This window comes from Lyngbya aestuarii BL J (genome assembly GCF_000478195.2).
GTDB classification, from domain to species: domain Bacteria; phylum Cyanobacteriota; class Cyanobacteriia; order Cyanobacteriales; family Microcoleaceae; genus Capilliphycus; species Capilliphycus aestuarii.
Map to the genome: position 1 here is coordinate 57672 of NZ_AUZM01000012.1, position 55572 is coordinate 113243.

Sequence of the window (55572 nt, forward strand, 5' to 3'; positions counted from 1 at the left end):
CAAATAAAACCGCCAAACCCCCTGGCGTGTTAAAATCGTCATCCATTGCAGTTTGGAAGCGTTCAACGGCTTCTGAATGCAGAGCGGGCGGCTTTTCGTGATCATCCCACCCTCCCAATTTCTCGCCGTATTGAGATTTAAACAACAACCCTTCTTTTAAAGTATTCCAACCATTTTCCGCTGATGCGATCGCGTCATTCGTAAAATCTAAAGGCTTACGATAACTTGCTCCCAACACAAATAACCGAATCACCATCGGATCAACCGTTTCCAGCAATTGACGAATTGTGGTAAAATTTCCCAAAGACTTTGACATCTTTTCACCACTAACGGTCACAAACCCATTGTGCATCCAAAAACGAGCCAAGGGTTCACAGTTCGCCGCTTCTGACTGAGCAATTTCGTTTTCATGGTGAGGAAAGATTAAATCTCCACCGCCCCCGTGAATGTCAATGGTTGCGCCCAAGAGTCGCCGTACCATTGCAGAACATTCGATATGCCAACCGGGGCGCCCTTCTCCCCAAGGAGACTTCCAAGCTGGTTCTCCGGGTTTTGCGGCTTTCCAAAGGGCAAAGTCAGAGGAATGTTTCTTTTCGCCTTCAGCCCCCGAAACTCGCCCACTGGCGCCTGCTTGAAGTTGATCTTGTTTGCGCCCGGAGAGTTTACCGTATTCGGGGAATTTTTCTACATTGTAAAAAACATCGCCTTTGCTGGCGTAAGCATACCCTTTTTTTTCAAGTTGTTGAATAAGTTGATAAATTTCAGAAATATTATCAGTAGCGCGAGGATAAGCATCGGCATCTCGAATGTTTAAACGCCGGAGATCTTCAAAATAAGCTTCGATAAAGCGTTCAGAGACAGCTTCCATTGAGGAGTTTTCTTTTTTTGCCCGGTTGAGAATTTTATCGTCAATATCGGTAAAGTTTTGAACGTATTTGACGGTATATCCTATCCATTCTAAATAACGGCGAACCACATCCCAAAAAATATAAGAACGGGCATGACCCAAATGGCAATAGTCATAAACTGTGACTCCGCAGCAATACATTTTAACTTGTTGGGGTTCTAGAGGAGTAAAGGTTTCTTTTGTGCGGGTTTGGGTGTTATAAATTTTAAGATTCATTCTTTATAGTAACAAGTTAAGAGTTAACAATTAAGGTTTAAATTGAGTTCTTGAAGATAAATTTCAGTCTTTAATTTCTCTAGAAGATTTGAGCGGAACAGAATTAAAAAAACAACTTCTAACTCCGGTATGACAGGCGATATCTCCAACTTGCTCGATTTTAATTAACAATACATCTGCATCACAATCGTAGTAGAGTTCTTTCACAATTTGAATATGCCCGGATGTTGCTCCTTTGTGCCAAAGTTCAGCCCGAGAACGACTCCAATAGTGAACTTCTCCGGTTTCGAGGGTTTTTTTCAGCGCTTCGAGATTCATCCAAGCCATCATTAAAACGGTATGATCGTGATAGTCTTGGGCGATGGCTGGAATTAATCCTTGGTCGTTAAATTTTAGGGTTTCTATCCACAAATAATCTTGATTGATCATCTTTTATTCAACAAGAGCAGCCCGAGGAGGAATGAGGAGTTAAAGTCAATTAGCTTTGAGTGGCGATCGCTTTTTGCTGCATCGTTTTAAAGATGTTATAAAATCCGTTCGCGCGGGAAGGAGTGAGACTGGCTTGTAAGCCGGTTTCTTGAATAAAGTCGGGGGCTATTTTTTCGATTTCTGCACTCTCAAGCCCATTTAAACCCCGAATTAATAAGGCGACTAATCCTTTGGTGAGTTGGGAATCTGAGTCTCCTTGAAATTGTACTTTACCGTTTTCATCTAAATCGGCAATCACGTAAACTTGAGAGACACAGCCGGGAACTTTATTGTCTGGAATTTTAGCATCAGCCGGAAATTCGGACAATTTTTGAGCTAGTGTGATCAGTTGTTCGTAGCGCAGTTTATTGGAGGATGCACGTTTGAACCGTTGAACAATGCGATCGAGCGATGGCGGTAGGGGTGTTGCAGTTGATGACATGATAGGCAATAAAATAGACCTCATCTATTCTCAGTCTAACTGAAAGCGGGGACGGGGACGGTAGGAAATTGCACGAATTGTCAGAAAAAAAGATGCACTCCAGGGGTCGGGAGAGTTTAGGAACAGATAGAAGGATTAACCTTTAAACTGAAGTCAGACTGACGAAGCAATTGAGTGATTTCAATGGCGGGAACCGGGGGACAGAAGTAATAGCCTTGGGCGAGATCGCAGTGAATGGAACGTAAAAATGACAGTTGTTGAGGTGTTTCTACCCCTTCGGCAACGACTTGTAGTTTGAGTCCCTGGCCGAGTGCGACAATGGTTTGAGCGATCGCCGCATCACTAGAATTTTCCACGATATCTTGGACAAAAGAGCGGTCAATTTTCAGGGTATTCAAGGGAAAATGCTTGAGAACATTGAGGGAGGAGTAGCCTGTGCCAAAATCATCAATGGTGATGTGCAAGCCCATTTCTCGCAGTTCTTGTAAAGTTTGGATGGTAAATTCAACATCCTGCATGGCGGCACTTTCGGTAATTTCTAACTCCAAATATTGAGGATCGATTTCGGTGGCCTCGAGGGTTTGGAGAATAATTTTGATCAGTTGAGACTGATGAAATTGTCGGGCTGATAAATTAACGGCAATTCGTAGGGGAGGCAAACCTTCAGCCTGCCAAGATTGATGTTGAATACAAGCGGTTTGTAAGACCCATTGTCCAATCGGTGCAATTAAGCCAATTTCTTCAGCGAGGGGAATGAATTGGTCGGGGGGAACGAAGCCGAGTTTGGGATGTTGCCAGCGAATTAAGGCTTCTAAACCGACGATCCGGCCTGTGCTGATTTCGACTTGAGGTTGATAATAGAGTAAAAATTCTTCTTGGATTAAAGCCCGTCGTAAGTCTGCTTCTAGGGTTAATTGGTTGAGGGCTTCATGGTGCATTTCTTCGGCAAACAATTGAGAGTTGTTACGACCTAGCTTTTTGGCGCGATACATGGCGGCATCGGCGTGCTTGAGTAGGGTTTGGGCGTCTTCAGCATCATCGGGACACAGGGCGATACCTAGACTGGCGGTGACATACAGTTCTTGATTGTCGATCACGAAGGGAATACTAAGTTTATCGAGTATTTTTTGAGCAATTTTGGTGATTTCGTCGGTAGAGGCCAGATGAGGGAAAAGTAGGGTGAATTCATCTCCCCCCCAACGGGCAATGGTGTCACAGTTTCGTAAACATTGCTTGAGACGGGTGGCGACTTGCTGCAATAGCTGATCTCCAGTGGCGTGGCCGAGGGTATCGTTAATCACTTTAAAGCGATCGAGATCTAAAAAGGCGACCCCTAAAAGTTCTGGTTGTTGTTTGCTGTTGGCGAGGGCGAGGGCGAGTTGTTCGTCAAACAGGAGACGGTTGGGAAGCCGAGTCAGGGCATCGTGGCAGGCTTGATAACGTATAATGGATTCGACTCGTTTTTGAGCGATCGCCATGTATAGATGAAGGCTGATGGCAAGAGCGAGTTTGAGTTCTTGAGAACTCCAAGTCGGATTTTGGTCAAATTTTTGTTCTCGCCACACTTCAAAGGAGGCACGGGGCATTTGATGGCGTTCGTCCTGACTGTAATGACCAGCCCAGTAAATGTCGCTGTTGTAGCCGTTGCGAAAGATCGTTAGACAGCCGACTTGTTGGTGGTGAAACTGGATGGGAATCAGGGCAATTGAACGAATATTGGTTCTCTCAAACGCATTGGCGATTGTGCTGAGATGGGGATTGGCTTGTAATTGGGTGATGGTGATCACTTGATGATTTTGTTCTCCGAGATTCCAGGAGGTGGCTGGAGAATTCTGAAGTTGTTGGTAATGGTGTTGCCATTGTTCAATTGATTCTGTTTCGGGTAGTTTGGCATCGAGTTTTCCGAGGGGATGAATAAAATTTTGCCATTGAGGGATTTCTTCGAGGAAGGGTTGACAAGGTTGCTCTCCGGTGATGTACAGTTGGGCGGGGATACCTGTCGGTTCCGCTACGATGTATAATCGACCTCCTGAACCGTTGAGGGCGGCTACAGCTTCTTCTAGGACGCGCTGGCGAATTTGATTGACGGAAAGGGGACAGTGAAGCAGTTGACTGACTTGATTGATGATCGCTTCATAACGGGCTTGTTCTCGGGTGCGACGGAGAAGGTCTGACTGAGAGATGGCAATGGAGACTTGATCGACGATCAGTTGAATGATTTGGAGTTCTCGCGGTTTGTAGGGACGAGGTGTTTGATGATGAATGGCGAGTAAGCCCCAGAGGGACTTCCCGTGTAAAATTGGAGTCACCAGTGAGGCTTGTACACCCATGGCATTGAGATATTTAATATGGCAAGGATCGACCGGGGCGTAGCGAATGTCTTCTTGGGGGAGTTGTTCTCCGGTGGTTTGACTGTCAAGGTTACTGGTAATTCGGCGTTGCGTGGCGATATCTACAATAACTCGCTGTCTTGCTTTGAGAAAGAGTTGTCGATCACGATTGGGAATATCTGTTGCTGGAAACTTCAAGTTTAAGAGCGAAGGAAGACTATTTTCTTCTAGAGACTCAGCAATCACTTCACCACTACCATCGGTATCAAAGCGGTAAATTTTGACCCGATCTACCTTTAAAAAGGAACGAATTTCTTCAACTGCTGTATTGAGGATTTCTGACAATTCTAGAGATTGCCGAATCCGGTTTGTGATTTGATGCAGAAAGTATTCTTGGTGTGGCATTTATGATGTTTTTTGTCTTTAAATAAGGTTTATTTTAGGATTAATTTATTTAAAGCTGAGTTTATTTTTATATTCTATATGCTATCATTTTTTGAAATTCTGGTCAATTTCTACGCCATTTTGCTCTATTGATCACAAATACTTTATAAAAATTATTGATTCTTTATATTAAATGAGCCAAGGAGTTTTTTCTCCCCGGCTCAAAAGTTATTCTATTGTACAATAAAATCAGGTTTAGTGTAGAATTAAAGCGACTTCTTTCGCAAAATAGGTTAAAATCACATCTGCACCTGCTCGCTTCATACTGGTTAGGGTTTCTAGCATTACTTTTTTCTCATCTATCCAACCCTTTTCTCCGGCCGCCTTGATCATGGCGTATTCCCCACTAACATTATAAGCCGCAACCGGAAGGTTAGTCGTTGATCGCACTAACTGAATAATATCTAAGTAAGCCAGTGCGGGTTTAACCATCACCATATCCGCCCCTTCTGCGATATCTAATTCCACTTCAGTTAACGCTTCGCGGGCGTTGGCGGGGTTCATTTGATAGGTTTTTTTATCCCCAAACTTTGGTGCCGAATCTAAGGCATCTCGGAACGGGCCATAATAAGCCGAAGCATATTTTGCAGAATAAGCTAGGATACTGACATTTGTATATCCTGCTGCATCTAAGCCCTGACGAATCGCCCCAATTCGACCATCCATCATATCAGAAGGCGCAACAATATCAGCCCCGGCTTCGGCGTGAGAAATGGCTTGTTTGACTAAAACTTCGACGGTTTCATCGTTGAGAATTTCTCCGTCATCGCTAACAATGCCATCGTGACCTTTACTCGAAAAAGGATCAAGGGCAACATCTGTTACAATCATCATGTCGGGAAGTTCTTGTTTAATTGCCCGAACGGTGCGTTGAATCAATCCATCGGGGTTATAACTTTCAGTTCCCGCGTTATCTTTTTTGTCTTCAGCAACGAGGGGAAATAAAGCGATCGCCGGAATCCCTAAAGCATGAGCTTCTGCAACTTCCTTCAATAATAAATCTAAGGTATAACGGTAACTACCGGGCATTGAAGTTACTTCAACTTTGGTATTTTCCCCTTCCATAATAAACAGGGGATAAATTAAATCATTAACGGTGAGTTGGGTTTCACAAGTCATCCGTCGCAGGGCTTCTGTACGACGAATTCGACGGGGACGTTGAACAAGATTTAAGCGAGAGGAGTTACTCATAAGATCTCAAAAGATGCGTTAAAAGTGTCAATTCTGGAGTTAAAAAACTGTGGCTCTAATTGTTCAGTTGATCGTTAAAAACATTAGACAACTGATCGAGATGATCACGGTCTGAACAAGTTCATTATTATTACATTTTGCGAATCACTTCAATTCAGTCGATACAATTCAATACAATTTTGTAAATAAGTATGAACATTGATTGACAACAGACCCCTCAGATTCCTCTAATCTGAATAGATTTTTCCATTGGGTAAAATCGCCCCTGTTAGATCCACATCTCGTAAATTCGTCCCTTTCAGACTCGCCCCTTTCAGGTTCGCCCCCCGCAAATTCGCCCCTTGTAGATACGCATTTCTAAGATTAGCTTTAGTGAGGTTTGCGCCTCGCAGATCAGCACCTTGTAGGTTTGCTTCCGTCAGGTTAGCATCTTTGAGATAGGCTCCAATCAGGTTCGCCTGTTCTAATTTTGCGCCTTCGAGGTTCGCATCTTCTAGGTTAGCATCTTCTAGAATAACGCCTTCGAGGATCGCATCGGTTAAGTTTGCATCCTCTAAATTTGCGCCTTTGAGTTGGGCAAATCCCAATTTTGCTTTTTCTAAAATGGCATTATTGAGGTTAGCGTTTTCAAGTTTAGCAACCCAGAGTTTTGCTTCGGTGAGATCTGCACTTTCTAGGTTGGCTTGACTCAGTTGTGCATCGCCGAGACTCGCTTTTTGGAGGTTCGCAAAGCCGAGATCAGCGCGAGTCATTTGAGTTTTAGCAAGATTGGCGCCTTTGAGAGAAGCTTGATGGAAGTTGGCGTTTTCTAAATTTGCACCAAGCAGAATTGCGCCTTCGAGGTTGGCTTGGATCAGTTTTGCTGCTCTGAGATTCGCCCCTTCGAGTTTAGCGCCTCGTAGATCCGCTTGTTGTAAATTCGCATCTACTAAATAGGCTTCTCTAAAATTCGCTTGCCAGAGATTCGCATTGCTGAGATCGGTATTGGCGAGTCTAGCCCGAACGAAGTTAGCATAACCCAAGTTTGCCCCTTTGAGCATGGCATAACCGAGATCAGCCCCTTCAAGTTTAACTCCCCGCAGATCCGCTTTTTCCAGGTAAGCATCGGAGAGATCGGCGTTGGAGAGGTTGGCTTTCCACAGGTAGGCTTCGCGGAGGTTGGCGTCTCGGAAGTTTGCACCACTGAGATCACATTCGGGACATTGACGAGAGTCTAGGGTTTGCTGTTGTAAGCGCTGTTTTTTCTCTTTTTCTGAGGGGGGTTGTTGACGCGATTCTGTGGCTTGAAGGCGATCGCTGAGTCGATGGTTTTCTACTAAGATACTAATAGCAATCAGGGTGCTGAGTACGGCTAGACTCGCCAGCACGGTGATTCCGACTAATGTTGTTGTTTTTTGTCTCTCGCTAGGAACCGTTGACGGAGACTTGCTCAGGGGAGATGTTATGTTAGGACGAGCTAGGGATTGAAATGCTTTCGCAACGAGAGTCGTCTTCTGTTCTATGGGATGTTTTGAGTGGGGTTCTACCATGTTTGTTTTTGAGTAGATCGCGATTCGCAACTGATCGTGCGCTCAGACGGTGTAACCCGATGCCACTTTTACCAGTAAATCACCGTCTTCATTAGACTATCAGGATCAGAGACATCCATCAAGAACAGTTATTGATCATTTGTTAGGTGATTTTTGACGGCTTGATCGATCATTTCTTGGGCTAAGGGGTGATAACCATTATGATTTAACCAGGCTAGGGGTGATTCTTTGACTTGATAGCTAACGGCGACACCTGTTGTGACGAGTCGAGAAAAATGTTCACAGTTCCAGCCTAAAAATCCATAGTCCCAGTCTTTAAAAAGTTCATAGGCAATTAGACATCGATCTAAGACTTGTTGACGGTTTAAAAGTTTAACTGTTGAAAGGATTTCAGCATTTTGGGGAATGGAAAAAACGGCAAAGCCGTCACCTCCAAAGTTGAAACAATGAGTGTCAGAAATGGTGATATGGAAATGGTTTGCAACATCTCGCTGAGAGATTAATAATCCTGCATTTTGACTATTATAGTCAACTTTTTCTTTGAATAAACGCACGATTTCATCAACAACTGGAGTTTTGTTTTTTTGAAAAATTGAACTTAAATCAGGTTTGTCTGAATCGAGAAAGGGTTGAATTCCTAGTTCTTTAACTGAATATTTTTTGTCGAGTTTAAACCCAGTCGGAAGTGAGGATATATTATATTGACTCGCCTCAATGTTCTTCAGCCAAAACTCTGAACAAAAGAGCGGGGGAATGTCAAAGAGTGCGATCATTAACTTTTGAGATTTCTTGTCTCTAAAAAATTTAACTTCGTGAACATAACCCATAGTACAATCCTCTCATTATTTGGATTAATTTTATGGGATTAATTTAGCATAATTCTAATCAAAGATCTATCTCATCCGATTTATGATTTGGGACTTTTGATTAAGATCTGCTACAGTTTCGGGTGTGATTAATAGTTGGTAAAAATCGAAAATCTCAGTAATTCTACGGATGCGATCGCCAAGTTTGGCTACAGGGGTGATCGGGGAGATCTTCTCAACGCCTAAGCGGGTTTAAAATTGAGTCAAATTACTCTCTCTGTGAAACTCAGAGGAAAGTCACATCTGTGAAAATATAATCTATTCTTAACCTAACTTGGGTGGTCAATTGGTTACACTAAAAAGGATAACTGCATCAAGTTCTGTTGAAAAGGCAGCTTAATCAGTTAAAATCCTAGACGCAGATCAACATATTGCTACAGTCACCTCTCTAGGGGATTGTTTTTAGATTTTCAAAGTCATTTATCCTTTTGATCTAAAAATGAATCAAGTTTATTGGTTGGTACTCACAATTTTTTTGACTCACTCAGAGACATTTCAGGGAATGATTGACAGCAATAAACTGCGTTAAATTTGATTGTTCGGGGTGTATATTAATCGATAAGATTGGTTGTTTGTAGTGCATAAAAATATAGTTTGCAATCAATTATTGAGTTGTATCGTAGTATTGTTTTTATAGAATTGTTTTTATAAAAAAATTATCTGGGTTATACGATCAGCTTGTTAACCAATTACTCAAGAAGACTTCAGTTTATTATGGTTATGACATCCGAATCTTTATTCTCTAGTTCTTCGGTTTTTTTAACTCAAGAGATCCATTTAGAATCAACTCTCCAAGACTTACCGCTTTATAGCTTTACAGTCGATATTGAACAACCTGGAGTTGCTCTGACTCGTATTTTTGAAACTCATCCTTTTATTCCTGGTATTATTCTAACAGATCAAGGAAAGTTTGTGGGAATCATTTCTCACCGTCGATTTTTAAAAATGCTGAGTCGTCCCTATGGACGAGAACTATTTTTAAATCGTTCTATTCGATTACTGCAACGTTTTGTTTCTGATAAACTGTTGTTATTATCAGGAAATACTCCGATTTTAGAAGCGGCGAAAAAAGCCGTACAAAGAGATACAGAAATGCTCTATGAACCGATAGTAGTTCGTCTCTTTCCTGAAGAATATCAAGTTCTTGATACGCAACAGTTATTACTCGCTCAATCTTATCTTCATCAACTTGCAACTCAGTTACTCCATGAAAAAACTCAAGCCCAACTTATTCAAACTGAAAAGTTAGTTTTACTGGGTCAAATGGTGGCTGGACTGGCTCACGAATTAAGAAATCCTCTCAATTGTATTTCGGGGAATTCTAAGTTTATCCAAGAGAGTTATGAAACAATATCAATGGTTTTAGCCGCTTATGAACAAAAATTTCCAGATTCAGGAAATGACATCAAACACTTAAAAGAAAACCTAGATTTAGAGTTTGTTAAACAAGACTTTCCCGACTTATTAAAAAGTATACAAGTGTCGTCTGAACGGATGAATCAGCTTGTCAGCAGTCTGAGAAGTTTCTCGTATATGGATGATTCTTGCAAACAAGAAACCGATATTCACGACTGTTTAGATAGTACGTTGTTGATTTTAAAAAGTCGTCTAAAAATGGGAATTGAAGTCGTTAAAGATTATGATAATTTACCTTTGTTTCCCTGTTATCCCGGACAATTAAGCCAAGTTTTTATGAACTTAATTGCAAATAGCATTGATGCTTTAGAAGAACAGATGAAAAAGGATTGGAACTACTCACCTACAATCTGTATTCAGACTAAAATAAAACTGTTATCTGATTCTGATTTCAATTCCTATCATCATTCTTTATCCAATCATGAGTTTAGTTTAGAAAGGAGTGATTTAGATGAGACTAAAGACTACCTTTATATTAAAATTTCCGATAATGGGTTAGGAATTCCAGACGAAATCCAAGCGAAAATTTTTGATAACTTCTTCACAACAAAACCTATTGGAAAAGGAACGGGACTAGGATTAGCAATTAGTCATCAGATTATTGTTGAAAAACATGGGGGTCAATTAATTTTAAATTCTACCCTTGGAGAAGGAACTGAATTTGAGATTTTGTTACCGATGGAATCTCAAGACTTAAGCGACTCTGAGTAAATTTTAATTGCTTTTTGTTTGTTTAGAAATGATTTTTATAAGGTGCAATCTTTGACAATAAAGCCAAACTCCTCTAAGTTTATAATGGGAAACTTGGGAAGAAATCACTAAGGATACTAGAGAAACAAGAGTAATTCTCAACAAACGATATCCCAAAACCCAAAAGTTGCTATGCTTTTCTAAACTCAGAAGATAACTGTAAATACTGTGTTGAACTTTTAAGGGTTGATTTTGGTTGGTAATAGATGAAGGTTGATGAGTCACCCGAATTTGCGAAGACATGACAACAGGATGTCCTTGTTTTCCATATCGCATACAAAAGTCAAAATCTTCGTAATATAAAAAATAATCGGAGTCAAATTGAGGACATTCAGAAAACAGTTTGAGGTTAATTAATAAACTACATCCTGTTACCCATTTCATCGGAATATAAGCTGAGTTCACAACAGGAGTTTCTGGGATAGCATCCAAAGCAATAATTTGTCCTGTTGTCGGGTTAAACTCTCCTCCCCCAAACCAAACTTTTCCCGTCGGTTCCTCAACAACGGTTCCTAAAATAGAAATATCAGGATAGCGTTGAAAAAACTCAATAACTTGTTTCAGACTCTCTTTTTGTAAATAAGCATCTGGATTAATTAACCAAACAATTCCTTGATGATTTTGTTGATAAACCCAATTTAATCCCAAATTACAAGCTTGACCAAAACCAATATTTTCAGGAGAATCTAAAATAATAATTGACTCATTTTCACAAGCATAAATCGAGCTATCATCCGGTGAATTGTTCACAATGATAACTCGATAGTTGATGTCAGATTGAACTGAAATTGAGTTAATTAACTGCTCAATGAATGAAGTTGAGTAATAATTAACCGTTATCCAGTAAATCACGTGAGTTCAATTTGACTGTCATCCCCAATCATAAACCGCATGGCTTTCGGACGTTGAGGGCTAGTTGTTAATAACGCCCGTCGTCCCACCAATGTATCAACAATTCGAGGATGAATATTGATAATTTTCGACCCTTGTAAAATGACGCTATGCTCTAATTCTGCCTCAATAATTGTGACCTCATCGGCGACACTACTATAAGGGCCAACAAAGCAGTTTTCTAAGTGACAATTTTCGCCAATCACAACAGGGCCACGCACGCTACAATTAATTAATTTTGTTCCTGAACCAATTTGTACCCGTCCGATAATTTGACTCTTGTCATCGGTTTCTCCTTTGTTTAAAGGTTTGATACATTCATCAAGAATAATCTGATTTGCACTCAGGAGATCATCTTTTTTCCCGGTATCTAGCCACCACCCATCTAAACTACAAGCTTCGACTTTTTTCTCCGTCTCAATGAGTTTTTGAATGGCATCTGTAATTTCCAACTCTCCTCGGGCAGAAGGTTGAATACTCGCAATGGCACTATGAATGCTTTTATCAAAAAAGTAAACCCCAACCAAAGCCAAGTTTGAAGGAGGAATTTTGGGCTTTTCAACTAATTTTAAAACTCGTCCTTGTTCATCAACAACTGCCACCCCAAATGCCGTCGGATTTTCAACACTTCGCAGTAAAATCAGCGCATCTAATTGTTTAGATTTAAACTGTTCTACAAAAGGACTCAATTGATTTTGAATCAGGTTATCTCCCAAATACATAATAAAAGGAGAATCCCCTAAAAAGAATTGAGAAATTTTAACCGCATGAGCCAAACCTGCGGGTTGATCTTGTAAAATATAGGTAATATTCGCACCGAAGCGCTCACCATTTCCTGTTACCGCTTTTACTTCTTCTCCCGTTTCGGGACTGATGACAATTCCAATATCCGTAATTCCTGCGGCAACAATTCCTTCAATTCCATACCACAAAATCGGCTTATTTGCCACTGGAACAAGCTGTTTTGCTCCCGTATAAGTCAACGGACGTAAGCGAGTTCCTTTACCACCAGAAAGAATGAGTGCTTTCATAAAAAAAATCTCTGAAGATTGGTCAAGTCTTTAATATTTGCACGGGAAATGTTGAGAAGGTGCAGAATTTGGGGTAGGTTTATAATGGGTTTTAACCGTTTCTCGACCGACCTCAAACACCTCAAATCCAACCTAACCTGATTAACCCTTCTTTGCCAACTTTGAAAGCATTTTTCTCAAGCTTTGTCGCCAATGAGGAGGATAGCTTCCTAGTATTGCCGATATTTTTTGGGTATTCAAAACCGAATAAGCTGGACGACGAGCCGGAGTTGGATATTCAGCCGTAGAAATCGGAACAACCCGTTGAATTTTCAAGGGAAAACCGAGTTGTTTGGCTTCTTCAAATATAGCGATCGCCAAATCATACCAACTGGTAACACCACTATTGGTATAGTGATAAATTCCAGCAATTTCTGGATTAATCTGCTGACTCAATTGAACGATTGCTTCCGCCAAATCCCCTGTCCAAGTTGGGCTTCCAACCTGATCACAAACGACTCGTAATTCTTCTCGTTCGGCGCCGAGTCGGAGCATGGTTTTAACAAAATTACCTTTCCCTCCGACACCGTAAACCCAAGCAGTTCTCACAATTGCAGCATTAGCTTGAGTTGACAAAATAGCCTGTTCTCCGGCTAATTTCGACTGACCATAAACCCCCAACGGTTGAGTCGGATCAGTTTCTAAATAGGGATGACTTTGGCTTCCGTCGAACACATAATCCGTCGAAACATGAATCAACGTCGCCCCAATTTCTTGGGCTTGTTTCGCCAAAATACCAGGAGCAATACCATTAATTGCCTGTGCGAGATCTTGTTCAGTTTCGGCTTTATCGACTGCTGTATACGCTGCGGCGTTAACGATCAGATCAGGTTTAACCTCGGCAACCATTTTAGCGATTGCTTCTGGGTTCGCCAAATCTAAGCTGTCCCGTCCGACACTTTTGATCTCTCCCAAAGGGGCGAGAACCTGTTGTAATTCCTGACCTAATTGGCCGTCTTTACCGATGAGTAAAATATGTCTCATTGAAAAACGTCCGCAGTTTTCAAGGTTTTACCGTCTTGATCTTTAGCTGACAGAACTGGAGTGATTCCATCTACAGGCCATTCTATGCCTAAATCTGGGTCATTCCACAAAATTGAACGTTCGTGTTGTGGGGCGTAATAGTCTGTCGTTTTATACAGAACTTCCGCTACTTCTGAGAGGACTAAAAATCCATGAGCAAATTTAGGCGGAACCCAGAATTGTCGTTTGTTTTCCGCCGAGATGATACATCCAACCCATTGTCCAAAGGTGGGAGAACTTTTGCGGATATCGACAGCAACATCAAAGATTTCACCTGCTACAACCCGTAAGAGTTTGCCCTGGACTTGCTCGGTTTGATAATGCAAGCCTCGTAAGACACCTTGACGGGATCGTGAGTGGTTATCTTGAACAAATTCTGTTGTTACACCTGTCTGGTCTGCGAAACTTTTTTGATTGAAACTTTCAAAGAAAAATCCTCGTTCGTCTCCGAATACTTTCGGTTCTAGGATTAAAACTTCCGGAATTTTTGTGGGAATTACATTCATGCCTCATCCAAGCAGCGATTCGCCAAGATCATCTTAACAAAGAATTTTGACTTTTCTAAAAATTTGACTGAATCTTTAATTTTTTCACAATTAATGGACTTATTGGGTTGCAATGCTAATCTTTACTTGACTCTGCAATCGAACAAATTGCTGGTGTTGGGGATCATAAACCCAAGCTTTAATCTCTGTTTCCCCGACGGGTAAGGACTCCGCAGATAATATCACCTCCCAACGGGCTAAACGATAGCGGTTAGAATTGAGATATTCGGCAATATCGGGACTTTCTCGCATCACATCAGCATTTGCAAAGAATAAATTTTGTTTACCGTGAGATAAAAAAACTAAACGGGGTTGTTGTTTTTGCTCGGGTAATATTGCCCATCCTCTGAGGTTAATTATATCATTTGTGTTGATTTTTAGAGGGGTTTCTGGGGTTGTCGGATGATCGATATAGCCGTAAACTTGATTCGGTTGAGCAACAAAGGGTATATTTTCAGCAAAGTTTCTCATCTCGATTTTCTCTAATGATTCTACTCCCTCTCGAATCCACCAGGTTGATTTACTCATCGGAAGTAAACATCTATTGGGTGAGGTTTTAAAAAATTCCGAATCTTCGATATAGGAAAATAACTTTAAGCAGGTTTGACTACTGGTTTTATACGGGAATTCTAATTGAGCCTGAGTGATTGCGGCGTGAGAACTCACGGAGGTTAAACTCAAGAGAATACCTGCACAAAAACTATAGATTAAAATGCTATTATTCCGGTTAACTTTCCAGAAGGTTTGAGGATTAGTAATTAAAACTCTACACAGTTGAATCAGAGAAATAATTAATAGTATAGTATGAGTTGTATATCGAGTTGCGGTTAGGGGATAGTTTCCGCCCCATTCGACTCGTCCCCATGTCATTAACAAAGAAGTGAGTAAAGAAAACAAGCCGATAGATAGCCAGGGTGTCAATTGAGTTAAGGGTTCTGGAGATTTTAAATAACCCGTTTTTAAATAATAGATAGATATTCCGAGAAATAAAGATAAAAGGATTGCTCCGATTATACTTGATATGATTGGTAATTTTACTAAGGGAGCGGCTAAGAGATTCAGAAAAAAAGAAATTGCGGTTAATAGATATTCAGCTAAGGATAGATTGATAATTCGGGGTTCTTGTTGATAACCGATTGCATAAATAGCCGCAGAAAGTACAAATCCAGTTAACCAAATCAAGAGTTGCTTTGTTTTAGAGATTTTTGTATTTTGTTGTGATAATATTAAGGGAATAACCGCCAACCAAGTGATTAATCCTTGAGCGGAAGAAAAACTAGCAACAATACAACAAATTGCAGCTAAAATAAGTTTAGTTTTTGAGTGTAAAAAGTTTAAATATAAAATTAGACAAGCCAGAATTAAACAGAAATTAATTAAAAAAATAGGGAGTTGAAATCCCCAAAGCCATTCTTGATTTAAACTAAAAATTAAGTAACCCGTTAACAGATTGGCTAAATGAAATAAGTTGCGATATCGGGGAGATGAAGTCAAAGAAGCTAGAGAATAAAGCGCAATAAATGTACAAACGGCTAACCCCAGACTGAAGAACATTTCGAGTTTAATATTCCAGTCTGACAGGAATGCTAACCCGATAAAAATAAGACGAGGAAAAAGAATGCGATGATTATTATGAAGTTCAAATAAATCACTAAAATCTAATTGATTTGTAGCGACTTTTTCCAACAGCTTTGGTAACACCCATTGATCATAAACGGGAATATTCACCCCAAACTGAGTAATAAACCCAATCACAATAACGAGGGGTAAAAGATAGAAAGCCAGAAGAATAAGAGACGTTTTAGAAAAACTTAAAGATTGTTTGAACATCCATTGGGAAATAGGGAGTTGGCAGTCGGGAAAAAACTATTATTGCCTTCTGCCTTCTGCCTCTTAATTAAATTATCTCACATTGGTAACACTGTTAAACTGTCCAGTTAGGCGGCTGAACAACATTTGTAAAACCGTTCGTTTACCAATATTAATCTTAGAATTTACCGCCATACCTGCTTGTAGATCCACTTTGATCTCTTCATCTTCACTTAAAACAAAGTGTTCTCGTTCTAACTGAATCTTCGCTTTAAACGAAAAATATTGACGTAATTCATCGGGTGGAATAGCTTCTTGGCTAATCCATTTTAACTCACCCGGAACCGTACCAAACTCTCCGGCTGGAAACGCATCAATATTTACTTCCACCGGAATACAATCGCGATCACCCAAACCTAATTGTTGACGGGCTTCTTCCGATACCGGACAGACACAATCTTTCTCGGGTGTACATTCAATCACCTCTCCAGCGACTTCTTGATCATTGTAAGGAGCAAGCTTTTCTCGCTTATTTCGTAACGCATTTAATACCAAAGCCACATCAGTATTTTGAACATAAGCAACCGCTTCTAAACCGCCATCATCATCTAAAATTTGCAGTAAAGTTTCCGTTTGTTGGGCTTCATAATAGGCTTCTTCACACCGCTTGATCTGAGGATCTTCTGAATTAAGAACGGAAGTAGTAATGTACTGACAAATCTCATCTTGATTGACATCTAATTCCGATTCATCTTTGGTCGAAGGAGCAAGTTCATAAACAATTCCCCCAGAAGGCGCTCGTAACACTTGAGTATTTCGCTCTTGTTCGACTTTTTCAAGTTGAGCATTAATTTCAGACAATCGCTTTGTATTTTCAAGTTTATATCGACCCAGTTGAGCATCTGTACTGGCAATTGCCTTTTTATTTTCTTCAATCCGAGTATAGAGTTCTCTGGCCCAAGCATCTTTTGTATTTTGCAATTGTTCTGTGGTTCGAGAAATTGCCACCTGAAGCCGTTCCTGTTCAACCCTTTGATTTTGAATTTCCGCTTCAATCCGGGCAATTTCACCCTGACGAGCATTCACCTCTCCTCTACGGGTATTAATTTCGCCTTGACGCTGGTTAATTTCGCCGAGACGGGTTTCGATTTGATCTTGTTGTCGGAGGACTTCATTTTCCCCTCTGAGAACTTCTTGCTGTTGACGATCTTGTTGAAGTTCAGCGATCGCCCCTTCTTCGACTAACGGATCAAGTCTACCGAGAATTCGTTCATTAGACCCTAAAACTTCTTTAGATTTTTCGAGTTGTCCTTTGGCGAGTTCGAGTTGTTCTCGGGCAGAATTTAATTGTTCTTGGGAATAAGCGAGTTGATTGCGTGCATAATCTAACTGGGATTGAGCCACCCTTAATTGATCACGCGCCGCGGCTTCTGCATCTTCAGCTTGATTGAGTTGTTTTTCTAACTCTTGAATTTGCAATTGTACCGTATTAATTCGAGAGACATATTCCGCCCGATAGTTCGACACCAAACCACTGAGACTCGGATTATAACTCCCGATTCCTCCTCGACCATTGTAAAGTTCGTCAAGCAGGGATTGCAGGGCTTGATTTTCCCCAATACGGGCTTCTCGCTCTGTAATTAAAGTATCCAATTCAGCCGAAAGTGGTCCACTCCCTTGACCCCTGACAACCCCTTCATAGAATTGATTTTCTCGTTCTAAAGTTTCTCGAACTTGTTCTAAGGATTTCAGGTCTGCACTAGGGTTTGTCGGGCTAAAAGTGAGGAGAGGTTGATTTTTAACAACGCGATCGCCATTTTCAACGTGTAATCTAACCACGGCGCCGGTTGTGGGGGCCTGAATCTCTCGCGCCCCGTCGGAAAACTCAAGTTCTCCAACCGCAGGAACCGTTTGTTCAATCCGGGCGAAATAGGCCCAGACAATCGCTGAAGTTGAAACGAGCATGATTACCCATAAAAACATATGGGACCAAAAGGCAGGTTTCTCTAAAATGACGGGTTGATCGGAAAGTGATATAGAAGATTTCATTGTGATCTTGTTTTTTTAATGGTCTTTTGTTTGCTTTATTGACTCAACAACTCATAATCAACTCACTCCTCACCGTTGAACTCAATCCCCAAGTTGCTATTTTATCGGAGGAGATCGATCCCAAATCGTTAATTTCGCTTTTTCCATTGAAAACCTACTATTGTTGAGATTCCTGTTGTTGGAATAGACAGTAATAACGTCCTTTGAGTGCCATCAGTTCATCATGGCTGCCCTGCTCTACCACTGAACCCTGATCCATCATAATAATGCTATCGGCATTTCTAACCGTTGGTAGACGGTGGGTAATAAAAAAGACGGTTCGACCTTCAAAAGCTACTTCTAAATTTTCGGAAACCAGGCGTTCAGACTGATAATCTAAGGCACTGGTGGCTTCATCGAGAATCAGTAAGCGGGGATTTTGTAAGACAGTACGCGCGATCGCAATTCGTTGTCGTTGTCCCCCTGACAGAGATCCCCCTCGTTCTCCCACAACAGTATTGTACCCATTGGGCAAACCCATGATAAACTCGTGTGCTGCTGCAATTTTCGCCGCTCGAATAATTTCATCACTTCCGGCATCGGGATTACTCAGAGCAATATTATCTTGAACGGTACCATTAAATAACAGCGTATCTTGCAGAACCACCCCAATTTGACGACGCAGCGAATACATCTCTACTTTGGTAATATCATAGCCATCAATCTTAATCCGGCCAGACATAGGCGGATAGAGACGTTGGAGGAGTTTCATTAGGGTACTTTTACCCGAACCACTCAAGCCCACAATACCGACAAATGAGCCAGCGGGAAACTCTAAATTGACGTTTGCCACTTGTAGAGGCCCACTTTCTCCAAACCGGAAAGATACTTCTTCAAAGATGACTTCGCCATTGACTTCTGGCATGGGAATATTATTACGGTCATCGGAATCGACTTCCGGGGGAGAATCTAAGACATCTCGCAGACGTTCAACGGACATTCCCACTTCTTGGAAACTTTGCCAAACACTGACAAATCGCAGTAGTGATCCGGTGACGTTTCCGGCGATAATTCTAAAAGCAATTAAGGCCCCAATCGTTAATTTATTGTCAATGACTAAATAGGCCCCGACCCACAGCAAAGCCAGTCCCGAGAGTTTGTTGAGGAAGTTACTAATCGAACTTGAAGCCGTTTGAGTCAAGATGGTGTTGAAACTCGCACTCATAAACCGAGCATAGCGTCCTTGCCATTCCCAACGAGATTTGAGTTCAATATTTTGAGCTTTAACGGTTTGAATCCCGTTGAGGACTTCGACGAGGTAGGATTGGGAGTCGGCGTAACGTTCGGCTTTTTTCCGCAGCAACCGTCGGACAATTGGAGAGTTAATGATAATAATGCCCGCAAACAGCGGTAACGGGGCCAACGCCACAATCGCCATCGGGACGCTGAGATAGAACATCATCGCCACATAAACGACGGAAAACACGGCATCGAGGACAACCGTGAGGGCGGTTCCGGTGAGGAAGCTACGAATATTGGCCAACTCTCCAATCCGTCCCACCAAATCTCCGACTCGACGATTATCAAAATAGTTCAGGGGAAGTCGGAGTAAGTGATCAATTACTTCCGCTGAAAGTCGGACATCCAGGCGGTTAGTGGTATCAACAAACAGGTACGTTCGCAGGGCTGAAAGTAAAGCTTCAAATAAGGCTACCCCCAACATCAAAATCCCCAAAATATTCAGGGCGTCAATATTGCGCTGTCCCAAGACCTTATCAATAATGATCATGGTCATCAGGGGGTTAACCAGCCCAAACAGTTGCACAAAAAACGAAGACAGCAGCACTTCGACAAAAACGGTGCGATGCTCCATCAACGCCGGCCAGAACCACCAAAAGCTAAATTGCTCTTTTTGTTCAATTTTGGGGGGTTGCAGGAGCAAGACTTGTCCGGATTCGCCCCAAGCCTCACCAAATTGAGCCGGGCGCATCCGTTTGAGGCCTCGTTCCGGTGTGGCAATGGTGAGTTCTCGTTCGGTGATATTGTAGAGAATCGCAAAACTATCTTGCCATTCAACCATAGCCGGGGCTTTGAGACGTCCAATGGCTTTGGCGGGAACTTGCACCAATTGAGCGTTTAGACCCATCATTTGAGCCACTGCCCCACAAGCTTGTAGGCTAATGGAACCGACAGTAGTCAATTGATTTTCCAGTACCCGTTTCACCAGATCTTTACGGAAGTTAACCTTGTAAAACTTGCTCAACATATTAAAGCAAGCTAAGGGCGCGTCAATTTGTCCTGACCCCCGAACGATGGGGAAGCGTTGTGAGGAAGCGTCTTCAAGTTCCGGTTCTGGAGGCGTGGGCGGAGCGAGGGGAATATCTTGAAAAATGTCTGCTGTAGGTTTCTCCAGAGTTGGGGTTTCTCCCTCTGGCGCTTCTGGGGGTGAACTCAGGCTGGGACGAAGGCCCACTAACCGTACTCCAGAAGGCCCTTCTATTTTTAGAGAGCCAAGACCCCCTTCTAATTGCAATCGGTTTCCGGTTTCCCACTCCCCTATTTTACCGCTACTAATCAGCCAAACCCGCTCTGGATCTAACATCGCGGCTAAGTCTGAGACTCGCTTTTGACCGTTGAGGAGGTTAACCACAATGGCATCTGGCCAAACATCGAGACTAAATTCTTTGAGGTTTCCGGTTAAATTGGCTCGTTGTTGGACTTCTTGACTGAGTAACTCAAAAACTTCACTGATACTGGCATGATCGCGAAAGGCTTCCCCAAAACTAGGTTCTCGACTGACCAGTTGTAAAAATTCCTCAGCCGCGAGGGTAATACAAATCATATCGGTCGAGGCGATCGCTGTTTCGCAAGGATTTCCTCGAATTAACCCCGGCCACCCTAAGATTTCCCCGGCCCCCAAGAGTCGTAAACTCATGTGGCGTTGTGTTCTCAGGTCATACCCCAATAAACGGGCTTGTCCCTGATAAATAATCGACACTTGGGTGGGCATTTTTTCCCGTTCAAAGATGGGTTGACCGGTGCGATAACCCAATAGTTGACATTTGGGAAGTACGGCTTTGAGAGCGGATTCTGACAACCGATCAAAGGGACTGGTTTCCTCTAAAAAAGCGCGAATCTGAGTGTGAGATACGGTGGTTGTGGTCATAATACAGAAGACACTGAGGTTTGAAGGGGTTCAAGCGAACCGACTGCCGTCAGTTGTTCACGCAGCCAGGTTTCAAACAGTTCATCAATGAGACGACGACGCATAGACTCGTCTAATTGTGCCGGAATAAACTTTTCAAGACGGATAATCACCATCCATTCGGCTAATGGACGCGGCGCCCACAGTTGTCCCGGTTGACTCACCGACAGCAGTTTACTAATTGCCGGGTGCGGCTGAGACAGAGGGACTGGCCCTAACAATCCTCCAGTGCGAGATTCTGGCCCTTCAGAGTATTCGCGAGCGGCCTCGCCCAGGGATTGTTCTCCTTCTAAAACCCGAAAGTACAGTTCGTGAGCAAGTCCGGAGTTTTTTGTCCGAATCAGAGAATAAACGACATGATCTAGGTTGCTTTTGCGACTGATAAAATAGTTTTCGACCTTGTTACTCCAAGTATTTTGCTTAAATTTTTCGAGCTTTACAGGACGTTCGGCGATCGCTTGTAGATCTTCTGTGGTGAGGTTTTGGCTTTTTAGCCAGGCTTCTTGGGCTTCGCTAGAGGTGAGTTGATGTTGAGCGGCAAATTTTTCTAATGCTGCTTTCTGTTCTTCTGGGCTACATTCTATCTCGGTGATTGCACCATCAATGATCACCTCTCTGAGAAATTGAGGCATTAACTGATAACGCTTCAGCAGCGCTGGAATTTCTTCGCCTTTGATGACGGTTTCTCCGACTTTGTACACTCCTGTCATTGGACTCTCCAACGGACTTGCACTATCCCTATTCATTAAGCTGCGGGACTGCCACAGCAACCCCGAATACCATATAATACTTTCTGTCCCGATAATAGCAGACACAACCGACCCTCAGCGAGGGATTGACCCTGTAATTACCGCTCCGTCGTGGGAATTGCATCGCCCAATTGCCTGGATGCCTGCGAATTGGGCATTGATGTCTGTGAGTCTTCCCAGTCTAGTCTAAGAGTACCCTAGAGTGTCTCTACTTCTGACATCAATCTGACTGTTCCCCTAGAATTCATTAAACAGCTTGGAGTGAGTGTTTTCAGGATGGGCTGAGTTGACGTTGTTATTCAAGGGCTGTTGTTTGGTCTTGACGTTACTGGATTAACTGGAGAAGATTAGAGGTTTTTTAACACAGCTTCCAATTGTTTAACATAGCTTTGACTATCTAGAAAGGGTGGATTTTTTTGGAGATTTTGCTGAATTTTTTGGCGGTATTGTTGGCGTTGTTTGGAGTCGGTGGCGAGTGTTTGACTGAGTTGGATATAGGCGATCGCAGTTGAGCAAATCAATTCCGGAATTTCCAGTTCTCGCAATAAGGCGGCGTTTTGTCGGTGGCGAGGGGTTTGACCTTCGTAAACAACAGGTACAACTCCGGTGAGTAAGGCTTCAACCATTGAGAAGGTTTCGTGACTCGGAAATAAGTCTAAATAGATATCGACTAAACTTAGACATTTTTTCAAATTCGCCCATGAATTTAAGGGCTTAACCATCACAAACCGTTTAGGATCGATTCCTCGTTGGTTGAGATCCGATTGTACATGATGGAAAAACGGGCTAATCAGATGATTTTGGGGGTCTGAGGTTTGGGGAAGTAGGACGAGGATTGATTGAGGAACGGTGGCTAGAATTTGACTCCACATCTGTCTAAATTCTGCCGTGATTGCATTTAGTTGACCACTGACTGCAAATATAACCTTGTCTTCGGTTGCTCCCCAACTCTGGCGAGTCGGTTGTACGGTCGGACTGGGAAGTTGCTCGGGATAACTCCAACAAAATCCTGACCCTTTGAGGCTAATGACTTTCTCTCGGTAGTGTGATTGTTCGCTCTCGGCTTGGGTGAGTTCTCCGGTGAGGATGTAGTCAATGTTGCGAATGCCACTGGTGAGCGGAGTCGCTGTGCTGATTAGTTGTTTGTCCGCAAGTCGGTGCAGTGCTAGTTGAAAAATTGAGTGGGCCCCGGCGGTGACATCAGACCCGAACAGCAGGAAATCAAGGCGATCTTGACGGATGCGGGAAGCGGCTTCATGGAGAGTTTCTGAGAGTTGAATCGGGGGTGTTTTTAAGTGTTGGCATAGTTCACCCAATATACCTTTTTCTATACTAAAACTATACAGTATCAGTTCAAATTGTGTCAAGTCGATTTTTTTAAGAATAGGAATAAGGGCAAAAGTATCAGTGTTAAATCCAATTTTATCGATAACAATTCCCCAAGAAATTTTACTCGAAGGGGAGTTGGGAGATGTAAAATTATGATCAATTTTGTGTCCAGCTTGCTTTAAATAAATTTCAATAATATCTGCACGATAACTGTATAACGTTTTTAAATTCTGGGGGTAAGGAGACAGTTTCCAGGTTTCTCCTTGACTAACTTGACTATAAACAGAAGCAATATACAACCAAACCGGATTTTTTGTTTCGGTCATGAGGTTATGATAAATATAGTCGAGTAAATTGTGCATAAACTCAACAAACTGGTTGATTTCGTCTAATTCTGGACACACTCCAACTCCTGTAAATAAAAACTCCAGAAAATCTTGAAAGATATATTTAGGAATTAAAGCATTTTGATAGTGCAGAGGAAGTTGATACGCTTTTTGATAAAGCATTGCTGCTAACACGACCTGAATTCCTTTAACCTCTTGAAATCCTTGAGCAACTTGTTGAGTTAATCGTTGGACAAATATTATTTCAGAGTCTGTTTGTTGTTCTTCTAGTAAACCACAACCCATTAAAGCCCGATGAGTTTGACCCCAATCTCCTTGATAAGCTTGTTTTAATTGATCAATCGGTAAAGTCAGCCATCGGTGAGCAAGAATTTGACGAATTTGACGCAAATAAGTTTGTATCAAATAATCGACTGGATTTTGTTGATACTGTTTAATCAGGTTTTGAGTTAAGGGAAAATAGTCTGGCGTTTTAGCGACTAACTTTTGAAAAATTTGAGATTTAAACTCAGCATTCAAAAACTGATAGTCTGGATGAAACAGTATCTTTTCATATAGTCTTTGATAATCTTTGAGGTTTTGGCCGACGGAAATATTTTTTTGGGTTTGTTGTTGGGTGTGTATTCTCAAGCTAGAGAGAGTTTGATTGACAAAACCAATTTTATAATGTCCCATAATTCTAAACCATAAATCTCCATCTAAAAGTTGATGAAGATTTGCATCAAAACCCCCGACTTTTTCAAAAACAGCTTTAGGAATTAATACGGTTGTGGGTTCACCAATTTTATTGAGTTGTCCTTTTAAACAGTTAGCATCAGATAAGAGTTCTTGACCAAACTGAATGGGCTTGAGATTTGACCATTGTTGATGAAGATCTTTCCCTCCATTTAAAGCGGCTTGACAGAGAGGATTTGATTGAGAATTTTCATCAATAAAAACTCGCCGTGCAGAGAAGACTAAACCAATTTCTGAATCTTGTTCTGCTAAATAAACTAGAGTTTCAATACAGTGCGGTTCGAGGAGATCATCTTGAAATAAAAACTTGATATATTTTCCTCGTGCTTGGGAAATTGAGAAGTTTAAATTTTCTACTAAGCCATAGTTTGAATGAGGATAAATTTCAAACGGGATAGAGGTGTTTTGTTGAAATGATTGAGCAATTTCTAGGGTTTTATCGCTAGAACCATCATCAGATAGAATAATCTCTAAATGCGGATAGGTTTGAGAGAAAGCACTCTTGAGTGTTTCAGCTAGAAAGGCTTCTCCGTTGTAGGTGGGAATGATTAAACTTACGAGAGGAAATTTAGGATCACTCTGAAGGGTTGATGGTAATATTGGGTTGGTTTTAACATCTGTTTTGGGTGAGGGGGATTGAGTTTTGAGTGGGTGAGTTGTCATCAAGTTGAACAGATCAGTGCTTCCCGTTAGATCAGACAAGCTAGAATGGTCAAAGTGATAATATTGTTTAATGAGTTGAGATTTTTTTGGATCTCCCAGTAGGTTAAATAGGGTATCTAAGCCTAAGTATTGATGAGGTGAACGTTCGACTTTTAAGGCTTGTCTGGCAATTAAAAAATCAGCTAATTGAGGTTCAAGTTGTTCGCCTACATCTAGGAGATCGGGGAATATTTTGAGGAGATTTCTATACACCTCCAGACAGAAGTACCGTTTTAAAGTTTGGGAGAGTTCAAAGTTATGACGAATGATTGTTTCAGGTTTTATTCCACTAATATTAGATTGATGAACTCGATAGTTGACTAAAGCTTCTGGTAAGATATAAAGTTCATAGTTTAGACAAAATCGCACCCAAAAATCAAAGTCAGGAATTTGTCGAAAGCGAGCGTCGTAGAAGCCAATTTGCGAATAACAGTCTTTCCGAATTAGAGAGCTTGTTTGACAGAGACAGTTATCTTTACTAAAAAAGGTGTTTAGCCATTGAAAGCGAGTCCGGTTTTTCTGAATAAAAACTTTGTCGAGGAAAGAGTTAGAAGGGGGTAAATTTTTACCTTGACTGTCAATGAGCTGAGGATAACTCAAAACCGCCTGAAATTGAGGATTTTGATCTAAAAATAAAACTTGTTTTTCTAGCTTTTGTGGAACGAATACATCATCTGAATGTAGAATCGCGATCAACTCTCCTCGCGCTTGTTGAATTCCATAATTTGTGGCTACACTTTCGCCCTGATTTTGTTCAAAGCTAAAGAGTCGAATACGAGGATCGTTGTTTTCTAGAATTTTATCGACGGTTTGATCGGAAGATCCATCATTGACAATAATGATCTCAAAATATTGATAGGTTTGATTAAGAACACTATCGATAGCTTGAGAAATATAGGTGGCTTGGTTATAAGTTGGTATAACAACAGAAACTCGTGGCATGATGAGTAGAGGTAAACTTTAAATCAAAATAAAAATATTGCGTTTAGAGCTTAACAGAGATTGTTTGGGTTCGGTGTCTTCTGTTCAAGATTGATTCGATTTTTATACAGGAGTCAATAGAGCCTGTGAATTCGCAAAAAAACATTAAATTTATGATACAGTAAAAACAGTTGAGTCCGTTTGCAAGGATGAGATTGAGCTGTCCTTGTTGGATACAACGGATTAAGGATTAGATTAAACATTGAGTGTAGTCTGGCTGTTAAATTTATGAATGCAAATATAGCTAGCTCTCCAACTCCAGAAGAACAACGTTTTCATCCGTTCTCCCCCTCTTCTGATTTGCTCACCTTGTTAAGCGCCAATGCTCAAGTTATTGTGGAAGTTGGATGTCTACCGAACACAACAGCAAGTCAGTATAAGCAAATCAATCCTCACTGTTCATATATTGGAATTGTATCAAATTCTCAAGAGGCTGAAGCCTGTCTACATTTTGATCGGGTGATTGTCGGAGATTTTCAGCAGATTGAACTGAAATCTATCGGTTTAGAAGGGGGTAAGGTTGATTGTTTGGTCTATGATAATATTCTCCCCTTAACGAAAAACTCGATCCAAATTCTTCAGCATCACAGGAATTGGTTACATACTGAAGGAGAAGTAATCGCTTGTATTTATAATGTACAGTATTGGCGGAAAATTGTAAATTTGTTACAGGGAAAATGGGGAAGTTTTGACGATCAAACCCTGAGTTCACTCGAACAAACTCCCCAACCGGAATTCACCTTAGAAAAAATTCAATATTTATTTCAATCTGCGGGACTTCAAATCTGTGAAATCCAAACTCGCGGACAAAAAGATGAACAATTTCAACAGTTTTTACAACTGATGCAACCGATGATTCAAGCATTAGGTTTAGATGCGAATCGTTTTGCCACTCAAACGGCTGCCCAACGCTATTTAATCCGAGCAACTCGTTCACCTAAACCGCTGCGTCGCTTACTGATTCAAACAATTATGATGGCGCCAACGGCTTGCGATCGCGTACGGGTTTTAGAACCAGATCGGTTGACTCAAACTCAACTCGGAACTCGTGCTGTTTCTGCGGTTAAATCTTTTCCGACAGTTGCGCCCATACCGGGAGAAGAAAAGGTGATAATTTGGCAGAGAACAATTATGTCTGATCAAGATTATCTCCCCAAATTAAGACAATTCCTCCAACAAGATTATCTGATTATTGCGGAAATTGATGATAATCCACTTCGACGGCAAGAATATGCAGAAAATCGTTATTTAAGTTATCGGGGATGTCATGGTGTACAAACCTCAACCGAGGCTTTAGGGGTGTTTTTACGACAACTTAATCCTCATGTCGCTGTCTTTGCAAATCAATTGGCTTATTTACCGCCTCCGCGAGAGTATCAAACAGATGTTGTGACGATATTTTTTGGCGCATTAAATCGGGAAAAAGACTGGAAGCCAATTATTAAAACGTTAAACAAAGTTTTAGCAAAATATCAACAAAAAGTGCGAGTCAAAGTAATCCATGATCGCTTATTTTTTGATACACTCGAAACGCCGAATAAAGAATTTGAACCCTTTTGTAGTTATGAGCGGTACCAAGAGATTCTACATTCTTGTGATATTGGATTATTGCCTCTGGCTGCTACACCCGTTAATTTAATGAAATCAGATTTAAAATTTATCGAATGTGCAGGTCATGGCGTTGCTGTCTTAGCGAGTCCAACGGTTTATGAAAAATCTATTCTAGATGGAGAAACCGGACTAATTTATCGTACAATTAAACAGTTTGAAACGAAGTTAAACGAATTAATCGTTAATCATACATTTCGCCAACAACTCGCTACCAATGCCTATGAATGGGTACGAAACCATCGGTTACTCTGCCAACATTATCCCGAACGACGCCGTTGGTATCTGCAAATGCGTGATCGCTTACCAGAGTTAAATCAACAATTACGCCAAAGGGTACCGGAATTGTTTGTAGAATAAATCAATATATGGTAATAAGCAATGCGAATTCTATTTACCCTTCCCCATTTTTATCAAGCCACTGACAAGGGAAAACACGCTTCTCTCGATAAAGATCCTCGTCCGCGTATGATTGCATTAAGTATGGCGTTAACGGCGCTACGAGGGTTGTACAGTCAGTCTCAATGTACAATTGATATTGCTAAATGTGTCACACTTCCGGCTAATCAAAGCAACAGAAATCAGATTGATATTGTTATTTGTACGACTCAAGATGCCCATTTGCTGTCTCATATTCCCTTGCCTGCGGGAAGTTTTAAACATCATCAAACTCAGACAGAACCAATGTTATTAGGGTTTGAATGTCAAGCCGTTTTACGGGATTGTTTAGGTCAGTATGATTATTATTGCTATTTAGAAGATGATTTAATTTTGCATGATCCGTGGTTGTTTGTCAAGTTAGGTTGGTTCACTCATCATGCAGGAAATGGATGTTTATTGCAATTAAATCGCTATGAAGTTTCTCCCAATGGTCAAGTCGCAAAAGCTTATGTAGATGGGGATCTTTTACCTCATCTAACGGCTAAGTTTCAAAACGTCCAGGAACAACCGCAATTTGTAGGAAAAGTGATGGAACAGTCGGTGAAGTTTCAACGGGCTTTAAACCCTCATTCTGGCTGTTATTTTTTAAATGCTGAACAGATGGAATATTGGGTGAAACAACCCTATTTTTTAGATCGAGATTGTAGTTTTGTTGGGCCATTAGAAAGTGCAGCCACACTCGGAATTATGAAAACGTTTAAAATCTATAAACCCGCCCCTAGTCATGCTAACTTTCTCGAAATTCAACATTTTGGCTCTAGTTTTTTGAACTTAATTGGAAAACAAGTGAAATTTGTTAGTCTGACAGAGGATTAGGGAGATGGGGAGATGGGGAAGTGGGGAGAAAGATATGTAAGATTATTTTCCGTATTTGATATTACTTCCTGGAGATCTATAAAAAAATAATAGGATGAGCAATGCCCATCCTACTTTTAATTGAATGAAGAATTCAACAGAACTTACTGACTCGTTTAGATAAAGATAATGTCCGTCCGAGATAAGTCAGGGCCACGTCCATTTTCCAAACTAAAGCGAGCGACAGTTGTTTCTAGATCTGGGCCTAAACCATCCGGGTCATACTTCAACACACCGCCTTGGCGCTGGTAAACCAGAACTCCGGTATCAACATCTGCAACCACAGTATTAGCAGTGCTGACATTGCTTCCAGGACTATCGAGATAGATTTGAGTTGCCCCGAGTTCAATTAACTCACTGTCATTCGGGCGTCCAGTGGAATTAAACTCAAAGCCACCGTTAGTACCCGAAGCACGAGTAAAGACTAACTTATCAACACCAATGCTGAAGTCACCAATTAAGTCGGCTAACGTAGTGCCAGCTCCGGTGCTTTGGAAGACTTCTGCTTCAAACTGATAGAAGAAGGAGTCGCTGCCCTCTCCACCGATTAAGGTATCTCCAAAAGAAGGCCCATCTGCTGCGGGGTCGGAGTTGAAGCTACCTTGGAGGGTATCATCTCCATCTTGACCCACCAGAGAATCATCACCTTGTCCACCAAACAGGAAGTCATTTCCACCGCCTGCGGCGATCGTATCGTTTCCAGCTCCGATCTCGTCCAGTGCGCCCAGGTTGTCATTTGTAATTGCAACTTGTGTACCCCCACGCAGGACATCAGCCCCCGCACCGCCTCGGATACTGTCATCGCCGTTACTACCGTCAATAACGTTGTCACCTAAGGTATCAAACAGAACAAAGACTTCGCCTTCAGCCGGTTCGATGTTAAAGGCAGTAATGCTGTCGTTTCCTTCGAGGTTTGCGGAGTCTGTGAGCAGAACATCACTGGTGGAATTGAGGGTAATGGTATCGTTTCCAGAACCGCCCGCAAAGACGTTGACCAAACCGGTTGCCCCAGGAATGTCACTAATAGCGTCAGTGACTGTACCCGCTTGAAAGGCACCGCTGAGGAAGTCATCCCCCGCTCCCCCAAACAGACTGACTTCGAGTGAAGTGGTTCCTTCTCTAACGAAGCCACTTCCATCGAGGGTGTCGTTGCCGTCTCCACCATCCATGAGAGTGAACAAGCCAGACATCAGGTCATCCCCGCCACCGCCAAGCATGATATCGCTTTCAAAGGCAGCAGTTAGGGTATCACTGCCTTCTCCGCCATCGAGGGTACTTTCTCCGGCAAAACCCGGTAAACTGCTGTTGACGCCTTGAGCCGTGAGGACATCTGAGGTCATTGTCATCAGACTGTCATCCCCATCGCCCCCGAAAATGGAATCTTGGACGGCAAAACTTTGAATCGTGTCGCTACCCGCACCCCCATCAAAGATGTTGCTACCTTCACCAAATAAACCAATACCCCCTCTGAGAGAGTCGTTACCCTCGCCCCCTTCTAAAGTTGTGCGGCTGATACCGAGAGTAGACGGTGATGAGGTTGTAAAGCCAATCGCAGTCCGTTCTTCAATCCGGTTTTGAATAATGACAACATCATCACCCAAGTCACCTGCTGCAAAGGTCGTGCTTCCCACCCCAACAACAGAGTCATCACCTTGACCCCCGTAGAGGCTTTCCGACTCACCTGTACCCAAAATTGTGTCGTTACCGAGGTTTCCTGCAACGAAGTTACGACCTTGGTTAACGCCTGCAATTGCAGAGCCGATGTTAATACCAATATTACTACCACCGCCTGCGGTCGAGAACCCGATCAGGTCATCGTCTTTACCTCCGTAGATGGAGTCACCGCCTTGAACACCGCCTAAGATGGTGTCATTACCCGCGTTTCCAAACTGTAGGTTGTTAACGGATAAAGCTAAAATAAAATCTCGGTCAGCCCCACCGTAAAGGCTCGCCGTTGAACTGGCTGTTAGGGTATCACGACCATCGTCGCCAATTGCCCGAGAAACGTTTTCAACAATCAGCGAGTCATTGCCTTGACCCCCGAAAAGTGTATCGTTAGGGCCTCTACTGGTGAGGACATCATTATCTTGGTTGCCTTCAATTTGACTGCCGCCCAAAGTGGCTGAGAGAATCGTGTCATTGCCGATTCCCCCTAAAACCGTATCCGGCTTCACCGCTACTATCGAATTTTGATCCCAAAAATTAGGACCCGAGCCAAGTATTTCATCAAGTCTTGTCGGATTACCTATTTGTGGTTGTGATGTCATTGATTTTTCACTCCTCCGCAATCATGTCAATAAAACCGTTGGGACTACAGACACTGCCTGAGACACCATACTTTGTTCGGCAGTAGTTTAACCTTTCCGCCCTCAGCAAGTCTAGTCCCTGACAACCACTTCTGTCTACTGACTGTCGGTGGCTGTTTATACTGTGAGAGCTTACCCTAAATGTTTTCAAGTTTGACCTTCCTTTAATTGTCTGCTAATCATTTCTCTATAAAGTTGCGTCGGGTACCCAACTGTTGTAGACGCAGTGGGTTTGCTCAAGGTTCCAGTCTATCCGTTGTTATCCCCTCACTACCCGCTCATACTGAGAGTCTGATCTGGCTGATTGACGCCCTTGATACTTCCGGTTTCACTTATTGCGTGTTTGTGACGGTCAGGAACGATTTGCGACTTCCTGAATCAGTTGTAATTGCTGGGGAAGCAGTTTTGCTAAATCATAGCGTTCTAAAACGGTTTGGCGTGCTTTGATGCGGATTTCTGCCATCCTATCCCGGTGATCTAGGACTTCTGAGACGCGATCAGCTATCTGTTTGGGCGAGAAAAAGTCCACTAATAAACCGTTTTCTCCGTCAGTAATGACTTCTTTGACTGGGGACGTATCCGAACCGACAATTAAACAACCTGTAGACATCGACTCAATCATTGACCAGGACAGCACAAATGGCCGGGTTAAGTAAATGTGGACGTCAGAGGCTTGAATTACTTTTAAATATTGGCCGTAAGGCAATGGCCCCACAAAATGAATCCGAGATAAATCTAACGGTATTTTTTTGAGCATATGCTCTTTGTAACTGACCCCATCGGGTAAGGATTTACCATAGCAAACTCGCTCTGACCCGACAACGACTACATGGCAGTTTGGCCGACGTTCCTGGATATACGCGACTGCTTCGATAAATTCGGGAAAACCTCGATAGGGTTCCATTCCTCGGGCGACATAAGTGACCAGTTCCTCGACACCGGATAAGTCACAGTTAGGAAGGACCAGTTTTGCCCCCGGATCGGGTTTAAAGTAGCTGGTATCGACTCCATCATGGAGAACTGAGATCTTACTCTGCAATTGGGAGGGAAATTGCGATCGCTGCCAATAGGTGGGAGATATCCCCCGATCACAGGAGTACAAATCAACCAGGATCGGAGTATTTTTAATCCGAATACGGGCCATATCATCAACGGTCAGGGGATCTGCGGGATCAAAGTCCGCATCCGATCCTCGACTATGATAGAACCATTCAAAATAACATAACAGGGGTGTATCGGGAAAGGCTTCTTTTGTAAATAATGTTGGCCCCCACCCCGAATGACCACAGATAATATCGGGGACAAACCCTTTGGCTTTGAGTTGTTCGGCCATTCTAAATACCCCTTGTCCATGCAACACAGCACTTTCTAAGGCGCGAACGTATTGATGGGTTTGGGTACTGGGATCGCGAGAGGGTTTAAATAAGGCTTTACGAACTCCGGGAATTTTCCACTCTGGACGTTCGTTTTTTGTCCCAAATACAATTTGATTTTTCGGGTCAGCCCCTAATGCGGTGATAATATGGCGATATTGAGCAGGGAAGTTAGGATGTAAAAATAAGGCTCGCATGGTTCATGTAAAATGGATCTTGAATTGATACTCATTACAAATTTCAGCACAATCGATGCAAATCCCTTAAAATTCTGCGGGTGCTCGACAGATCCACACACAATCTCTCGGGATAGTTTGAGTATCTTTGAGTAGAATCTCATAGTTTAGATGAGTGAGAAACTTTTCCATAATTGAGTCAGTCATTACTGAAAATGACGTTCCATGTCTGCGTCCTAAAAGATTTTTATCCCAATCATTTAGAAATTTATTCCACCCTAATTCACTCAAAATATTGGTATGGTGAAAAAGACATAAGCGATCGCCCCGCATGAGCTGAGGAATTTGGGTTAGATAATTAAAAATATCTCGCGGCTCAATATGTACCATCGTATCGTAGCAGAAGCAGAAATCAATTGAGCCAGGGTTAATCCCCTCTAACTTTAAACCATCTAGTTTGACATAACTGACTCGTTCTTCACCTAAGCGATCGCGGGTTGTTTTCAACATCTGAGTTGAAATATCTGCACAAATCAAACTCTGACAATATTTTAACAATAATGCGGCTGTTTTTCCGCCCCCAATTCCGATTTCTAAAACGGTTTGATGGGATTGAATATAAGGCGCAATAAACTGGTTTTCAATTAAGGCTTCATATTCGGCTAGAGATTGAGCGGCACCGGCAGCTAACCCAATCCATTCATCCCCTGGATAAATATATTCAGAATCGGTACGCCAATTTTTAATATAATCATCCCAAGCCCCTTCATAATCAATTTTTGATTCGTTCATTATCGGTTGTTTAAGTTGAGTAGTAGACGAAAATAAGGAAGAAGAAGTTATTTCTGAAACTGCTCTGCTGGAGGAGACTTCTTCCTCTGATTTTAGCGGTAATTGTTCTTATGGCCAGCTAAACCCTTGACCTAGAAGTTCTACCAGTTTATCATTATCAGGTTGAAAATATTCGGTCAGGTGTTGCCGAATTTGTGGACTGACTTGTGGATAGGCACCGACATTATATTTTTGGTAATTGGGAAGTTGATAAGCGGGTAAACCCAAAAACTCAAAGACTTGATTCACACGCTCTGAACATTGGCTCAAAAAATCTTCACTTTTGAGGATTAAAAATTGTTCTCGGCTAAATAAGTTCATCCAGTTTTGTAACTGTTCACTATAAATTCCTCGGGAAAGGTACGAATAATGTTGATGGTTATAGCTATAATAATTTTCGTCAGCGAGGAGTTTTTCAAGTTCTCCCTGAAGTCGTTGGGGTTCTTGAGTAATTGCTTCTTCTAAGGATAACATTTCATAGCCCAAATTCACTTCCCAATAGTAATGAGAAATTGCTCTGTCTACAGGATTTCTCAACAAAACAATAAATTTCATGTGGGGAAAGTGTTGATAAACCCGTTCGGGAACACCAGGATGAAAAAGATAATAGGGCGTTCCTTCTCCTGTCCATAAGAGGTTACCATCTGCTGAAGTAGGAAATTGAGTGTGATACCAGTCTATTCCTTTTTGATAGTGTAAGCTAAAAAAATGAATTTCTTTTTGTACCGCAGAGATAATCTGAGGATGCTGACAGAGATAATTATAAAGGGAATTTGTTCCGCCTTTTTGAGTTCCTAAAATCATAAAATGAGGCGGTTTTAGGCGTTCATACGAATTCATATTTGACGAGTTCAAGTTGTTCTCCTTACTCTTTTTTTAGACTAATTTTTATCAAAATATCCTTCCTAAAACTTCTTCGGACGCAAGATACACAAACAAAAATCAGATTCTAAACTCCCTGGAATTTCCATTAAAATTTCTTCAAATTCTAACAACAACCGGACAATCGTTTCTCCCTTCGGTTCACCCGGTAACAGTTGAGCATGATTTAAAAGCGGATAGAGAGGATGTAAAATTCCACCCCCAAAAGGATTATAAACTTCGATGTCGAAATAATATTCAAGAAACGGTAAAATCAATTTAGAACGAACCGCTTCCGAGGGGTCAGTATTAAAGACTTGATAGATGGTTGGGTTAATAAATTCGTCGTGCAGTCCCGAACGCAATAGTTCGTTAAAACAAGCATACAAACGATTAATTAACTCGACTTTTTTGCGATTGTAAATGCAGTAGTTATCGCCGACATATTCATTGACGATAAAATATCCTTCGGGGTGTAAGGATTGATGAACAATTTCTAAAAACCGCTCAATTTCTTTGACATGATGCAATGAACCCGAACAAAACGCAATATCGTATTTCTTCCCACTATCGAGACTGAATGTATTAAAATCGTCTGTATAGAAGTTGACTTTTACTCCCGCAATTTCCGCCCGACGTTTTGCCATATCTAGGGAGGCTTCGGAGAAGTCAAACGCATCAATTGTTTTGGCAAATTTTGCTGTCGCCAGGGTGACTTCATGGTTTCCCATTCCACATCCCAAGGATAATAAATTATTAAAGCTTTTTCCAGCAAAATAATCTTCTATCAACCATCGTAACCAATATTTTTTCGTTTGACCTCCCGACATTCGCTGATGAATCGTATCCTCAATAATGGGGTTTGATATCCATTCACTCGCACTCGCCGCCGTTGGGTTTGCTTCCCAATAACTTTTGTCTTGGGCGGGTTTTGTGGGTTGTGAAACGGGTTCGGGTGTTGACAGAGGTTGAATAAATTCTGCGGGGGAAAGGGTTTGATGGGGGTGGGGATTAATAAAGTAGGCTTCCTCAAAAACTTGATAGTATTCCTTTGTCATTTCCTCGAAACTATTTAACGAGGCGAGAACATATTTTCCATTCTCAGCAAGACGTTGACGTTCAGCATCATTTTCTAACAGTTTAATCAATTTTTCGGTTAATTCTTCGGGCTTATCAGGTGTGTAAAATAAACCATTCACTCCCGGTTTTACTTGTTCAGAAATCCCAAAAACGGGGGTTGTAATAATGGGTAAATTATACGCCATTGCTTCAAGAATCACTCGCGGATAACTTTCAATGCGAGAAGTACAGACAAAAATATCTGCCGCTTGGTAATATTTTGGCGTTTCTGGTGTTTCAGGAATAATAGAAATTTTAGACTGTAAACTGGGGTTTAATTGCTTGACTAATGTCGCCAATTGTGTACTGTAAACGCTCGGGCGATCGCCAACAATAAAACAACGGATTCGGTTATAATATTCTGGGGATAATAGTGCTAAAGCTTTGACTAAATCCTGCTGACCTTTACGTTCACAAACCGTTCCAACTAACAGAATAACAATTTCTGAGTCTTTAACTTGTAGTGCTTCTCTTGCTTCTGTACGGTGCCATTGTTCAGCCACTAATTTACATCGTTCCACATCCATTCCATTGTGAATGACAGTGAAATTGTGATGACTATTTAAAGGTAAATAAACATTTCGGGTTGCATCCGCCACAAAAATGACCCGATAAGGATAACGGAAACATTCTAACGCTCGGGCGGCAATTTCTGCACCAAACCCATTAAAATAAGTTTGCCAAGCCTCACTTTCATGAACATTCCAAATAGACGGAACTCCCATTTTTTGGGCGCAGTCTATCATGAAAAAGTTTTCTAAAGTATTGGCATAAACCACATCATAACAATTGAGTTGTATTTGTTCGGCAAAATCAGTCAGGGCGAGGTCATATTGTTCCTGTTGATAGATATTAATTAAAGGATGGTCTTGCAAAATCACCGTAATGCCTTTTTCTTCATAGGCTTCTCGCAACGGCCCATCATTGACACAAAAAATAACGGGTTCTATTTTATCTTGTTCTGCCAATTGTACCGCAATTTCATATTGATGTAACGGTGCGCCCGTGTATTCTAAAGCGTTGCTACACATCAACACTCGGGGCTTAATTTCTACCGGGGGATTTTGTATATTAAACCGTCGGGGTTGAATGTGAAACCATTCGTTATCTAGGGATAAATGATGGCTGTAATAAGGGTCAATTTTATCGGCATATTTTTGACGGAAATGAGCGACTTCTTTCGGGTCATCTTTAAACCCTCTGGATGTTCCTTCTTTGTGTAATAATTCCGCTTCTGCACAATAAACACAGCGATAATTTTGTTCGGTTAAACGATAACCGTAGTCGGCATCATTATAAGCAACGGCAAAGTTTTGTTCATCAAAACCGCCCAAGTCTAAAAACAGTTGACGGGGCGTTAACAAACAAGCCGCAGTTACCGCAGAATAGTTTCGCACGACTTTAGAATAAGCTAAATATCCAAAATAATCTCGATGAGACAGTTTAAACGCATGACCTGCAAGTTTGTGGTGTAAACCGTGAATAATTCCGGCGTGTTGAATATGGTCATCGGGGAAAATTAATCGCGCCCCCACCGCCCCAACTTTTTCAAACTGAATATAACCCATCATCTGACTTAACCACTGGGAAGAAAGAATCTCGGTGTCGTTGTTTAAAAATAAAACATAGTCAGTTTGAGTGTGTTCAACTGCCCGATTATTAATCGCAGCAAAACTAAATTTACCGTGACGATTAGCGACTCTGAGAATAGAAATTTTTGGTTCAGTTTCAGCCAGAGCAATCCAATCCAAATATTCTAAAGTTTTGGGGTCGTCGCTTTCGTTATCAATAATCAGAACTTCATAGTTTTGATAGGTCGTTTTTTCTAACAACGATTTCAAACAAGCTTGTAATAAATTAAGCTGATTTTTCGTGGGAATAATAATCGTGACATCCGGCCCATTATCGGTGAATGCAGGGGAGAAAATTCCCAAACTTTGTTTAACCGCCCAATCCGGTTGATATACTTTCGCCTCTGTTTCTCGACGGTCTAAGGCTTCTTGAACTGCTAGACGACCCGCTTCAAAACTCGCGGGTTTGGCTGCCCCTGAAATAGCGGTGGAACCGGGGGCTGTTCGCCAGTGATATAAAACTAAAGGTAAATGAGCAATATGACGAGCATTTTCTGTTATTCTCAGGGCTAAATCATAATCCTGTGACCCTTCAAATCCTAACCGCATTCCGGCAACTTCTTCAAACCGTTTGCGCCGCAGAACTAACGCATGACCCATATACATATAAGATAACAGTAATTCCGGCGACCAATCGGGTTTAAATTGGGGTGCGAACCGTTTGCCTTCGGTATCTATTTTGTCGTCATCGGTATAAAGAACGTCGGTTTCGGGATGTTCGGCGAGGTAAAGGGCAATTTCTCCTAACGCATTGGGGGTGAGTTCGTCGTCGTGGTCGAGTAAGAGTATAAATTCCCCGGTTGCCAGCACAGCGGCCGAATTGGTGGCGCGACTAATATTCCCGTTTTCGGGTCTAAAAATAACTTGAATTCGCTCATCTGCTTCGGCAAATTTATTCAGAATTTCGGCAACTGTGGGGTCGGTACTGCAATCATCAGCGATGCACAATTCCCAGTTAGAATAAACTTGGTTAATTACACTTTGAATGGCTTTTTCTAAGAATTCAATTGGGGGATTATAAACGGGCATCACCACCGAAATTTTGACCAATTTTTCCGCCGAATAAGTTTGCAGTCGAGTGTTTAAATCTTCTAAACTGCGTTCAGTCCATTGGTTTGCACTTAACCAAGCCTCATAAGGGTCGATGGGTTTGGGGAGTTCAAAGCCGGAAGGGAGGAGGGCGAGGTCAGTGGTGGCCTTGCTGGTGCGGTACATCATCCGCATTTGACGAATAATGGCTGGAATTTCGTTCGGTAGGGGAATGATACGGCCCAGGCGTTGCTTGCGTTCGGCGGCCCGTTGGCGAATGGCCCCGACAAATTCTGAAACCTGTCGCATTTTGGCCGAACTTTTGGCGGCGAGTCCATAGCGCCTTACAGTCAACGGTTGACTAAAGCTGTAAGTAACGGTTTCTCCGGTTTCTAACTCGGCTTCTAATACCACCGCCCACTGACCTACAGGCACATCCATCAAAACTTCAAACCCACTATTTGCACTCCCTGGCCAGTCGGGAAAGACTTCGCCCACATCCCGACGTTGCAACCCATAGGCACATTGCATGGAACGTTCGCCACAGTTTAGGGTGAGTTGGGTGATGCGATATTCGGGATGACAACACCAACCTGCAAATAGAATTTGTCCGGGTTTTTGTTGTTCAAGAGTGGGAACATCAAGGGAGGCTTGGAGGGGGGAAACGTGTAGGGAATAGGTGGCGAATTTTTTCCATTTTCCGTTGCGAGTTTGGAGTTCTAAATTAACGTTATGATTGCCAACGAATAGCGGAATTTCAATTCTAAATCCACAATTTTTAGCGGATTCTATCCAATCAAATTGTTGGGCAACATCTAAGCGTTCAATTCCATAAACACCTGTCACGATTTCCGAACCTATTTTAGCTCGAATTCCGGTAAAATCGCGCTTTCCAGTATAAAAACACCAGCCTTCTATTTGGGTAAATGTATCACCGTTACCGACAAATTCCCATTGATTGGGTGTATCGAGGGAATAAATATATTGAGGTTTGAGTGTGCGACGAGACAAGCGTTTAAGGTCAACCCATTTTTCTCGGATTTTCCAAAGTTTAGAAGATTTAATTGCCGTAACTTCGCCTTGAGTTTGAATGAGTTCAAGTTGGGTTTGACCGAGTTCATTTTCCAGGCTATAAATTTTGTTTAGAGATTCTTGAAAACGGGCTTGAGACTCGAGTAAATTTTGCTGAAATGTTGCGGTTTGGTGTTGACGCTGACTGAGTTGAGTTTCGGCATGGGCGAGTTGAGTTTCAGTCTGAGTGAGTTGAGTTAGGGTTTCTTGGTATTGAAGTTGAATTTGTTCGAGTTGTCCTTGTGTTTTCCCAAGTTCTGTTTCTGTTACTGTTAATTTATCTGCGGCTTCTTGAAAGCGTTTTTCCCAGTTTTGGGCGTGTATTTCTGCCCCATGTAACTGATTTTGGGTTCCGACCAGTTGTTGTTGGGTTTGACCGAGTTTTTCTTCGACTGTTGTGAGTTTTTTAATCGCTTCTTGACGGGTATTTTCGGCGGTATTCGTTTTGAGTTGGGCTAGACCGAGTTCTTCTTCTGTTGTAATCAGTTTATCTAAGGTTTCTTGATAGCGAATTTCAACGCCATCAAGCTGAAGTTGGGTTTGACCCAGTTCGGTTTCGGTTGTAACTAATTTATCAACGGCTTCTTGAAATTTATCTTCCCATTGTTCAATATCAATTTGAAGCTGTTCGTTTTCTTGAGTTAATAATTTTTTGTCTTTTTCCAATAAACGAATTTGTGACCAATCTTTAAACACCCAAGTTAAAGAGGTTGATTGGTTTAAAACTTGTGACTCTACCGGGGTTAACCCACGACTGAGATTTTCAGCTAATGCTTCGAGTTGTAAATAGATCGGAAGAATCTGGAAAACATTGCTTAATCAGTTGAGGTCTGGGAGTCGCTAAAATATTGTCAACTAATAAAGTTGGGTCAAAATTATCTTCTGGAGGTGTGGGTAAATCCAGGTTGAATTTAGTATTAATTGCTTGAATAAACTCTTGCGGTTTGGTTCCAACTTTATAGACATTTACTAATAAACTTTGCTTGTGATTTTCTTGATAAAAATCGAGAACCTTTTTGTTGTAATACATCCACATTTTTACCGCCAATTCTGGAGATTTTATCAGCGTTAAATCAGTAGAACGGCGATAAAGAGAATCAACAACTTCCCAGGGAGAACGATAAACAAATATAAAATGAGCAGGCGGCAGCATTTCCTGCCAAAAGTTTAAAAATAATGTTGTTCTCGGGTCTTTCCATCCCCAAGGATGCTGAGAATATTGGTTGTTTTGAATTAAACTTTCAGCTTGTTCAATCTGCTGTGAATTTAGGTAAATATTCGACTGAAATGTACACCCCAACTCATCAATATTATGGTCGTGTAAAACTCCCTTGTGAAATTCGACAAAATCGACATTTTCAAAATGTCCTTTAACATTGCCATAATTTGCTCCAACAAGGCGTTTCCCAATATTAACGCCCAAACGTTGTAGTAAAGATGCCGTCAGAGAAGTTCCGGAACGGTGCATTCCAGTAACAATAATAATCGGTGAGTGACTTTCAGCTTTCTCCATCGTTTTTAGGTGATTTTTCAAAAGTAACTAATAATCCTTTTTTCTCCCTCAAATCCTTTTTAATCAATCGTTATCCGATAAACCCATAGCACGCCTCAGTTTAAACCATTTTGTCCTCAATTTCCAAAATTTACTACTTTCCATCGCCTGAATGCGGTTTTGTGCCTGTTCAAGCAGAACTTGATGGGATTCTAGTTGCCCTTGACATTGACCCACTTCCGTTTCAGTTTGTGTGAGTTTCGCTTCACATTGTCCGAGTTGGGCTTGCACAAAGTCAAGTTGTGTTTCACATTGTCCGAGTTGGGCTTGCACAAAGTCAAGTTGTGTTTCCCTCTGCAAGAGTTCGGCTTGGGTTTGTCCTAGTTTTTCCTCAGTGTCAGTCAACTTTACTTGAGACTGTTCAAGTTGAGTTTGAGTCTGATGTAATTGGGTCTGAGTTTGGTCTAATTTTACCTGCTTTTGTTGCAGTTTGACTTGCATTTGGTGTAAGTCCGTTCGCCATGAAATCAGATGAGTGTGCCATTGGGTTTGAGGAATGAGTGATTTCACAAAATCGGTTTCTATAATCCATTCCAAACCCGCAAAATTCACGGCTCGAATGATGAGAATATCTTCGGGTGAAAACTGATGATTGTTAATTTCACAAGACCAACCGGAATATAATGCTTCGGGTCGATTAAAATGCTGCACTAAATCGGGTCGTTCAGTCTGAGGTTGACAGTGTTGAATCAACTGATTATTGACTATCATTTGAATTGTTTTAACTTGACTATTGGGATTAAAATCAACCGCCCAACCTTCTAGATAGAGATTACCATTGGGTTTAAGTTCACAAATATCTAAATAGCCGAGAGGATGATAGTTGAAGTTTATTTCTGTTAAACTATTCTGTTTTTTTTGAGTGACAACATACAAATCTTGATAGTTACTCAATCCTTTTTTGACGCGGGAAATAGTGGCTTGATTTTGACTCACTTTACCTATTAATTCGTGAATGTAAGATTCAGTCACATAGGTTGTCCCGTATTCATTCCGGTCAAGAAACTGACTCTCACTACTTTCGATTGAAAAGACAATTCCTTCGGGTAACATTTTGACCTGTGAAGGCATAACAGCCTCATCTAACACACTAAAAATTAGTAAGCCTTCAGGAGTTAAAAGGTCATAAAGTCGCTGCATCCAACGAGTGAAAGTTCGCTGAGGCATATGGCTAAAAAATGAGCCTGCATAGATACAATCAAATTTTTTATCACTCGGATAATCTTCAGGTTCACGAGTAGAAACAATACCATTCACCCCAAAGGTTTCTCTCTGAAACTGAACCGCATTGGCATAAATATCCGATACCCAAACCTTTTCGGGAGGGATTTCTTGAATTAAAAATCGGGTCGAACGTCCATAACCACAAGCAAAATCTAGAAAAGAATCAACTTGAGCAAAACTGCCAAAGTGTGTATTAATAATTTGTCGGATAGAATCAATAATAGAACGTCCTAATAAATAATAATAGACTAAAGCGCGATCACTATTGCGGTCTTCTGACTCATCCAACTGATACAAATACATTTCATCGTCGGCTGCAATTTGAGGCTGAAAGGTTTGGGGCGAGTGGGCGAGATGTTGAGTTATAGTCTTAACAATGGGGTTATTCTCTACAAAACGATTGTTTTCCATAGTTTGTTTTAAGGTTAAATGTTTTTTGAGGTTTTATATTTATATTGATATTTTTATCTTTTGAGAACAGTTCCTAACGCTTGTTGAAGTTTTAGCCATTGGGTTCTCAGTTGCCAAAACTTGCTACTTTTCATGGCTTTAATTTCATCGTTTGATTGTTTCAATAGAAACTGACTAGATTCAAGGTTAAACTGACAATTCCCCAATTCGGTTTCAAGTTGTGTTAATTTATCTCGGGCTTGGGCTAGGGTTAATTCTGTAAATTCGAGTTGAGATTGTGTTTTTTGTAATTTAGTTTTATACTGCTTTAACTGGCTTTGAGTTCGAGAACGTTCCTCTCGCCATTGAGTTCTCAGGATCAAGTTTTTAACAGTTTCTACAGCAATAATCCATTCAAGTCCTGCTGTATTTTTTGCCTTGATTAAAACAATATCTTGAGGTGAAATTAGATTTGAATTTATTATACAATTCCATCCTGATTTAAGGGCTTGAGAGGTTTTAAAATATTCGACTAAATCTGGACGTTCTATTGAAGGCTGACAGTTTTGAATGACTTTGTTATTGACAATCATTTGAACGGACTCAACAGAACCATTCGGGTTAGAATCTATCGCCCAACCTTCAAGCTGAATGTCTCCAGTTGGGGTGATGTTACAAGCATCTAGATAACCTTGAGGATAATACTTAAAGTTTAATGTCGTAAAATCTTGATTGGGCTGAGGGGTAACTACATATAAATCTTGATAGTTACTTAATCCTTTTTTTATCCGATAAATCGAGGCTTGATTTTGACTAATGTGATTAATTAATTCGCGAATATAAGTTTCATTCACATAAGTTGTACCATAATCATTGCGGTCAAGTAACTGACTTTCGCTACTTTCAGTTGAAAAGAGAATTCCCTCTGCTGACATTGGGGTATATGACGGTAAAGTTTCCTCATCTAATACACTAAAAATGAGTAATCCTTCAGGATTTAATAAATGATAGAGTTGCTGCATCCAAGGTTTAAAGGTTTGGGGCGGCATATGACTAAAAAACGACCCCGCATAGATGCAGTCAAACTTTTGCTGAATTTGATAATCTTCGGGGTTGCGAGTCGAAATAATACCATTCACCCCAAAATATTCAGTTTGAAACTTCACCGCCTCGGCATAGATATCGGATGCCCAAATATTTTTAACTGGCATTTCTTGAACCAAAAACCGCATCAAGCGACCGTATCCACAGGCAAAATCGAGAAAGGATGAAATTCGTTCAAAACTGCCAAAATAGTGATAGATAATTTGTTGGATAGAATCAAATAATGTCCGACCCAAGCTATAATAATTCACCAGAGCTTGATCAATGTTCTGATCTTCGAGTTCATCAAAGTGATACAAAAACATCTCATCGGCGGCGGCAATTTTGGGCTGAAAAGTTTGGGGATAGCGAGCCAAATGCTGAACTAAAGTTTCAACAATAGGATTATTTTCAACAAAACAATTGACTTCCATAGCCGAAATTTTGATTAACGATAATTAAAGATATTGTTGTATTTCTTGTTCCGGTTTAACTTGACCCGAAGTTACGGTTAATTTAGGTTCAACGAGTAAGTCTACAACTCCCGTACCGCAAGAACTTTCACAAGGTTGAACTCTAAACATGGCGACATCAATACATCGGTCAAGATAGGTAAATTCGCCCTCTACAATTCCCGATACTCCGGCATTTAAAAAGTAAACATCCGGTGCCAGTAAACATTTAAACTTGAATTCTAACACGAGTTGGGTTTCGGGTTCGATGTGTTTAATAAATTGGGATGAAGCGAGGAAAGAAGCACCTGCAAGTTCAAACCCACTGACGGTTTTTACCAACATTCCAAAGCGGACGTGTGAGGCGGCTTTTTGAAAGTCTACGGTGTAGGTATAAACATAATCATTCCGAGCGATAATATGATTAACTCGTTCCCCTTTCGGAGTCGCAATATAAGGATCACGAATTTCGGCACCGCGAGAAGGATAATGAATAGGATTATCCGGTTTTAATTTGGCGTCATAATAGTCATAGTAATCTGCTTGTTTAGACTCAGTGTGCTGAGAGTTGGCTTGACTGCGGTGATATTTTTTCCACTCTACTTTTTGAAACACTTCCTGGGGCTTAAAAGACGCTTTCAGATGCCGAATTTCTTCTCGTAATCGTTCTGATTCGGTGGCATCGGCGTAGATCATTTTTTGATACTTTGATATAATCATTTTAGGGCTATGTTCGAGCAAGATTTCACCCCGATCCATCAAAATAGCAGAATCACAAAGTTGAGTCACAGAGGAGGCTGCGTGAGAAACAAAGAGAATTGTTCCGCCTCGGTCTTGTATTTCATGGATACGACTAAAACATTTGCGTTGAAAGGCTTCATCCCCCACAGAAAGGGCTTCATCGACCACTAAAATATCAGGATCAGAACTGGTAGCGACGGCAAATGCTAATCGCACATACATTCCGCTAGAATAGGTTTTAACGGGTTGATTGATGAAGTCTCCAATGTCTGCAAAGGCGACAATTTCATCAAATTTTTCTTCAATTTCCTGATGCTTTAGCCCCAGTAATTGACCGTTAAAAAACACATTTTGTCGTCCGGTAAATTCGGGGTTAAATCCACTTCCAAGTTCTAACAAAGCCGAAACTCGCCCCTGAAGTTCTACACTTCCTGTCGTTGGGGTCAGCGTGCCGACAATAATCTGAAGTAGGGTACTTTTTCCCGAACCATTTCGACCGACAATGCCTAAAGTTTGCCCTTTATAAACGTGTAGATTAATCTCTCGCAACGCCCAAAATTTCTCAGCGAGTTGCTGATGGGGCAAAAAAATCTCCTTAAGTCGGTCAACCGGATGTCGATACCGCTTAAAACACTTGGAAACGTTACTAACTGAAATTGCAATTTCGGACATTCGTCGTTTACTAGCTACCGAGACATCGTAATCGGTTGTTGTGTGAAAAAAACGATTGGCAATTACAAAACATCTGCAAAAGCCGGACGCAAACGTTTGTAGACCCACACACCGCCATAGAATATAATGATAGAGACGATAGAAGCAGTGGCAAGTTCTCCCCAATGCTCAATCTGACCCTTGAGTACGATATCACGGTAGGTTTCAGCAAGTGCCGTAATCGGATTTAACCAAAACACCCAAACCTGCCAAGCTTCGGGAATTTTAGAAGCGGGATAAACAATCGGAGTCGCATAAAACCAGAGATTGAGAATCACACCCAAACTTTGAGGAATATCTCGCAAAAAGACCGTTAAACCTGCGCTTAGATATCCTAAACCTGCGGTGAGGAGAAGTTGAGGAATCCAAACCAAAGGTAACAGCCACAAACTAATCGTTGGTTCCGGGACAATCACTAAAGTTAACCCGACCAAAGCCACTAGCCCAAAGCTACTCTCGATAAACGCAGAACAAATCGGTACCAAAGGAAGCAGTCCCAATGGAAACACCACTTTTTTGACTAGGTTAGGCTGTCCCACAACAGAAGTCGTGGCTTGCGTCAGTCCGTTGGTAAAGGCTAACCAAGGTAACAATCCTGCAAATAACCACAACCCAAACGCCAGCTTATTATCAGCCGGAACCCCTTGAATATCAAGTTTGACTTGCAGGACGATTGAAAAGACATAGGTAAAAATCAGCAGTTGGACAAGCTGATTGAGAAGCGGCCATAAATTCCCTAAAATGGAACCTTTATAGCGGGCTTCCAAGTCTCGTCGTACTAGGGTAATCAGTAAGTTCAGTTTGATCGACCACTGATTCTCTAGCAATTGTCGGCGGAGGACAACGCTTTTCATAGATCTGACCAATTTCTGTTTCCTCGTCCACTACACACACACCACGACTAGATTATCCTCAGACCCGTTCCTGAAGTTTGCACCCAGAATCGGCGACGATGGAAAACTGTCAGCATTTAGCTTAGTCTATAAGTGTGCCACATCAACGTAACTTCTGGGTCATTGTCCATAAAAAAACACCCCACGATGGGGGTGCTAACTTCTACAACAGAGGTTTATTGAACAGTCAATTTCCTACACAGGGCTATAGGTCGCTGGGTTGTTGAGGTTCAGTCCGACTTCATCAGCCAAACGGTTCAGCATCGACTGTTCACGCTTCATTTCAGAGCGTTCGTGCTTTAAAATTAGAATTCGGGATTTCTCTGCAATGGTTAGGGGAGCTTCTGTCGGGCTTTCCGTAGAGACGGAATTATTGCCATATTTAACCCCACGATAGGTGAGATTGTGACTCGGTTGCAAAATTGGGGGTTTCTTCATGTTGCAAAAACGCCAGTCTTGTCCCCGATATTTTCCGGCGACTGCTCCAGTTGAAGTGGCTACTTCCGGCGGATTGTATTCGTAATCTATTCCACGATAGGTCAGTTTCATCTTGATCGCCTCTCCTTTTTAATGCGATGGGTTGACAAAGTGAGGCGCGTTCCTTCGGGAATGATGATTTCCCTACTTCCGTCTCTCCTATCTCGATGATTTTCCTGACTATACCTAGATCAGCGTTCTCCAGATCAGAGAGATGAACGTTTTCTTTTTTCTGTCTGTATCTATTGTTACGCTTTTTTAGAAAAATGTCAAGTGTCTATCACTTTTGCCGGAAATAGGCAGAAGGCAAGAAGCAATATCTCCCTACCTCCCAACCTCTCCAACTCCCTATCTAGTGGGCGCAACCATTACCGTGATAATCATCGCTATCATAGAAACCGTTTTTGGTGCCGAAGAACAAACAGGAAATCGTAAATAAAACGGTTAATCCTGCCAAAATCAACTTAACTTCCATGGGAAACCTCCAGTAATGAATACCAATTTTAATGAGATTGTAGACGCGACTTGGCTATCTCGTCCATCTCCTACCATAGCGTTAGAATTATTGGGTTGTACTGTGGTGCGACACCTTCCCAATGGTGAACAAATTCGGGGCGTGATTGTGGAAACAGAAGCTTATACCGAAGGTGATCCGGCTTGTCATGCTTACCGCAAACGTACCCCTCGCAATACTGTCATGTTTGGGCCGGCGGGGATGAGTTATGTTTATTTAATCTACGGAATGTACCACTGTTTAAATATCGTCACAGATGAGGATGGAATCGCCAGTGCCGTGTTAATTCGGGCTTTAGAATTGTCTTCTATTCCTGAGTTTCTTCAACAAGATTTAAACTTCCCGGTAAAAAGCGATCGCCACCTTAAGAAACCCTTAAAAAAAGATAAATTTTCTCGTCTGGCTGCGGGGCCGGGAAAACTCTGTCGAGTGTTAAAAATTGATCGCACATTAACCGATTTACCTTTGCATCCCGACGGGCCTTTATGGTTAGAACATCGAACACCTACATTTCAACAATCAGTTAATAGCGGTAAAATTCAGTTTGTACAAACCACCCGTATTGGTATTACTCAAGGAACCGATTTACCTTGGCGGTGGTATATTGCCGACTGTCCGGCTGTGTCTCAGTGTTAATTTAAGTCTTTTATTCTCAACTTGTCATTGAGAGTACAACAAAGTATTTTCTGTTTGACTATTATTCTTGCATTAACTCAATGATGAATGTAAATTGATGAAAATTGGAATAATTCGAGAAGGAAAAGTCCCCATTGATCGCCGTGTTGCCCTTTCTCCCCAACAATGTCAAGCCGTCAAAGAAAAATTTCCCACTGTAGAACTGATTGTACAAACTAGCCCAATTCGTTGTTTTACCGATACCGAATATCTACAACAGGGTTTAGAGGTTCGTGAAAATGTGAGTGATTGCGATATTTTATTGGGCGTGAAAGAAGTTCCAATTTCAGACCTAATCCCAAATAAAACTTATCTATTTTTTTCTCATACCATCAAGAAACAACCCTACAACCGCCAACTCTTACAAGCGATTTTAGATCAAAATATTTGTTTAATCGATTATGAATGTCTCACCAATGAAAGGGGAAGTAGGGTGATTGGCTTTGGTCGATATGCAGGAATTATTGGTGCCTATCACGGTTTGGATGCTTACGGAAAACGAAATCATCTTTATCAACTTAAACCCATTTTAGACTGTGTGGATATTAACGAGATGAAAGCCGAATTAGCAAAAGTGAAACTTCCGGCGATTAAAATCGCAATTACTGGAGGTGGGAGAGTCGCCACAGGAGTAATGGAAATCTTAAATTTAATTGGAACTTCATCGGTAAGTCCTGCCGATTTTTTAACGAAATCTTACCCCGAAACAGTTTATACTCAACTAAATTCAATAGATTACAATAAAACCCCCGATGGTTCTCCGTTTATTGAAGCAGATTTTTTTCAATATCCCGAACAATTTGAAGGGGATTTTTACAAATATACTCAAGTTACAGATTTACTCATTGCTGCGGCTTATTGGCATCCGGATTCTCCCGTGTTATTGACCCCTGAAGACATCCAAACTTCGGGCTTTAAAATTCAAGTAATTGCAGATATTACCTGTGATATTGAAGGTTCAATTCCTTGTACAAAACGCACTTCTACTTTAACCGAACCCTATTTTGATTATAATCCTCACACTCAACAATTAGAACCCGCCTTTTCCCAAGACAAAAATTTGACAATTATGGCGGTTGATAATCTTCCCAGTGGACTCCCCCGTGATGCTTCAGAAGACTTTGGAAACCAACTGATAGAAAATATTTTTCCTTTTCTATTGGAAGAAGATTCTATACAAATGATTGCACGGGCTACAATCGCTAAAAATGGAACGCTAACGCCACCTTTTCAGTATTTACAAGACTATACCGAGGGAAAAGAATAAATGGCAAAACTAGCTTACTATCCTGAATTTTCTGACAAAATCTGCCTCTTTAAAAAAACTTAATATCATTTTTAATGCTTTTACGGTAAGATTAGACCATATGATAAACTTTAGCCTTCCTATGGCTTCCAGATCCCCCTACACCGAGAATTCTGGCGGCTAAGTTCGCAAAACCTCTCAACTTTGGCATTCTACCTTTGAATTTCAATGGCGATCAAATCCCGATTTTTCCAAGCAATTCTCCTCCTCTTTGGGTTGTGGCTATTCACTGATTTAGTCACTCATCTTGTGGCAGAGGGATTTTGGTTTCAGGAATTGGGATATTTATCTGTTTATTGGTTACGATTAATCACTCGGGCAATTCTGTGGTTTTTCGGCTTAACTATTACCGCAGGTTTTTTACTGGGAAATCAATTGATCGCGAGTCACTACAAATATCCTCCCCCGACCCCTGCGCGAACTCAGAGAACTTCTTTTTTCCCCCCTGAACCCGCCCCAAAAATTGCGGCTTTAGAGTTAACTTGGTTGCTCGTCTTTGTCATTAGTCTATCGCTGTTACTGGCTTTAGTTGTCTTGCATTATGGAACCATCTTTATCGAATATTGGAAACCCGATTTTTCTGAACCCTTAGTTGCGCCTCTCCTCCCGGATCGCTTTGATGTCAAACCCCTATTTGAACTGATTCGACAATTTGTTTCTCAGTGGTGGTTACTGGGAATTTTAGTCATTATTACTTTAGTCTTAATTTTAAAACTAGAATTTTCTTTAATTGCGATCGCCGTATTTCTCAGTTTAGGGTTTGGGTTGGTTTTATCCAGTCATTGGACAAACGTTCTACAATATTTCAATCCCACTCCATTTAATCAAGCCGACGATATTTTCGGGCAAAATATTAGCTTTTATATTTTTAGCTTACCCATTGCCCATCTACTCGAATTCTGGCTAGTGGGATTATTTTTATGTGGATTAGTCTCTTGTAGTCTGATTTACCTTCACTCTGGAAATAGTCTTAGTCAAGGACGATTTCCCGGTTTTTCCCAACCCCAACAGCGACACTTACACGCGCTTGGTGGAATGCTAATGTTAAGTGTTGCCTTTAAACATTGGCTATCTCGGTATGAACTGCTTTATTCTCAACGCGGCGTTATTTTTGGGGCGGGTTATACCGATGTCAATGTGCAGGCACCCGCCGATTTAATGCTTTGTTTTGTTGCCATTATTATTGCAATTTTTCTGTTTTGGCAAGCCTTTTTCTCCGTCAAAGCAATAAAACCTTATATCGATAAAATTTTAAAACCCTTTAGACAGCGTATCTACCGAAAAAAGATCGAATCAAAAGCGCGATTATTCGCCGATAGTTATTCACTCCGGGCGATTTTAGGATGGTATCTAACAATTGCCTTTATTGCAGGTTGGATACTCCCAGAAACCGTTCAACGGTTAATCGTACAACCCAATGAAATTGAACGAGAATCCCCCTATATTGAACGCAGTATTGGCTATACTCGTCAAGCCTTTAACCTCGATGAAATCAACTCAGAAATTTTTGATCCCCAAGGAGAACTAACGTACGCCGATATTCAAAAAAACGATCTCACCATTAAAAACATTCGACTTTGGGATGAACGTCCTCTCCTACAAACCAACCGTCAATTACAACAAATCCGTTTATATTACGAATTTCCCGATGCAAATGTTGATCGATATACATTACTCAAACCCCCGGCTGAACAAACCCCCAGAGATCGAACTGAAAAGCAACAAGTTTTAATAGCAGCCCGAGAATTAAACTATAATTCAGTACCCAGTGAAGCCCAAACCTGGGTGAATAAACATTTAGTTTACACTCATGGTTATGGGTTTACACTGTCCCCTGTCAATACCGTCGCAGAGGGAGGACTACCGAATTATTTTGTCCGAGATATTGGCGCCGATCCCAAACTCGATCCTGAAAGTACCTTAGAAGTTGATCAACGAGTTCAGTATAGTATTCCCATCGGAGAACCTCGCATTTACTACGGTGAACTCACCAATACCGATATTATGACTTCGACTCAAATTAAAGAGTTAGACTATCCTTTAGGCAGTGAAAACACTTATAATACTTATGATGGTCAGGGAGGAATTTCAATTGGTCGGGGATGGCAACGGTTACTGTTTGCTAAACATTTAAAAAACTGGCAAATGATATTTGCCCGGAATTTCTTACCCGATACCAAGTTACTTTTTCGTCGAAATCTCAAAGAACGAGTCAAAATGATCGCGCCTTTTTTACGCTATGATAGCGATCCTTATTTAGTTGTTGCCGATGCGAATTTAAACTGGCCTGATAATCAAGCATCCACACCTCCGAACTATTTATATTGGATAATTGATGCCTATACGACTAGCGCCCGTTATCCTTATTCTGACCCGGGACAGGAACAATTTAACTATATTCGCAACTCTGTTAAAGTCGTTGTTGATGCTTATAATGGTACGGTTCGATTTTACTATTTAAACGATCCTGAAGATCCAATTTTAACCACTTGGCGAACGATTTTTCCTGACTTATTCCAACCCATTCAAGAAATGCCCGGAACCTTGTATGTACATATTCGCTATCCCGTTGATTTATTCAAGGTTCAATCTGAACAATTACTCACCTATCATATGGATGATGTACGAGTATTTTATAATCGAGAAGACCAATGGCGAATTCCGAAAGAAATTTATGCTAATGAACCTAAATCAATAGAACCTTATTATTTAATTATGCGGCTTCCTGAAGAAAGCAGCGAAGAATTTATATTACTACACCCCTTTACACCCGCCAGTCGAATTAATTTAGTAGCTTGGATGGCAGCCCGTTCTGATACTCAACAATATGGTAAATTGTTATTATATCGCTTTCCCAAACAAGAATTTATTTTCGGCCCCGAACAAGTCGAAGCCTTAATCAATCAAACCCCAGAAATTTCCGAACAAATTTCGCTGTGGAATCGTCAGGGTTCCCGAGTGGTTCAGGGAAACTTATTGGTGATTCCGATTGAGAAATCCCTGCTTTATGTCGAACCCATTTATTTAGAAGCGACTGAAAATAGCCTCCCGACTCTTGCCCGAGTGATCGTTTTTTACAATAATAGTATTGTGATGAGATCGAGTTTGCAGGAGGCGCTGGAGGATGTTTTTGAGGAGGAACCGACAGTCGCCCCTACTACCGTTCCCTCTCCGACTAATGTGGATATTCTGGGGGAGTAATCTCAACTTATCTTAAATTTTATTCACGAATTCTAGATAGTTATTACTGAGATATTTCACGGCTAATTCATACAATTGTTTTCCGTGTTCAGGAGTAGCTAAAGCCGGATTTGATCCCATCCGACCATCGGGATAATGACGGCGAAAATCAGCCGCCCCATAAATGGGATAACCTTTCGCCACATCTTCAGATAAAGGGGCTTGTTTAATCGCTTCTGGATACAAATATTGAGTTACAGCCACTTCACTCGGGGTGGCGTGAGAACCCTCTTGATCAGCGTAAAGTTCCTTGGCGAGTTTGTACACAGACTTACACATAAACCAATTTCCCACCTGACATTGTACTTGGTCAGCGTTGGGGAGGTGAAGGTCAGCAAGATGGGCATAAGTTTCGGCAAAAGCGGCTTTGAGTGTGGCAATATTTCCCCCGTGACCGTTGATGAAGAAAAACTTCCTAAAGCCATGTTGGGTTAAAGATGTGATATAATCCTTGATTACGTTAATTAACGTGCTAGGCTGGAGACTCATCGACCCAGGAAAGGCCATGTGATGCAGTGCCATTCCCACGTTGATAGTCGGGCTAACTAGGGCATTTGTTGCTTCTCCGGTACCTTTGGCGATCGCTTCAGCACAGATAGCATCGGTGCCAATCAGTCCAGTCGGCCCATGTTGCTCAGTCGAACCAATCGGGATAATCATGCCTGTAGAGTGGGATAAATAGGTTTCGACTTCCGGCCAGGTGCTTAGATGTAATAACATTATATGAAGTTAAAGAGGTTAAACTGCGGATTGTTAATTTAGGGATGAAATTTTTCCTACACCAGAACAGTTTAACAGTCAAGGCAATGATCCCGCTAAAATTAAAGCGATGTCTATCAAGCAAGCCTCGGAGTCCGGTCAAAATTCTTTAACCCACAGAAAATTTCTTAACCAAAAGATTACCAATTGTTTACCTGGTCTTAACCTTTTACTCATACAATTCAAACTGTATCCCCTTTATTAATCCGATCAACCCGATTTGGAGTAGATAATGTTTAGAAAACTCGCATCGAAGTGGTTAGATGAGCGAGTGAAGAGTTTGTGGCTCACCTTTGTGAGTGGGGATTTTCGATCAATTCTACCCCTAACCTCTCAATGTGGGCCTACCCGTCAATGGCAGCATATCTACGTTGGATGGATTGTCGAGAATTAACTTTCCTCAGTCATTTACTTCGACTAAAAGTTAAATCTGATGACTACGACAATTTCACACAATCCAAACAGTAGGAATATTTATGTTTTCTCCCGATTTAGACAAGAGTTCTTATCGTGCTGACTTGAAATATGCAGGTCAAATCTTGCTATTGGAACATGAAGAACCCTGGCGGGATATGCTGTCTTTAGCCCTCAAAGAACATGGCTATACTGTGGTCATTGCCCTAGATGGGCGCGAAGCTTTACCCACCGTTCATAGCCCCTCATCTAAGATGAGTGAATTTCCATTCAATCTATTAATACTAGACGCAGTTAATGGTCTTGATCTGTGTCGAATGTTACGGCATCAAGGGAATCCCGTTCCTATTCTAATTATCGGTACAAAAGAAACTTCCAATAACTGTGCATTTTACTTAGAAGCTGGGGCTGATGATTACCTCAGCAAGCCATTTGGCATGAGAGAATTTATCGCTCGCTGTCGGGCTTTGATGCGTCGTCAGCGTCTATCTCAGCTTCCAGGCCCGGTCATGTTGCAATATAAAGATATCATCCTGTATCAAGAAGAATGTCGGGTCGTGGCTCGGGGTCAAGAGCTAAAACTTTCGCCAAAACAATTCCGCTTGCTAGAACTGTTTATGAGTTATCCCCGTCGAGTGTGGTCTCGTGAACAATTACTCGATTTGATTTGGGGGCCTGACTTTATTGGAGATAGCAAAACGGTTGATGTTCATATTCGTTGGTTGCGAGAAAAACTCGAAATCGACCCCAGTAATCCTGAATATATTGTCACTGTGCGAGGATTTGGGTATCGCTTTGGATAGGGGAAAAACAAGGTAGCACAAAGCGATTGGGAATCGTTAAAATAATGAAGGGTTCGACCACCAGCTTCTCTCCTCCTCCTCTAATATTTTATGAGACTCAAACGTCGAGAATTTCTGTTATTCCTCGGTGCAAGCTTGAGTACAGCAAGCTTAAGTTCTTGTGAAGATAAAAATCTTTCACTTGATCCCAAATCTTCGGTAAAACCTCCTAAAACTCCCTTGAGTTTTCAACCCGTTAAAGGGCCGATTCCCCTAGCAACAGACGTTGTAGAAACCCAAGTCGGACAATTCATCCCCATTCGTACAGCTTCAGCCTCCAAACAACAAATTCAAGCCTATAAAACCTATGAAGTTGTTGATGATCTCGTCCTTCCAGAAGGGTTTACCTATGATCTAATTGCCGCTTGGGGTGATCCAGTCGGGGACTCTCGATTTGGCTACAATAATGATTATTTATCCTTCATCGAAACTAATCAAAACGAAGGGTATTTAACCATAAATTTTGAATATATTAGTTCAGCAACCTGGGTGCAAACCTACGAAAAAGTAATCGGTAAGAGTTTACCCATTAAAACTATTGAAACCGCTCTCAAAGCCGAGAAAAAACCTCGAATTAATGCCTTTGCATTGCCTGCCAATGATGCAGTCCGACAAGCCATTCGAGAAGTCTCCCAAGAAGGGTTAATCGATGTGGGAATGGGTGTAATTTCCATTCGTCGTAACAGCGAAGGCAAATGGGAACGCACCTACTCCGCCGCAGATCGACGGATTACTGGAATTTCAGGGTGGATTGATAGCCGTTATCTGAAGTCAACTGGGCCTGGAGTTGCAGTCTTTCGTAAAAAAGGCAAAGGCTACAGCGACGGACTCGGCGATCGCATTATTGGCACCTTTGGGAATTGTGCAGGGGGAACAACCCCTTGGGGAACCGTATTTAGTGCCGAAGAAAATTTTCAAGCCCACGTCCCCGAGGATGTCTATCCCGATGGCACCGCTGTGAATCCGAGTGAAACCCCCTTTTCCGGAAGGTTAGGCGGATTGGGAAATGTGTTCGGACTGGCGGG

General features: G+C 41.5%; 35 protein-coding genes, 1 pseudogene and 1 riboswitch (1 of these 37 cut by a window edge). Of the genes and pseudogenes, 8 read left to right on the forward strand and 28 right to left on the reverse strand.

Annotated features, from left to right (window positions below; all coding sequences use genetic code 11):
- From cysS to M595_RS07565, 7 genes are all read right to left on the reverse strand, one after another.
- On the reverse strand, positions 1–1123 hold the 5' portion of the coding sequence (gene cysS, locus M595_RS07535; protein ID WP_023065566.1) for a cysteine--tRNA ligase. Its footprint begins 323 nt before the window's first position; 1123 of the gene's 1446 nt are visible here — the first part of the coding sequence; the start codon lies at positions 1121–1123; the stop codon falls past the left edge of the window.
- A gap of 63 nt (positions 1124–1186) precedes the next feature.
- Positions 1187–1552: a phosphoribosyl-AMP cyclohydrolase gene (gene hisI, locus M595_RS07540; protein WP_023065512.1), complete on the reverse strand. Its 366-nt coding sequence runs from the start codon at positions 1550–1552 to the stop codon at positions 1187–1189.
- A 49-nt stretch (positions 1553–1601) separates the two neighbouring features.
- Positions 1602–2033 (reverse strand): SufE family protein, encoded by a 432-nt coding sequence (locus tag M595_RS07545; RefSeq protein ID WP_023065509.1) that lies wholly within the window; start codon positions 2031–2033, stop codon positions 1602–1604.
- A gap of 116 nt (positions 2034–2149) precedes the next feature.
- The gene (locus M595_RS07550; protein WP_023065555.1) at positions 2150–4768 is read right to left on the reverse strand and encodes a bifunctional diguanylate cyclase/phosphodiesterase; all 2619 of its coding nucleotides are present in this window, start codon (positions 4766–4768) and stop codon (positions 2150–2152) included.
- 234 nt (positions 4769–5002) lie between these two features.
- Positions 5003–5998, reverse strand: a complete 996-nt coding sequence (hemB, locus tag M595_RS07555; protein ID WP_023065558.1) for a porphobilinogen synthase — start codon at positions 5996–5998, stop codon at positions 5003–5005.
- A 227-nt stretch (positions 5999–6225) separates the two neighbouring features.
- Entirely contained in the window at positions 6226–7527 is a 1302-nt protein-coding gene (locus tag M595_RS07560; protein ID WP_023065554.1) for a pentapeptide repeat-containing protein, read from the reverse strand.
- Positions 7528–7655: 128 nt separating this feature from the next.
- Positions 7656–8354 carry a hypothetical protein gene (locus M595_RS07565; RefSeq protein ID WP_023065574.1) on the reverse strand — a complete coding sequence of 233 codons (699 nt, stop codon included), beginning with the start codon at positions 8352–8354 and terminating at the stop codon, positions 7656–7658.
- 753 nt (positions 8355–9107) lie between these two features.
- Here M595_RS07565 and M595_RS07570 point away from each other — a divergent pair.
- On the forward strand, positions 9108–10520 hold the full coding sequence (locus M595_RS07570; RefSeq protein ID WP_040483748.1) for a sensor histidine kinase: 1413 nt from the start codon (positions 9108–9110) through the stop codon (positions 10518–10520).
- Positions 10521–10523: 3 nt separating this feature from the next.
- Here M595_RS07570 and M595_RS07575 read toward each other — a convergent pair whose 3' ends face one another.
- From M595_RS07575 to M595_RS07615, 9 genes are all read right to left on the reverse strand, one after another.
- The gene (locus M595_RS07575; RefSeq protein WP_023065500.1) at positions 10524–11411 is read right to left on the reverse strand and encodes a glycosyltransferase; all 888 of its coding nucleotides are present in this window, start codon (positions 11409–11411) and stop codon (positions 10524–10526) included.
- A complete protein-coding gene (locus M595_RS07580; protein WP_023065529.1) occupies positions 11408–12481 on the reverse strand; it encodes a glucose-1-phosphate thymidylyltransferase in 1074 nt (357 codons plus the stop codon). Before M595_RS07580 ends, M595_RS07575 begins: the two co-directional genes overlap by 4 nt.
- Before the next feature lie 141 nt (positions 12482–12622).
- Positions 12623–13504 carry a dTDP-4-dehydrorhamnose reductase gene (gene rfbD / locus M595_RS07585; RefSeq protein WP_023065493.1) on the reverse strand — a complete coding sequence of 294 codons (882 nt, stop codon included), beginning with the start codon at positions 13502–13504 and terminating at the stop codon, positions 12623–12625.
- Complete coding sequence (gene rfbC / locus M595_RS07590) at positions 13501–14049, reverse strand: dTDP-4-dehydrorhamnose 3,5-epimerase (protein ID WP_009783380.1); 549 nt, start codon at positions 14047–14049, stop codon at positions 13501–13503. The genes rfbD and rfbC overlap by 4 nt, the downstream gene beginning before the upstream one ends.
- A 99-nt stretch (positions 14050–14148) precedes the next feature.
- The gene (locus tag M595_RS07595) at positions 14149–15918 is read right to left on the reverse strand and encodes a membrane protein (protein ID WP_023065526.1); all 1770 of its coding nucleotides are present in this window, start codon (positions 15916–15918) and stop codon (positions 14149–14151) included.
- 72 nt (positions 15919–15990) lie between these two features.
- Positions 15991–17946 carry a beta-barrel domain-containing protein gene (locus tag M595_RS07600; protein WP_040483749.1) on the reverse strand — a complete coding sequence of 652 codons (1956 nt, stop codon included), beginning with the start codon at positions 17944–17946 and terminating at the stop codon, positions 15991–15993.
- 157 nt (positions 17947–18103) lie between these two features.
- Complete coding sequence (locus tag M595_RS07605; RefSeq protein ID WP_023065575.1) at positions 18104–21091, reverse strand: peptidase domain-containing ABC transporter; 2988 nt, start codon at positions 21089–21091, stop codon at positions 18104–18106.
- On the reverse strand, positions 21088–21840 hold the full coding sequence (locus M595_RS07610) for a peptidylprolyl isomerase (RefSeq protein ID WP_023065487.1): 753 nt from the start codon (positions 21838–21840) through the stop codon (positions 21088–21090). The genes M595_RS07605 and M595_RS07610 overlap by 4 nt, the downstream gene beginning before the upstream one ends.
- Positions 21841–22226: 386 nt before the next feature.
- Complete coding sequence (locus tag M595_RS07615; protein WP_023065550.1) at positions 22227–25934, reverse strand: glycosyltransferase; 3708 nt, start codon at positions 25932–25934, stop codon at positions 22227–22229.
- A gap of 267 nt (positions 25935–26201) precedes the next feature.
- On the opposite strand from M595_RS07615, the gene M595_RS07620 reads away from it, so the two are divergent.
- Both M595_RS07620 and M595_RS07625 read left to right on the forward strand, forming a co-directional pair.
- Positions 26202–27941 carry a glycosyltransferase family protein gene (locus M595_RS07620; protein WP_023065533.1) on the forward strand — a complete coding sequence of 580 codons (1740 nt, stop codon included), beginning with the start codon at positions 26202–26204 and terminating at the stop codon, positions 27939–27941.
- A gap of 21 nt (positions 27942–27962) precedes the next feature.
- A complete protein-coding gene (locus M595_RS07625; RefSeq protein ID WP_023065576.1) occupies positions 27963–28838 on the forward strand; it encodes a hypothetical protein in 876 nt (291 codons plus the stop codon).
- A gap of 155 nt (positions 28839–28993) precedes the next feature.
- On the opposite strand, the gene M595_RS07630 is transcribed toward M595_RS07625, so the two are convergent.
- The 11 genes and pseudogenes from M595_RS07630 to M595_RS32675 all read right to left on the reverse strand — a co-directional run bounded on the left by M595_RS07630 (position 28994) and on the right by M595_RS32675 (position 47272).
- Positions 28994–31144: a beta strand repeat-containing protein gene (locus tag M595_RS07630; RefSeq protein WP_040483750.1), complete on the reverse strand. Its 2151-nt coding sequence runs from the start codon at positions 31142–31144 to the stop codon at positions 28994–28996.
- Positions 31145–31535: 391 nt separating this feature from the next.
- The gene (locus tag M595_RS07635; protein WP_023065570.1) at positions 31536–32753 is read right to left on the reverse strand and encodes a glycosyltransferase family 4 protein; all 1218 of its coding nucleotides are present in this window, start codon (positions 32751–32753) and stop codon (positions 31536–31538) included.
- A gap of 66 nt (positions 32754–32819) precedes the next feature.
- Positions 32820–34403, reverse strand: a pseudogene (locus tag M595_RS32990) (sulfotransferase domain-containing protein).
- Between the two features lie 65 nt (positions 34404–34468).
- A complete protein-coding gene (locus tag M595_RS07650; protein WP_023065579.1) occupies positions 34469–39970 on the reverse strand; it encodes a glycosyltransferase in 5502 nt (1833 codons plus the stop codon).
- 67 nt (positions 39971–40037) lie between these two features.
- The gene (locus M595_RS32875; RefSeq protein WP_338041641.1) at positions 40038–40787 is read right to left on the reverse strand and encodes a sulfotransferase family protein; all 750 of its coding nucleotides are present in this window, start codon (positions 40785–40787) and stop codon (positions 40038–40040) included.
- 63 nt (positions 40788–40850) lie between these two features.
- Entirely contained in the window at positions 40851–42461 is a 1611-nt protein-coding gene (locus tag M595_RS07655; protein WP_023065483.1) for a class I SAM-dependent methyltransferase, read from the reverse strand.
- A 53-nt stretch (positions 42462–42514) separates the two neighbouring features.
- Positions 42515–43957 (reverse strand): class I SAM-dependent methyltransferase, encoded by a 1443-nt coding sequence (locus M595_RS07660; protein WP_023065494.1) that lies wholly within the window; start codon positions 43955–43957, stop codon positions 42515–42517.
- 24 nt (positions 43958–43981) lie between these two features.
- Positions 43982–45388, reverse strand: a complete 1407-nt coding sequence (locus tag M595_RS07665) for an ABC transporter ATP-binding protein (protein ID WP_040483753.1) — start codon at positions 45386–45388, stop codon at positions 43982–43984.
- Positions 45389–45450: 62 nt separating this feature from the next.
- Positions 45451–46281 (reverse strand): ABC transporter permease, encoded by an 831-nt coding sequence (locus M595_RS07670; protein WP_023065495.1) that lies wholly within the window; start codon positions 46279–46281, stop codon positions 45451–45453.
- A gap of 234 nt (positions 46282–46515) precedes the next feature.
- Positions 46516–46869, reverse strand: coding sequence for a DUF4278 domain-containing protein (locus tag M595_RS07675; protein WP_023065504.1), 354 nt, complete (start codon positions 46867–46869; stop codon positions 46516–46518).
- Positions 46870–46912: 43 nt separating this feature from the next.
- Positions 46913–47020, reverse strand: a riboswitch (Glutamine riboswitch).
- A gap of 129 nt (positions 47021–47149) precedes the next feature.
- A complete protein-coding gene (locus tag M595_RS32675; RefSeq protein WP_023065523.1) occupies positions 47150–47272 on the reverse strand; it encodes a DUF8629 family protein in 123 nt (40 codons plus the stop codon).
- A 15-nt stretch (positions 47273–47287) separates the two neighbouring features.
- Between M595_RS32675 and M595_RS07680 the strand changes: the two genes are divergently transcribed.
- From M595_RS07680 to M595_RS07690, 3 genes are all read left to right on the forward strand, one after another.
- Complete coding sequence (locus tag M595_RS07680) at positions 47288–47947, forward strand: DNA-3-methyladenine glycosylase (protein ID WP_023065522.1); 660 nt, start codon at positions 47288–47290, stop codon at positions 47945–47947.
- Positions 47948–48044: 97 nt separating this feature from the next.
- Positions 48045–49253, forward strand: a complete 1209-nt coding sequence (locus M595_RS07685) for an NAD(P)-dependent oxidoreductase (protein ID WP_023065515.1) — start codon at positions 48045–48047, stop codon at positions 49251–49253.
- A 207-nt stretch (positions 49254–49460) separates the two neighbouring features.
- Positions 49461–52493, forward strand: a complete 3033-nt coding sequence (locus M595_RS07690) for a UPF0182 family protein (RefSeq protein WP_023065552.1) — start codon at positions 49461–49463, stop codon at positions 52491–52493.
- Between the two features lie 12 nt (positions 52494–52505).
- Here M595_RS07690 and M595_RS07695 read toward each other — a convergent pair whose 3' ends face one another.
- Positions 52506–53252 (reverse strand): creatininase family protein, encoded by a 747-nt coding sequence (locus tag M595_RS07695; RefSeq protein ID WP_023065490.1) that lies wholly within the window; start codon positions 53250–53252, stop codon positions 52506–52508.
- A gap of 515 nt (positions 53253–53767) precedes the next feature.
- Between M595_RS07695 and M595_RS07700 the strand changes: the two genes are divergently transcribed.
- Entirely contained in the window at positions 53768–54508 is a 741-nt protein-coding gene (locus M595_RS07700) for a winged helix-turn-helix domain-containing protein (protein ID WP_023065562.1), read from the forward strand.
- 90 nt (positions 54509–54598) lie between these two features.
- Positions 54599–55572: alkaline phosphatase PhoX (locus M595_RS07705; RefSeq protein ID WP_023065578.1), on the forward strand; the 974-nt coding region annotated here is incomplete at its 3' end.

Excerpts from the sequence above, each read along its gene's own strand:
- hisI (WP_023065512.1), bottom strand. The coding sequence starts at position 1,552 with ATGATCAATCAAGATTATTTGTGGATAGAAACCCTAAAATTTAACGAC.
- M595_RS07545 (WP_023065509.1), bottom strand. The coding sequence starts at position 2,033 with ATGTCATCAACTGCAACACCCCTACCGCCATCGCTCGATCGCATTGTT.
- M595_RS07550 (WP_023065555.1), bottom strand. The coding sequence starts at position 4,768 with ATGCCACACCAAGAATACTTTCTGCATCAAATCACAAACCGGATTCGG.
- hemB (WP_023065558.1), bottom strand. The coding sequence starts at position 5,998 with ATGAGTAACTCCTCTCGCTTAAATCTTGTTCAACGTCCCCGTCGAATT.
- M595_RS07560 (WP_023065554.1), bottom strand. The coding sequence starts at position 7,527 with ATGGTAGAACCCCACTCAAAACATCCCATAGAACAGAAGACGACTCTC.
- M595_RS07565 (WP_023065574.1), bottom strand. The coding sequence starts at position 8,354 with ATGGGTTATGTTCACGAAGTTAAATTTTTTAGAGACAAGAAATCTCAA.
- M595_RS07570 (WP_040483748.1), top strand. The coding sequence starts at position 9,108 with ATGGTTATGACATCCGAATCTTTATTCTCTAGTTCTTCGGTTTTTTTA.
- M595_RS07580 (WP_023065529.1), bottom strand. The coding sequence starts at position 12,481 with ATGAAAGCACTCATTCTTTCTGGTGGTAAAGGAACTCGCTTACGTCCG.
- rfbD (WP_023065493.1), bottom strand. The coding sequence starts at position 13,504 with ATGAGACATATTTTACTCATCGGTAAAGACGGCCAATTAGGTCAGGAA.
- rfbC (WP_009783380.1), bottom strand. The coding sequence starts at position 14,049 with ATGAATGTAATTCCCACAAAAATTCCGGAAGTTTTAATCCTAGAACCG.
- M595_RS07595 (WP_023065526.1), bottom strand. The coding sequence starts at position 15,918 with ATGTTCAAACAATCTTTAAGTTTTTCTAAAACGTCTCTTATTCTTCTG.
- M595_RS07600 (WP_040483749.1), bottom strand. The coding sequence starts at position 17,946 with ATGAAATCTTCTATATCACTTTCCGATCAACCCGTCATTTTAGAGAAA.
- M595_RS07605 (WP_023065575.1), bottom strand. The coding sequence starts at position 21,091 with ATGACCACAACCACCGTATCTCACACTCAGATTCGCGCTTTTTTAGAG.
- M595_RS07610 (WP_023065487.1), bottom strand. The coding sequence starts at position 21,840 with ATGACAGGAGTGTACAAAGTCGGAGAAACCGTCATCAAAGGCGAAGAA.
- M595_RS07615 (WP_023065550.1), bottom strand. The coding sequence starts at position 25,934 with ATGCCACGAGTTTCTGTTGTTATACCAACTTATAACCAAGCCACCTAT.
- M595_RS07620 (WP_023065533.1), top strand. The coding sequence starts at position 26,202 with ATGAATGCAAATATAGCTAGCTCTCCAACTCCAGAAGAACAACGTTTT.
- M595_RS07625 (WP_023065576.1), top strand. The coding sequence starts at position 27,963 with ATGCGAATTCTATTTACCCTTCCCCATTTTTATCAAGCCACTGACAAG.
- M595_RS07630 (WP_040483750.1), bottom strand. The coding sequence starts at position 31,144 with ATGACATCACAACCACAAATAGGTAATCCGACAAGACTTGATGAAATA.
- M595_RS07635 (WP_023065570.1), bottom strand. The coding sequence starts at position 32,753 with ATGCGAGCCTTATTTTTACATCCTAACTTCCCTGCTCAATATCGCCAT.
- M595_RS32875 (WP_338041641.1), bottom strand. The coding sequence starts at position 40,787 with ATGGAGAAAGCTGAAAGTCACTCACCGATTATTATTGTTACTGGAATG.
- M595_RS07655 (WP_023065483.1), bottom strand. The coding sequence starts at position 42,461 with ATGGAAAACAATCGTTTTGTAGAGAATAACCCCATTGTTAAGACTATA.
- M595_RS07660 (WP_023065494.1), bottom strand. The coding sequence starts at position 43,957 with ATGGAAGTCAATTGTTTTGTTGAAAATAATCCTATTGTTGAAACTTTA.
- M595_RS07665 (WP_040483753.1), bottom strand. The coding sequence starts at position 45,388 with ATGTCCGAAATTGCAATTTCAGTTAGTAACGTTTCCAAGTGTTTTAAG.
- M595_RS07670 (WP_023065495.1), bottom strand. The coding sequence starts at position 46,281 with ATGAAAAGCGTTGTCCTCCGCCGACAATTGCTAGAGAATCAGTGGTCG.
- M595_RS07675 (WP_023065504.1), bottom strand. The coding sequence starts at position 46,869 with ATGAAACTGACCTATCGTGGAATAGATTACGAATACAATCCGCCGGAA.
- M595_RS32675 (WP_023065523.1), bottom strand. The coding sequence starts at position 47,272 with ATGGAAGTTAAGTTGATTTTGGCAGGATTAACCGTTTTATTTACGATT.
- M595_RS07680 (WP_023065522.1), top strand. The coding sequence starts at position 47,288 with ATGAATACCAATTTTAATGAGATTGTAGACGCGACTTGGCTATCTCGT.
- M595_RS07685 (WP_023065515.1), top strand. The coding sequence starts at position 48,045 with ATGAAAATTGGAATAATTCGAGAAGGAAAAGTCCCCATTGATCGCCGT.
- M595_RS07690 (WP_023065552.1), top strand. The coding sequence starts at position 49,461 with ATGGCGATCAAATCCCGATTTTTCCAAGCAATTCTCCTCCTCTTTGGG.
- M595_RS07695 (WP_023065490.1), bottom strand. The coding sequence starts at position 53,252 with ATGTTATTACATCTAAGCACCTGGCCGGAAGTCGAAACCTATTTATCC.
- M595_RS07700 (WP_023065562.1), top strand. The coding sequence starts at position 53,768 with ATGTTTTCTCCCGATTTAGACAAGAGTTCTTATCGTGCTGACTTGAAA.